Source organism: Kitasatospora sp. NBC_01246, from assembly GCF_036226505.1.
In the GTDB taxonomy this organism is placed as follows: Bacteria; Actinomycetota; Actinomycetes; order Streptomycetales; family Streptomycetaceae; genus Kitasatospora.
Window position 1 is genome coordinate 7,026,292 of sequence record NZ_CP108484.1, and the last position, 57,136, is coordinate 7,083,427.

Consider the following 57,136-nt stretch of genomic DNA (forward strand, 5'->3'; position numbering starts at 1 on the left):
CCCTCGCCGCCGGGGCCGAAGTCGCCGCCGTCGGAGGCCTCCAGGCCGCACCGCTCCAGCAGCGCCGCCCGGGCGCCAACGGGCGGCAGGCCGAGCGCGGCGGCGTCCAGCCAGAGCAGGTAGGAGGCCTCCGGCGCGGAGCGGACGGCCTCTCCGAGCGCGCCGGTCAGCCGGTCCCGGGCGGCGGCCAGGTGGTCCAGCAGCGCGTCCAGCCACGGGCCGCCGTCGCGCAGCGCCGCCTCCTGCACCACCTGCTCCAGCAGCCCGCCCTCCCACAGGCCGTACCCGGCCATCACCCCGGTGAGCCGCTCGCGCAGCGCCGCGTCCGGCACGAGCGCGAAGCAGCTGGGGATGCCGGAGGTGTTGAACGTCTTGCCGACCGAGTTGAGGGTGACGGTCCGATCCCGGTAGGGGCCCGCGACCGCGACGGCCACCGGGTGGCGGTGGCCCGGGTGGGTGAGGTCGCCGTGCACCTCGTCCGAGAGCAGCACCCCGCCGCCCCGGGCCGCCGCCTCGGCCAGGGCGCGGACCTCCTCGGCGGTCCAGACCCGGCCGGACGGGTTGTGCGGGCTGCTCAGCAGCACCGCCCCGGCCCGGTGCCCGGCGAAGGCCTCCAGCGGCAGCCGGTAGCCGGCGGCGTCCCGGGCCAGCGGCAGCTCCCGATGGGCCACTCCGGCGGCCCGGCAGACCTGGGCGAAGCCGCCCCACTCCGGCGCCGGGAACAGCACCGGCCCGGTCGGTCGCACCGCCTCCAGCAGCAGCCGGACGGCGGTGCGCGGTCCGAACGGCAGCAGCAGTACCCACGCCGGGTCGATCTCCACCCCGTGCCGGTCCCGGTACCAGCGGGCCACCAGTTCCCGGCCGGCCGGGTCGCACACCGTGTACCCGTACGCCGGGTGCCGCGCGCGCCGGCCCAGCGCCGCCGCGACGGCCGGCGGGCCGGGCAGGTCCATGTCGGCCAGCCCCATCGCGATCACGCCGGCCGCGCCGGCCGTCCGGGCCCACTTGCTGCTCCCGGTACCGGTCCGGTCGAAGGCCCGCCCGAAGAGCCGGTCGGGGGCGTGGCCGGGGGCGTGGCCGGGGTCGTCCGACGGGGTCGTCATGGCGGGCGCCTCCCGGGCGGCGGTGGGGGTCGGTCCCGGGCCACGCTAACCGCCCGGGCGGGCCGGGTCACCAGGGCGCGGGCGGGCCGCCGCCGGCACCGGCCCGCGTCCCGAGGAGCGGTCGGCAGGGGCGCGGCCGCCCGGCGGGGCCGTACGCTGCGGGACGGCTGCGACCGGGAACGCACGGGGACACCCGGAAAGGGCGGGACCGATGGGACTGGTGGGACTGCGAGGACGGGCGGGCCGGGCGGCGCCCGCGGCGGACCGGGGCGGGCCGGACGACGAGGTCACGCTGTTCGTGGCCCGGCGGGTCGAGCCCGGTCACGAGGAGGCGTTCGAGCGGTGGGCGAAGGGGATCCTCGCCGCGGCCGCCGGGCACGAGGGCAACCTCGGCACCGGACTGCTGCGCCCGGCCGGGCCGGACGACCCCTGGCACCTGCTGCTGCACTTCCGTGACGGCGGGGCGTTCCGTTCCTGGCAGGCCTCGCCGGCCCGGGCGGCCTGCTTCGCCGCGGCGGACGGGCACCACCACGAGGTGCACCGGCACGAGATCCTCGGGATGGAGGGCTGGTTCGCCACCACCCGGTCGGCGGCGAAGGGCCGCCCGCCGGTGCGCTGGCGGATGGCGGTCGCCTCCACGGTGGCGATCGCGCCGCTCACCGTCACCTCCGGGCTGCTGCTCACCCCGCACCTGACCGGCCTGCCGGTGGCGGTCCGCGCCCTGGTCACCGCACCGCTGATCAGCGCGCTGATGACGTACGCGGCCCTGCCGGTGGTCACCCGGCTGCTGCGCGGCTGGCTGTTCGGTCGCACCGACCGGGTCTAGATGTCACGCCGGGCGGTCGGCCGGTGTGCCGCCCGGCCGGTCGCCCGGGTCCCGGCGGGCCAGGTGGGCGGCCAGGCCTCGGCGGCCGCGGCGCATCATGACGGCGTGGTTGGCGCGGAACACCGGGTGCAGCGGCACGGCGAGGCGCCGGAGCAGCGGGTGCCCGGGCCGGGCGTCCTCCTCGAACAGGGCGCGGGCGCCGGTGCCGTCCGCCCCGACCGTCCAGCGGGACCAGCCGACCAGGTCGCCCCGCATCGCGACCTCCAGGACGCCGGCCACCGGGTCGCGCCGCACCACGGTCAGCCCGATCACCAGCCGGTACGGCAGCAGCGCCCGCACCACCGCCTCGCCGTCGTCCGGGCCGAACCGCCGCACCGCGCGGATCTCGGGCCACCAGAGCGGGTAGCCCGGGACGTCCTCCAGCGCGGCGTACACCGCGGCCGGCGGCGCGGCCAGCCGCCACACGTCGCGGAACCGGTAGTGGTTGAGGTCCACGGCCGAACTCTAGGGCCTCCGGCCAGGCCCCGGGGGCGGACCTCCGCTGACCGGCTCCACCGACCCCGGGGCCGGGGGAGCCCTAGGCGGGCTCGGACAGTTCGAAGGCGGTGTTGACCAGGGCGACGTGGGTGAACGCCTGCGGGGTGTTGCCGAGTTGGCGGCGGGCGCGCGGGTCCCACTGCTCGGAGAGCAGGCCGAGGTCGTTGGCGAGCCCGACCACCCGGGCGAACAGGTCGCGGGCCTCGGCCCGCCGCCCGGTGGCGACGAGCGCGTCGGCGAGCCAGAACGAGCAGGCCAGGAAGGCGCCCTCGCCGCCGGGCAGGCCGTCGGTGTGCCGGTGCGTCCGGTAGCGCAGGACGAGGCCGCCGTGGTCCAGGCCGTCCCGGACGGCGTCCACGGTGCGGACCACGCGCGGGTCGTCCGGCGGCAGGAAGCCGCACTTGACGACGAACAGCGTGGCCGCGTCCAGGCCCTGCCCGCCGTAGTGCTGGACGAAGACGCCGCGCCGCCGGTCGTAGCCGTGCTCGCAGACGTCGGCGTGCACGGCGTCGCGCATCGCCCGCCAGCGGGCCACGGGCGCGGGCAGCCCGGTGGCCTCGGCCATCCGCACCGCGCGGTCGGCGGCGACCCAGGACATCACCTTGGAGTGGACGAAGTGGCGCCGCTCGCCGCGCACCTCCCAGAGGCCCTCGTCGGGTTCGCGCCAGTGCTGCTCCAGGTAGGCCATCAGGGTCCGTAACAGCGTCCAGACGTGCCGCTCCATCGGCAGGCCGGCCAGCAGCGCCAGGTGCAGGGTGTCCACCACCTCGCCGTAGACGTCGAGTTGGAGCTGGTCGACGGCGGCGTTGCCGAACCGGACCGGCCGGGAGCCCTCGTAGCCGGGCAGCCAGTCGGCGGAGATCTCGCCGAGGACGCGCTCCCCGGCGACGCCGTAGACGGTCTGCAGGTCGCCCGGGTCGCCGGCGATGGCGCGCAGCAGCCAGCGGCGCCAGGCGGCGGCCTCGTCGCGGAAGCCGCCGCGGAGCAGCGCCGAGAGCGTCATCGAGGAGTCGCGCAGCCAGCAGAAGCGGTAGTCCCAGTTGCGGGTGCCGCCGATCCGCTCGGGCAGTGCGGCGGTGGGCGCGGCGACGATCCCGCCGGTGGGCGCGTAGGCGAGAGCCTTGAGGGTGAGCAGCGAGCGCAGCACGGCCTCCCGCCACTCGCCCCGGTAGCGGCAGCCGGCCGCCCAGTGCTGCCAGTCGCGCAGCGTGGCGAGCAGGGCCTCCTCCGGGTCGGTGCGCGGGGAGGTGGGCAGGTGGGAGGGCTGCCAGGTGAGGACGAAGGGCACCCGGCTGCCGGCGGTGACGGTGAAGTCGGAGACGGTGACGCCGTCCACTCCGTAGGTGTGGACCTCGGGCGGCACCCGCAGCCAGGCGGAGTCGGGCCCGGCGACGGCGACCCGGTGCCGGCCGGTGCGGCGCACCCACGGCTCGATCCGGCCGTAGTTGAACCGCAGCCGCAGCTCGCCGCGGACCGGGACGCTGCCCTCGACGCCCTCCACGATCCGGATCAGCTGCGGGGAGCGCTGGCCGCCCCGGCCGCGCTGGGGCATGAAGTCGGTCACCCGGACGGTGCCGTCGGCGGTGTGCCAGTCGCTCTCCAGGACGAGGCTGTCGCCCCGGTAGCGGCGCGCGGAGCACCGCGCGCCGCCGGCCGGGGCGAGCCGCCAGGCGCCGTGCTGCCGGTCGCCGAGCAGCCCGGCGAAGCAGCTGGGGGAGTCGAACCGGGGCAGGCAGAGCCAGTCGACCGACCCGTCCCGCCCGACCAGCGCGGCGGTCTGCAGGTCGCCGATCAGGGCGTAGTCCTCGATCCGTCCGGCCATCGGGTCCATTCTCCGGCCGGGGCGCGTCCTCGGCAGGACGGGGCGATTCCGCTTGCACGCGTTCGGCGTGCAGAGGAGGATCTTGTGTGCTTGTAGTCTCATCAGAACCAGCAGTCCCACGGGGCGACTGGTTCACCGGAACCGGAATGAAGGAGTCCCGAGGATGCGGCGACCGAACTGGGTACCGGAAGGTACGGACCTGGACAAACCGAACGCCGCCCGGGTCTACGACTACTACCTCGGCGGTTCGCACAACTTCGAGGTGGACCGGGAGATGGCCCGCCAGGCGATCGCGCTCTGGCCGGAGCTGCCGCAGATCATGCGCTCCAACCGGGCCTTCCTGCGCCGCGGCGTGCAGTTCGCCGCCGAGCAGGGCATCACCCGGTTCCTGGACATCGGCTCCGGCATCCCGACCTTCGGCACCGTGCACGAGATCGCCCGGGCGATCCGCCCCGAGGCCGAGGTGGTGTACATCGACCGCGACCCGGTCGCCGTCGCGCACAGCCGGCTGCTGCTGGCGGAGGACGAGGGCTGCTCCGTCGTCCAGGCCGACGTCCGGGACATCGACGACCTGCTGGGCCGCCCCGAGGTGACCGCGCTGCTCGCGCCCGGTGAGCCGGTGGCCGTGCTGCTGGTCGCCGTCATGCACTTCGTCAGCGACTCCGAGGATCCGTGGAAGCTGCTGGAGGTGCTGCGCGAGGCGCTCCCGCCGGGCAGCGCGCTGATCCTCTCGCACGCCTCCCTGGAGGGCCGGCCCGACCAGGCCGAGGACCACCAGAAGCTGTACCGGATGACGCCCACCCCGCTGACCATGCGCACCCGCGAGCAGATCACCGCGATGTTCGCGGGGTTCGAGCTGGTCGAGCCCGGTGTGGTCTACCTCCCCGAGTGGCGCCCCGAGCAGCCGGAGGCGGTCGGCCGGCACCCCGAGCGGATGACCGGGATGGCGGGCGTGGGGTTCCGCCGGTGAACGAAGCGCCGGCACCCGGCAGCGCCGATCGGTTCCACGAGGACTGGGCGCGGCTGCTCTCCGGCGACCACGGCACGGCGGTCCACCCCGGCCTGCTCGGCAGGCTGGTCTCCCGGACCGCCGCGCTGCTCCACCGCGCCCAGCTGGGCGAGCCGTTCGACCCTGGGCTGGCCGCCCGGGCGGGCGCCGAACTCGTCGACGCCCACTTCACCGACCCGGTGGTGCTGGCCCGGGCCCTCGAACTGCTCCAGGAGCACCCCGCGGCCGACGACCGCGGGCCCGCGCTCTGCGGGGCCTTCGCGGCCGGCTGGGCGGCCGCCCTGCGCGAGCGGACCCTGCGCGAGCAGGAGGCCATCCGGACCGCCGCCGACAGCGCCCGGCGGGAGGCCGAGCGGGCGCTGCGCGCCTCCGAGGCGCGGTTCCGCGCGCTGTTCGAGAGCGCGGCGATCGGCATCGGCATCGGCGACACCGAGGGCAACATCCTCGCGGTGAACAAGGCGCTCCAGGAGCTGTTCGGGGCCGCGCCGGAGGACATGCGGGGCCGCCGGGTCGGCGACCTCGTGCACCCCGAGGACACCCCCGGCGTCTGGGAGGCGTACGAGGAGCTGATCAGCGGCAAGCGGGACTACTTCCAGGTCGACAAGCCGTACTACCGGCACGACGGCGAGGTGGTCTGGACCCACCTCACGGTCTCGCTGATCCGGGACGACGACGGCCGGCCGCAGTACCAGGTGGCCATGCTGGAGGACATCACCGACCGCTACCGGCTCCAGGAGCGGCTGCGCCACCAGGCCACCCACGACCCGCTGACCGGACTGCCCAACCGGGCCGCCTTCTTCGAGCGGCTGGAGAAGCTCTTCGAGGAGCCGGACCCGGGCGCCCGCTTCGGCCTCTGCTACGTCGACCTCGACGGCTTCAAGGTGGTCAACGACAGCCTCGGCCACGACACGGGTGACCAGCTGCTGGCTGCCGTCGCCGCCCGGCTGAAGGCCGCCCTCACCCCGCTCGGCCACCTGGTGGCCCGCCTCGGCGGCGACGAGTTCGTCGTCCTGCTGGAGAACTGCCGCGGCGAGCAGGAGGCCGTCGCCGCCGCCAAGACGGTGCTGAAGGCGCTCGCCGGGCCGGTCCTGATCGGCGATCACAAGCTCGCCGTCGGGGCCAGCGTGGGCGTGCTGGAGCGGCGCATCTCGACCACCACGCCGGGCGCCGCGGTCCGCGCCGCCGATCTGACGCTGTACCGGGCGAAGGAGGCCGGCCGCGGCCGCTGGACGCTCTTCGACCCCAAGGAGAACGCCCGCGCGGTCAGCCGCTACGCGGTCTCGGTCCGGATGCCGGCCGCCCTCGACCGCGGCGAGTTCTTCATCGACTACCAGCCCCTGTACGCGCTGGCCGACGGCCGGCTCGCCGCCGTCGAGGCGCTGGTGCGCTGGCGCCACCCGCAGCTGGGCGTGCTGGGCCCGGACGAGTTCGTCACCACCGCCGAGGAGACCGGCCTGATCATGCCGCTCGGCCGCTGGGTGCTGGAGCAGGCCTGCGGCCAGGCGGCCGACTGGATCAAGCGGTTCGGCGACGACGCGCCCCAGCTGAACGTCAACCTGGCGGTCCGTCAGGCCCGTAGCGCCGCACTGGTGACCGATCTCGGCCGGATCCTCGACTCCACCGGGCTGGACCCGGCCCGGCTCCAGTTGGAGATCACCGAGTCCACCGTGGTCGGCCCGGAGGACGAGGCGCTGCGCACCCTGCACGGGCTGGTCGACCAGGGCGTCTCGCTCGCCGTGGACGACTTCGGCACCGGCTGGTCCAACCTCGCCTACCTGCGTGACCTGCCGGTCTCCGGGCTGAAGATCGCCGGCTCCTTCGTCGGCGACCTGCACGACCCGGCCAAGGACGCGGCCACCGGCTGGCGGATCGTCAGCGGCCTGGTGTCGATGTCGCACGCGCTGGGCCTGACGGTCACGGCCGAAGGCGTGGAGACCCTCCGGGACGCCGAGCGGCTGCGCGGCATCGGCTGCGACTGGGCGCAGGGCTGGCACTTCGGGCGGCCGGTGCGACCGGCCGAGATCGCCCGCCGGATCGCCGAGGAGCCGGGCGGCCGGCCGGTCGGCTGACCGGCCGTCCCGGGCGGGTGCCGCCGGCACCGCCGGACGAACCAGGCGAGCACCTCGGCCCGACGGACCGGGCGGAATCCGGCCCGACGAATCAGGCAAAATCCGGACAAACTACTTGACGTGACGGCGGTCACCTGGGCACGATGAGGCCCTGGCACATCCCGCACTCCGGTGCGGGAAGCACATTCGGCCAGTTCGACAGACCGGCGCTTCGGCGCCCGGGAGCCGGCGGCGCACCCCCCGACCGGGCCGCCCTCAGCCGCTCCCCACCGTTTCGGCAGTCCCCCCGGGGACTTCCCTCCGGGGCCCCGCCCCGCGCACCCCGTGTCGCGCACCGGGCCCGCCCCGTCACAGGGGCCGCGCCGTGCCCGGCGCCGCCCGCCGCCTCCTCCCTTCGAGAGGCCGCCCCCGATGAGCACCACCCTGCCCCCCCACGTCGTTCCGTCCCCGGACCACGACGGCCGGCCGCAACGCCGGGCCGAGGACCGGGCCGCCCCCCGACGGCCGATGCGCCGCGCCGAGGACCGGGCCACGGCCCGTCGGCCGATGCGCCGGGCCGGGGACGGCGTCGCCAGTCGGCACAGCGTCACCCTGGTCGTCCCCGCCCAGAACGAGGCCCGCAACATCCCCTGGGTGTTCGAGCAGATCCCGCGCTGCGTGGACGAGGTCATCCTGGTGGACGGCTCCTCCGACGACGCCACCGTCCCGATGGCCCGGCACTGCCTGCCGACCGTCCGCAGCGTCCAGCAGAGCGGGCCCGGCAAGGGCAACGCGCTGCGCACCGGCTTCGCCGCCGCCAGTGGCGAGTACATCGTCATGATGGACGCCGACGGCTCGATGTGGCCCGGCGAGATCCCGCACTTCCTCCACTTCCTCGACCACGGCTTCGACTTCGTCAAGGGCTCCCGGTGCATCGCCGGCGGCGGCTCGCTGGACCTCACCAAGGTCCGCTCCTTCGGGAACCGCGCGCTGCTCGCCGTGGTCAACCGCCTCTACGACGCGAGCCTCACCGACTTGTGCTACGGCTACTGCGCCTTCCGCCGCTCCTTCCTGGACGCGCTCGACCTGCGCTCCTCCGGCTTCGAGATCGAGGCCGAGATGATCGCGCACGCGCTGCGCTCCGGACTGCGGATGGCCGAGGTGCCGAGCCTGGAACTCCCCCGCCGCAGCGGTCGATCCCACCTGCACGCCGTCTCCGACGGCCGCCGGGTGCTGAGGACCCTGATCACCGAGCGTCCCGGCGCCCGGTCCTCGGCGGCAGCCTCCGCGGGGGAGCAACGATGAATGGCTCCGACCGGCGCACCGCAGCTGCCTGCCCGCGCTCCGCCGCCCGCGACTCGCTCTACACCCCCGTCCGCGTCGTCGACCTTGACCTGGACGATCCGAGCGAGCTGCGCTCGCCCGGTGGTCTCGGCACCGTCGACCCGGTCGGCCGCGTGTTGGCGTTGGTGCGGCTGCACGGACACCCGCTCGGCTTGGTCACGGCCACCGGAACAGCGGGCGACAGTGCCGCGCTGCGCCGGGCGCTGGTCGACGTCGCCCACCGGGAACTCCCGGTTCCCGCCCTGTCCACCGCGACACCCGCGGCGCGTCCCGGTCGGGTCGGCCGCGCCCGGGTGCCCGCGGGCCCGGTCACGGTCAGCGTGGTGGTCTGCACGCGCGACCGGACCGAGCAGCTGCGGAGCTGCCTCGACTCGCTCCTGCGGACCGGCTATCCGCACGTGGAGGTCCTGGTGGTCGACAACGCCCCGCGGAGCGACGCCACCGAACGCCTCGTCGCCACGCGGTACCGGGACCGCGTCCGGTACCTGCGCGAGCCGGTGCCGGGCCTGGCCCGGGCCCGCAACCGCGGCCTGGCCGCGGTGCACGGCGAGGTGGTGGCGTTCGCCGACGACGACCTGATCATCGACACCGGCTGGGTCGGCGCGCTGGCCGGGGCGTTCGGCGCGGACGACCGGATCGGCTGCGTCACCGGCCTCGTGCTGCCCGCCGAACTCGACACCCCGGCCCAGGCCGCCCTCGAACAGTACGGCGGCTACTCCCGCGGCTTCGCGGCCCGCGACTGGTCGCTGCGCGACCGCCCGGACGACCCGCTGATGCGGTTCTCGGTCGGCCGGTTCGGCTCCGGGGCGAACATGGCCTTCCGGACCGCCCTGCTGCGCGGCATCGGCGGCTTCGACCCGGCGACCGGCGCCGGTACGCCCGCCCGCGGCGGCGAGGAACTGCTGGCCTTCTTCCAGATGCTCGACGCCGGCCACACCGTCGCCTACCAGCCGGACGCCATCGTCTGGCACCGCCACCCGCGCACCGGCGACGCGCTGACCCGGCAGGTCTTCAACTTCGGCGTCGGCTTCGGCGCCTACCTGACCGCCGCCGTCGCCCACCGGCCCGGGCTGCTCACCACGCTCGTCCGGCGCGTCCCCTCCGGTCTGCGCCGCTGGCAGCGGGTGCGCCGGCACCGGGCCCGCTGCGGCCCGGCCGAGGGCGAGGCCGCGCTGCTGCGGCTGGGGCGCCGCGAGTTCCGCGGGCTGCTGGTCGGGCCGTTCGGCTATCTGATCAGCGTGTGGCGCCAGCGGAGCCTGCGCACCGGAGGTGCGTCATGACCACCGTCCTGCGGGCGCCCGCCCAGGTGGTGGAACTCGATCTCGACCGGCCCGGTGGGCCGTGGCGGCCCGGCTTCACGGCCCCGGTCCGCCCGCAGGGGCCCGTGGTGGCCCTGGTCCGCCGGGCCGGCCGACCGCTCGGCCTGGTCGCCGTCGACGCCGACCGGCCAGGTCCCGACGGTAGCGCGGGCCCGGACGCCGGCCCGGACGCCGGGCGGCTGCGCCGCCGGCTCGTCGAGGCGGCCGAACGCCACCTCGACACCGGGCCGGCGGCCCCCGCCCCGCCGCCCCCCGGCGCCCGCGCACCCCTGGTCAGCGTCATCGTCTGCACCCGCGGGCGGCCCACCCTGCTCGGCGACAGCCTGAGCGCGCTGCTGCGCACCGACTACCCGGCCACCGAGTTCCTGGTGGTCGACAACGCCCCCGAGGACGACGCCACCGAACGGCTGATCCGCGCGCTCGGGCCGGACCGGCTGCGGTACCTGCGCGAGCCGGTGCCGGGCCTGGCCCGGGCCCGCAACCGCGGCCTGTCCGCCGCCCGGGGCGAGTACGTGGCCTTCACCGACGACGACGCGCTGGCCGACCCCGGCTGGGTGAGCGCCCTCGCCGGGGCCTTCCGGGCCGACCCCCGGGTCTCCTGCGTCACCGGTCTCGTGGTGCCCGCCGAACTCGACACCGAGGCCCAGGCCGTCTTCGAGCGGTACTGCGGCTTCGGCAAGGGCTTCGCCTCCCGGGACTGGTCGACGCGCACGGCCGGCCGCGACCCGCTCTTCCCCTTCGCCGCCGGCCGCTTCGGCACCGGCGCCAACATGGCCTTCCGCACCACCGTGATCCGCGACCTCGGCGGCTTCGACCCGGCGACCGGCGCCGGTACGCCGACCCGCGGCGGCGAGGACCTGCTCGCCTTCCTGCGCGTCCTGGTCGCCGGTCACACCCTCGCGTACCGGCCGGACGCCGTCGTCTGGCACCGGCACCGGCGCACCATGGCCGAGCTGGAGGCCCAGATCCAGGGCTTCGGCACCGGCCTCGGCGCCTATCTGACCGCCGCCGTCTCGCAGCGCCCCGGCCTGCTGGCCGAGCTGCTGCGCCGCCTCCCGGCCGGCACTCGGTACGCCCTGCGCCGGGCCGTCGCGCCCGCCCCGGCCGGCCCCGGCCGGGGCGGGCGCGACGGCGATCCGGGACTGGCCCGGCTCGGCCGGCTCGAACTGCGCGGCCTGCTGCGCGGACCGTTCAGCTATCTGGTCAGCCGGCGGCAGGACCGCCGGTTCCGGGCGGAGGACTGGTCGTGATGCAGTCGCTCAGCACGCGTTCGCCCGCGCCCGCCCGGCCCTGCTCCTGCCCGCGCCCGCTGCCCTGCCAGTGCTCCTACCGCGACCTGCTGCGGGCCCGCGCCCGGGCCGGCCGGGCCCGGCTGGCCGGGGAACCGCTGCTGCGCAACGGCCACATCCTGCTGGCGAGTTCGATGGTGGCGGCCGCGCTCGGCGCGATCTTCTGGCTGTTCGCCACCCGCTGGTACAGCGCCGAGACGGTCGGCCTCAGCTACGCCGCCGTCTCCGCCGCCGGGCTGCTCTCCGCGGTCGGCCGGTTCAACCTCAGCAGCGTCCTGGTGCGCTTCCTCCCCGGCGCCGGGCAGCACACCCGGCGGCTGGTGGCCCGCTGCTACGCCGCGAGCATCGCCGCCAGCGCGTTCGCCGCGGTGCTCTTCCTGCTGCTGATCCCGTGGATCTCCCCGAGCCTCGGCTACCTGCGGCAGCCGGTGGTGGCGGTCGCCTTCGTGGTGGTCACGGCCGGCTACTCGCTCTTCGTCCTCCAGGACGGCGCGCTGACCGGACTGCGGCGCACCGGCTGGGTGCTCGGCGAGAACGCGCTGTTCGCCCTGGCGAAGGCGGGCGCGCTGGCCGTCTGCGCGGTCCTCGCGGTCGGCACCGGGATCCTGGTCTCCTGGGCGGCGGCGCTGCTCATCACCGTCCTGCTCACCAACGTCGTGCTCTTCCGCCGGGCGATCCCGGCCCACCAGCGGGCGGCCGGTGCCACCGCGTCCGCCCCGCCGCGGGTGGCCGGCTACGCCGTCGCGGACTACCTGGGCAACATCTCCGGCATCGCCGCCTGCAGCGTCGTACCGCTCATGGTGCTGGCCGTGCTCGGCGCGGAGCAGAACGCCTACTACTCGCTCGCCTGGGTGATCGCCGACAGCCTCTACATGGCCGCCTACAGCATGGGCAGCTCGCTGGTGGTCGAGGCCGCCCGGGCACCCGAACGGCTCGCCGAACACGCCCGCCGGATGATGTGGCACACCGGACTGCTCGTCCTCGCGGCGGTGGCCGTGATCGTGGCCTTCGCCCCCTGGATGCTGCGCCTGTTCGGGCCCGGCTACGCCGAGCACGGCACCACCGTGCTGCGGCTGATGGCCCTCTCCGCCCTGCCCACCGTCGTGCTGAGCCTGGCCACCGACGTCGCCCGGGTGCGCCGCGCCCTGGGCTGGATGATCGGGCTCCAACTCGTCTACGCCGTCCTCGTGATCGCGCTCGTCGCCGGACTGCTGCCCGTGTTCGGCCTCACCGGGGTCGGGCTGGCGTGGCTGCTCGCCGCGACGGTCCTCGCCCTCCCGCTGCTGGTCGCCCTCCCGCGCTGGCTGCCGTCGTCCGATCGGAGATCGTGATGAACACCGTGCCGAACGCCGGACCGGTCACCGCACCGGGCCCCGGCCCCACCCTGTCCGTGGTCGTCTGCAGTTACACCCTCGACCGCTGGGACGACCTGTGCGCCGCCCTCGACTCGATCCGCGCCCAGCGCCGGCAGCCCGACGAGACCGTCGTGGTGGTCGACCACTGCCCCGCCCTGACGGCCCGGCTGGCCGCCCGCCCCGGCCTGCGGCTGGTCGAGAGCCCCGAACGCCCGGGCGTCTCCGGCGCCCGCAACACCGGGGTCACGCTCGCCCGCGGCGAGTTGGTCGCCTTCCTGGACGACGACGCGGTGGCCGAACCCGACTGGACCGAACGGCTGCTGGCCGGCTTCCGCGACCCGCGGGTGCTCGGCGTCGGCGGCCGGGTCGACTCCTGGTGGGAGACCGGCCGCCCCGGCTGGTTCCCGCCCGAGTACGACTGGGTGGTCGGCTGCTCCTACCCGGGGGCCGCCGGGAGCACGGGCACGGTGCGCAACTTCATCGGCGCCAACATGTCCTTCCGCCGGGCCGCGGTGGTCGCCGCCGGCGGCTTCCGCGGCGACCTCGGCCGGATCGGCACCAGCCCGTTCGGCTGCGAGGAGACCGAGCTTTGCCTGCGGCTCACCGCCCGGCACCCCGGCACCGAGCTGCGCTACGAGCCCGCCGCCGTCGTCCGCCAGCACGTCCCGCCGGCCCGCACCACCTGGCGCTACTTCAGCTCCCGCTGCTACGCGGAGGGCCGCTCCAAGGCCGTCGTCGCCCGTTACGCGGGCAGCCGGTCGGCGCTGTCCACCGAGCGCCGCTACGTGCGCCGCACGCTGCCCGCCGCGATCCTCCGCGCGCTGGGCCGGCGACGGCTGCGGGCCGCCGGGGCGCTCGGCGCCGGCGCCTGCCTGGCGGCGGCCGGGTACACCGTCGGCCGGCTCGGCCGGGCGGACACCGCGGCCACCGCGGACGCCGGGGAGACCGGTGCGGCCCCCGCCGCCCGGCCCGGCGTCGCGGCCGTGTCCACCAGGAGCCGGCCATGAAGGAGGTCCCGGTGTTCCTGTACCACTCGGTCTCGGACGACCCGCCGCCGTGGATCGCTCCGTACACCGTGACCCCCGCGGCCTTCCGCCGCCAGATCGACCGGATCGTCGACAGCGGGCGGCCCGTGGTGCCGCTGCGCCGGCTGGTCTCGGCGATCCTCGGCGGCCCGCCGCTGCCGCCCCGCGCCGCCGTCCTCACCTTCGACGACGGGTTCGCCGACTTCTACTGGACGGTGGCCCCGCTGCTCGCCGAGCGCGGCCTGCCGGCCACCCTCTACGTCACCGTCGGCGCCGTCCACCCGCCGGGCGGCCCGCCCACCGGCAGCCTCTTCCCGCCGGCCGACATGCTGAACTGGCGGCAGATCAGCACCCTGGACGCGATGGGCGTCGAGATCGGCGGCCACTCCGTCACCCACGCCCAGCTGGACACCGTCTACGGGCGGCGCTGCACCGACGAGATCGTCGAGTGCAAGCGGCGCCTGGAGGACGCCCTCGGCCACGAGGTCGTCGCGTTCGCCTACCCGCACGGGTACTCCAGCCCGGCCGTGCGGCGCAAGGTCCGCGAGGCGGGCTGGACGTCGGCGACAGCGGTGGAGAACAAGTTCAGCTCCGCTTCCGACTCCGTGCTGCGGATCTGCCGGCTGATGGTCCGCAGCGACACCCCCGACCACGTCTTCGACGGCTGGATCGCCGGGCGCGGAGCCCGGGTCGGACCCGTCCCGGAGAGCCTCTACACGCGGCTCTGGCGCAACTACCGCCGGCTGCGCACCGCGGTCGGCAGTCCGGTCGGAAGGCCGTCCAATGGTTGACCAACTGGCCCCCGCCCAGCTCCCCACCGGCGGCCCGCCCCCGGAGCCCGACGGCGCGCGCCCGTTCGGGCGCCTGCGCGCGGGGCAGCTGCGCGCGCTGCGCGCCGGCTGCCGGGAGGCCGGGCCGCTCGGCGTCTTCGCCCGCCTGGCCCTGCCGGTGGCGCTCGCCCTGTGGCTGCTCGCGCTGCCCCGGGTGCGGCTCGGCGGCATGGGCGACCTCGGCCTGATCCAGGTGCTGCCGGCCCTGTACTGGACCGGCCTGGCCCTGCTGGTGGCCGGCTTCGTGGCCGTCCTGCGCGACCGGCGGATCCGCCAGCGCTGGGCGGCCGGGTACGTCCTCGCCCTGGTCGCCTTCCTCCACGCCACGCCCACCCTGCTCTACCCGGAACTGCGGTACGCGTGGGCCTGGAAGCACGTGATGGTCGTGGACGCCATGCTGCGCCACGACGGCTCCGTGCCGAACGCCGGCGAGCTGGACATCTACAACCAGTGGCCCGGCTTCTTCCAGCTCAACGTGCTGCTGCTGCGCGCCACCGGCCTGCACTCCGCGCTCGGGTACGCGGCCTGGTTCCCGGTGCTCACCAACGTCCTGCTGCTCGGCCCGCTGCTGCTGATCTTCCGTACCGTCACCCGGGACCGGCGGCTGGTCTGGGGCGGCATCTGGATCTACTACAGCACCTCCTGGATTGGCCAGGACTACTTCTCCCCGCAGGCCTTCTCCTACCTGCTGTTCCTCGCGGTGCTCGCGCTGGTGCTGCGCCGGCTGGCGGCCACCCGCGTCGCGCAGGGACCGCCCGGCGGGGGAGCGTCCGCCGGCCGGGACGCCACGGCGGGTGAGGGATCCACGGCGGGTGGGGGATCCACGGCGGGTGAGGGAGGCCCGGCCGGCGCGCGGAGCGGGCCGGGCACCGGCGCCCGGGCGATGACCTGGGTGACCGACATCCCGCCCCGGGGCGGGTGGCGCCCGCTGCCGTTCGCCCTGGTGCTCGTCCTGACGGCCGCCATCGCCTGCTCGCACCAGCTCACCCCGCTGATGCTGATCAGCGCCCTGCTGATGCTCGCCCTCCCGCGGCGCAACCGCCGGGTGGTGCTGCCCGCCCTGGTCGGTGCCGTCGGCATCACCTTCGCCTGGGACGCCACGGTCGCGCGGCCCTACCTGGCCAAGAACATCGGCAACCTGGTCGCCGCGCTGGCCTCGCCCGACAACAACGCGCTGCCCGGCCTCCAGCGGCTCGCCCAGCCCGCCCCCGGACAGGTGTTCGCCTCCTGGGTCGACCGGGGCCTGACCGCCGCCGTCCTGCTGCTCGCGGTGACGGCGGTGGTGCACCACCGCTGGGTGCGCCGCACCACCCTGCCGCTGCTCCTGATCGCGCCCGTCCCGCTGCTGCTCGCCAACAGCTACGGCGGCGAGATGATCTTCCGCGCCTACCTGTTCGCGCTGCCCGCGGCCGCCCTGCTCGCCGCGACCGTGCTGATCCCGTCCTCCCGTGCTCCGGCCGGCCCCGCCGCCCCGGCGGGCACCCCCGCCGGCGACCGGGCCCGCCGCCCGCGCCGGGCGCTGCCCGCCGTGCGCCGGGGGCTGACCCTGGTGGCACTGCTCGCCCTGCTGGGCGGCCTGGTCTTCGGCTACTACAGCAAGGAGGCCATGAACACCTTCAGCCCCGGCGAGGTCGCCGCACTGCGCTACGTCGCGCACACCGCGCCGCCGGGGTCGCGGATCGTCTCGGTCACCGCAGACCTGCCCGGCTCCGAGGAGCGCTACGACGAGCTCAGCCGGACGGCGCTCTCGGTGGGCACGCCCGACGACCGCCGGCAGCTGGTAGCCGACCCGGCCTCGGCCGTCGAGGCCGCACTCGCCGACCCCGCCGTCACCGGCCCCTCGTACCTCGTGCTGACCAGGGCCCAGACCGCCGAGTGCACGCTGACCGGCATCCTGCCCGCCGACACCGTCGACCGGGTCCGCGCGGCGGCCTCCGCCTCCCCGACGCTGCGGGTGGTGTTCACCGACGGTGACGCCACCGTCTACCGGCACTCCGCCCAGGTCGCCGTCGAGAGCCCGTTCGCGGAGAGTGGGCAGTGATGATGAGGCCGGCTCCCCGCACCGCCGCCCGGCTGGCGCTCGCCCTGCTCGGCTGGGCCGCGCTGGCGTCCACCGTGCTGGCGGCGGGCAGTCCGCTGCGCGTCGCGCTGACCGGCGGCTTCCTGGTGATCTGCCCGGGGGCGGCCGTCCTGCTGGCCCGGCCCACCGTCGCCCGGACGGCCGGCGGGCCCGACCGGCTCGCCGCCGCCTCGCTCGCGGTGGCGCTGAGCACCGCGACGGCCGCGCTGACCGCCGTCGCGCTGCTGGGCTACCACGTCTTCTCGGTGGGCGCCGCGCTCGCCGCCCTGGCGGCCGTCACCACGGTGCTCGCCCTGGTGCCGCACCGCACCCGGCGGGGCCGGCCGGCCGGGGCGCGGCCGAGGCACGGACGGTGGCGACCGGGCCGGGCCCGCCGGCCGGCCGGCGGGTTAGCGGCGGCCGCCCTGCTGGTGTCGGCCGCCGCCTGTTCCGGCACCCCCGGGACGGCCGGCGGCTCCGGGCCGACGGGGTCGGGCACCGGGCTGCCGGCGGGCGCCGCCGCGAACCGGCCCCCGGCGCCCGGCACCTGGCGGCTGGTGTTCGACGACGAGTTCACCGGCTCCTCGCTCGACACGGCGAACTGGACCACCTGCTACGACTGGAACGACGGTGGCTGCACCAACGCCGGCAACGGCGAGGACCAGTGGTACCAGCCGGGCCAGGTCAAGGCCGGCGGCGGCCGCCTCACCCTGACCGCGCAGCCCCGGACGGTGAAGGGCAGCGACGGCCGGACGTACCCGTGGGTCTCCGGCATGGTCAGCACCGGCCGCGACTCCTGGAACGCCGAACCGCGCCACACCTTCACCTACGGCTACTTCGCGGCCTCGATCAAGGTCCCGGCCAACCCACACGGCTTCTTCCCCGCCTTCTGGCTGATCCCGGCCGCGACCAGGGGCACCCCGCCGGAGGTGGACATCGCCGAGTTCCCCAACACCGACCAGTACGTCCACATGAACCTGCACTGGCGCGGCGCGGACGGCTCCGACCAGCACGTAGGCCAGAACTGGGGCCCCGCCGACTTCTCCGCCGGCTACCACGTCTTCGGCGTCGACTGGGAGCCCGCCGCGGTGACCTGGTACGTCGACGGCAAGGCCTGGTTCCAGGTCACCGACCCCTCGCGGATCCCGACCGTGGCGATGGAGATCGTGATCAACCTCGCCGTCGGGTACCTGGAGTCGCCACCCGCCGGGACGGACTCGGCGGCCCTGCAGGCGCAGTGGGTCCAGGTGTGGCAGCACTGAGAGGTGGGAGCGTCATGGCAGGAGGCCCGCTGGGCGTCGACCGCGCCGTCCCCGCACTGCTGGTGAAGGTCGGTCACTACCCGCTGTCGCACAGCGCCGTCGGCGCGGTGCGCTCGCTCGGCCGGCTCGGCGTCCCGGTCTACGCGATGGTCGAGGACCGGCTGACGCCCACCGCGCTCTCCCGCTACCTGACCGGAGCGCTGGTCAGGCCGAGCACCGGCCGGGAACCGCCCGCCGAACTGGCGGCCGCCCTGCGGGGGGTGGCCCGCGAGGTGCGGCGGCGAAGCGGGCGGCGGGCCGTGGCGGTGGCCACCGACGACGAGGCCGCCGTGCTGCTCGCCGAGCACGCGAGCGAGCTGGCCGAGGACCTGCTGCTGCCGCCGGTGCCGCCCGGTCTGCCCCGGCGGCTCGCCGACAAGGGCGGCCTGCACGACCTCTGCCGCGGTACCGGCACCCCCACCCCGGCCGCCCGGACGCCCGTCGACCGGGCCGGACTGCTGGCCGCCGCGGCCGAGTTCGGGTATCCGCTGGTGCTGAAGAACCTCGCCTCCTTCACCCGGCTGGAGCGCCCGGTGGTCGGCCACACGACCGTCGTCCGGAGCGAGGCGGAGCTGCTGTCCCACTGCCCGCCCGGGGCCTCCTGCGACGGGCCGCCGCTCGCGGTGCTCGTCCAGGAGTACCTGCCCGCCGAGCAGGCGCGGGACTGGATCACCCATCTGACCTGTGGCCCCGGCGGCGAGCCACTGGCCGTCTTCACGGGCGTCAAACTGCGGTCCTGGCCCCCCGGGGCGGGCGTCACCACCCGGGCCGGGGCCGTCGCCAACCCCGAGCTGGCCGAGCTGGCCGTCCGGCTCTGCCGGCGGCTCGGCTACTGCGGGATCGCCGACCTCGACTGGCGGCTCGACCTGCGGGACGGCCGGTACAAGCTGGTGGACTTCAACCCGCGGACGGGCGCGCAGTTCCGGCTCTTCGAGACCACCGCGGGCGTCGACGTGGTGCGGGCGCTGCACCTGTCGCTCACCGGGCGGCCGGTGCCGCCCGGGCCGCAGCTGCGGCGCGGCTACGGGGTCGGCCAGCTCGACCTGCTCTCCCTCGGGGCCGCCGCGTGGCACGAGCACCGCCCGCCCGCCGACCCGTGGCCGCGCCGGGGCACCGAGCGGGCCTGGCTCTGCGCGGACGATCCGCTGCCGGCCGTGGCCGTCGCCGCCCGGTTCGGCGGCCGGGCCGCGCGGTACGCCGCCCGCCGCCTGGTGGCCGCGGCCCGGGGCGGGGGAGCGCGGGGGGCGTGACGGGGCGGGTGAGCGCGGGGCGGCGTGACGGGGCGCGCCGTGAGGGCGGCGGCGAGGGGGCGGCGGCGAGTGGGCGCGCGGGGGCGGGTGTTGACGGCCGGTCAGTCCGGTGCACCGCCGGTGACGGCGGCCGTGATCCGGCGGGCCGCGAAGTCCGTACCGCAGACGAAGCGCAGCAGCGGGCCGAAGGAGTTCGCCGCGGACAGCCCGGTGAAGTACAGCCCCGGCACCGAGGATTCGAAGCCGCCGGTCAGCCGGGGCGCCCCGTCCGCCGTGCGCCGCACCGCCCGCCGCAGGCCCGGGTCGAGCAGTTCTAGGCGTTCGACGTCCACCCGGTAGCCGGTGGCCGCCAGCACGTGGTCGACCTCCAGGGCGCCGGTGAGGCCGCGCAGCCGCAGCCGGACGGCGCCCGCCCGCTCCCGCGCGGACTCCACCGAACACCCGGTGAGCACCGGCACGCCCGCGTCCTCGACCCGTTCGCGCAGCCACCAGGCACCGGCCGGGCCGAGTACCGTCCGCACCCGGCCGGCCCGGACGTCGTCGGGGAGATGACGGAAGGCCCAGGGGGCGCGGCAGTAGCCGAGGAGGTTCCAGCCGGGCCCGAGTTCGGTGCCCGGGTACCGGGCGCGCACGGCCGCCGGCCGCTCACCCGGCAGGTCCGCCCCGGGCGCGGTCCCGAACCGCAGCCGGGCCGTCCGGGCCACCAGCGTGGGCCGCGCCCCGGCCTCGGCCAGCAGGGCGGCGCTCTCCAGCGCCGACTGCCCGGCGCCGACCACCGCGACCCGGCGCCCCGCGAAGCGGCCCAGGTCCGCGTGGTCCGAGGTGTGCGAGGCGAGGCCCGCCTCCCGCAGCGCGGCCAGTTCGCCGGGGACGTGGGCGAAGGCCCGCAGCCCGGTGGCGAGTACCACGGCCCGGCTCCGGAACTCCTCACCGGTGTCCAGCCGCAGCCGGAGGACACCGTGGTCGTAGCCGATGCCGAGTACCGAGCAGCGCTCGACCCCGGGCACGCACCGCTGCTGGAACCAGTCGCCGTAGGCGATGAACTCCGCGATCGGCACGGGATAGCGGTCGCCGACCGGCGCCACGCCCAGGGCCGTCCGGTGGTCGGCCAGCCGGTGCCCGGGGGCGGGCGCGGAGATGTTCGAGGCACGCGGGGTGGACTTCAGGAACATCCCGGCGGGCATGTGGTCGCGCCACCCCGCCATCGGCTCTCCGAACACCCGCAGGTCGCGACCCCGCGCCGCCAGGTGGGCGGCCGTCGCGAGCCCGTACGGCCCGGCCCCCACGACGGCGATCGGCAGTCGGCGATGCGTCGGCACGGACGCCTCCCGGAGTACTCGGACGTCCCTCCAGAATGCCCCTCCGGCCGGTCGGAGGCATCAGGTGCGTGGACGAACCGGCCCGCCCGGGCGTGCGGACCTGCGCCGGCTCAGCCGACCAGCCGGGACAGCTCGATCGAGTGGCCGGTCCGCTCCACCTTGGCGCGGAGGTAGCGGACGTTGCTGGCCGACAGGTGCACCCCGGTCGGTACCCGGCGCTCGACCGTGATGCCGAGGCCGGCGAGCTGGTCCGCCTTGTCCGGGTTGTTGCTCAGCAGGTCGATGCCGGTGGTGCCGAGCGCCGCCAGCATCTGGGCGGCGGCGGTGTAGTCGCGCCCGTCCTCGGGCAGGCCCAGCGCGGTGTTGGCGTCATAGGTGTCGAGCCCGGCGTCCTGGAGGGCGTAGGCGTCCAGCTTGTTGTACAGCCCGATGCCCCGGCCCTCCTGCCGCAGGTACAGCAGGTAGCCGCCGGCCCCGGCGATCCGCTCCACCGACTCGCGCAGCTGGGGCCCGCAGTCGCAGCGGTCCGAGCCGAAGACGTCGCCGGTCAGGCACTCCGAGTGCAGCCGCACCAGCGGCGTCCCGCCCTCCGGGGTGCTGCCGAAGGCGAGTGCCAGGTGCTCCGCGCCGTCGGCCAGGCCGTGGAAGGTGAACACCTCGGCGTCCGCGCGGTACCCGTCCGGGAAGGTGAGCGGGATGCGCACCCGGGAGCGCACCGTGGCGGTGCCGGGCTGCGTCGGAGCGGTGCCAGGCTGCGTCGGGGCAGGCTGCGGCATGGGCGGGGCCTCCGTTACCGGGGTGATGGTCGGACCCCGACGGTACTCGGTAGTTCCAATTTGAACAACTGTGTTCCGAGCCGCCCGCACCGGGGTGGAGTGGGACGGCGCAGGCTCGCAACACCCCGTGGGGCTCGCCTGTTCCCACCGGTCACGACGGAGGGGGCGGGTGGCCCGTGCGGACGCCCGCCCCCTCCGTCGTGGTGTGCTAGAGGGTGCCGGTGATGGCGGTGCCGGTGTGGTCGCCGTTCACGCCCTGGAGGTTCAGGGCCTGGGGGGCGGTCCAGTTGCCGTCCGCGAGGCGGGTGGTGGTCAGGACGCGGTTGTCGCCGGTGGTGATGGCGAACTGGGCGCCGGTGTCGACCGGGGCGGCGCTGACCGAGGTGGCCGTGACCTGCCCGATGACGCTGCTGACGGAGCCGAAGGGCTGCCAGGAGGCGTTGGCGTAGCGGATGGTGTGGAGCTGGGCGCCGGTGTCGGTGACGACGACGAGGTTCATGTCGTCGCCCTGGCGGGCCATCGCGAGCGAGGTGACCGGGGCGGTGGCGCCGGCGGCGCCGGCGACCGCGCCCCAGGCGCTCCAGCTGCCGGTGGAGCCGGAGCGGATGGTGTGGTAGACCTGCCCGCCCGCGACGGCGGCGACCTGGAGATCCCCGCCGACTCCGGCCGTGGCGAGGGTGGTGACGCCGCTCAGGGGCCCGGCGGCCTCGAAGACCTTGCCGAAGCCGGTCCAGTACCCGCCGCTGGTGCGGACGCTGTGGAAGAGCTGGCCGTCGGCGAGGACGACGACCTCCAGGTTGGCGCCGGTGGAGGCGATGGCGACCTGGGTGATGTTGCCGAGGTCGCCGACGTTGGTGTTGAGGTCGCCGAAACCGGCCCAGGTGCCGTCGAGGTGGCGGATGGTGTGGTGCAGGTGGCCGTCGCCGCCGAGGGCGACGACGTGGGTGTCGCCGTTGATGCCGGCGGTGGCGACGGCGCGCACGCCGCCGATGTCCCCGGCTTTGGCCTGGACGTCCTCGAACGGGGTCCAGGAGCCGTCGTAGAGGCGGGCGGCCTGGAAGAGGCCGGTGCCGCCCTTGACCAGGGCCTGGGTCTTCCAGCCGACCGAGGTGCCGCGCACCTGCTGGACCCAGGCGGTGAGGTCGTCGACGCGGGTGTTGGTGGCGCCGGTGCGGGTCTCGGTGCTGCCGAAGCAGCCGCCCTGCCAGGAGCGGGAGGCGATGGCGGCGAGTTCGGTCCTGCCGTTGACCTCGCGGACGGCGGGGGCGCCGGTGTCGCCCTGGCAGATCGAGGCGCCGGCGGTGCCGGTGGTGCTGACGGCGTTCGCGGTGACGGCGCCGACGTTGAAGACGCCGCTGTGGAGCTTGAGGGGCACCCACTCGGTCTTGGTGCGGCCGTAGGCGGGTACGCGCAGGTTCTCGCCGGCGGTGGGCGCGGTGGTGGCGAGGGTGAGCGGGGTGATGCCGTCGACGGGTGTGGCGAGGCGGGCCATCACGAGGTCGCGGTCCTGGCGGGGGACGAGCTCGACGATCTCGGTGGTGGCGCCGGTGGTGGTGGTGAGGTCGGTGCGGCCGACGGTGGCGGTGGTCTTCCACTTCGGTGCGCCGGCGGTCAGGGTCTGGGGCTGGGCGGGGTCGTCGGCGAAGCAGCTGGCGGCGGTGATGATCCAGTTGCGGTCGACGAGCGCGCCGGTGCAGGCGCGGACGTTGTCGCCGATGGTGAGCTTGGCGGTGTAGGCATGGGCGCCGTCCGACGCCGGGTCCGCGGCGACGGCGCCGGCAGGCGCGGCGGAGAAGGTGGCGAGCGCGCCGACGACGGCGGTCGCGGCGGCGAGCGCCCCCGCGCGGCTGGTACGGGCCGTGGTGGTGCTGGGCATGGAGGCCCCCTGGGATCGGAATGGAGCAGGTAGGAGCGGTGGGGTGAGTGATCGGTCCGATCACTCACCCCACCGGGTCATGCGAGGTGACGCGAGGTCAGTTGGTGCTGGTGGCGGTGATGGCCTTGACGCCGCCCGCGCCCCCGGGAACCTCGCCCCAGCTGGTCCAGCGGCCGGCGTTGTAGTCGGCGTCGATGCCGTACACCTTGTCGTCCTCGTTCACGGCGTAGACGTGGACGACGTTGTTGGAGGTGCTGCTGGTGACGGCCTTCAGGCGGTTGTCACTGATCTTGGCCCACTGCGGGTCCCAGTAGCCGGTGTCGTAGTGACCGCTGGTGGTGTAGAAGGCGTTGGCACCGGCGATCGCCAGGTCGATCGTGGCGCCGTGGGTGCTGGCGCTGATCGACTTCACGTTCGGCAGGCTGCCGGGCAGCTCGGCCCAGTCGCTCCAGCCGACGCCGTAGTCCGCGGCGCGGGTGTACACCTTGTCGTCCTCGTTGATGACGAAGACGTGGGTGGAGTTGTTGTAGTACGCGCTGGTGACGGCCTTCAGGTGGTTGTCACCGATCTTGTCCCAGTACGGGTTCCAGGCACCGGTGTCGTAGTTCCCGGTGGTCGCGTACAGCGAGCCGTCGCTGCCGATGATCATCAGGTCGGCGAGGTTGCCACGGGCACTGACGGAGATGTCCTTGACGCCCGAGGCTCCGCCGGGGACCTCGTTCCAGTTGCCCCAGGTGCCGCCAACCCGGCCGTCACGGCCGTAGACGTGACCGTCGCCGGCGACCGCGAAGACGTGGACGACGTCACCGATGGCGACGCTGTCGACCTTGAGGAGCCGGCTGTCGCCCATCGGGGTCCAGGTGCGGGTCCAGCGGCCGGCGTTGTAGTCCGCGACCGAGTCCGACAGGGCATCGTCGGAGCCGACGATCTGCACATGGGTACCCGCCTGCACGTCCGCGGTGCGGAACCGCAGCTCCTTCACCCAGGCGGTGAGGTCGTCGACGCGGGTGTTGGTGGCGCCGGTGCGGGTTTCGGTGCTGCCGAAGCAGCCGCCCTGCCAGGAGCGGGAGGCGATGGCGGCGAGTTCGGTCCTGCCGTTGACCTCGCGGACGGCGGGGGCGCCGGTGTCGCCCTGGCAGATCGAGGCGCCGGCGGTGCCGGTGGTGCTGACGGCGTTCGCGGTGACGGCGCCGACGTTGAAGACGCCGCTGTGGAGCTTGAGGGGCACCCACTCGGTCTTGGTGCGGCCGTAGGCGGGTACGCGCAGGTTCTCGCCGGCGGTGGGCGCGGTGGTGGCGAGGGTGAGCGGGGTGATGCCGTCGACGGGTGTGGCGAGGCGGGCCATCACGAGGTCGCGGTCCTGGCGGGGGACGAGCTCGACGATCTCGGTGGTGGCGCCGGTGGTGGTGGTGAGGTCGGTGCGGCCGACGGTGGCGGTGGTCTTCCACTTCGGTGCGCCGGCGGTCAGGGTCTGGGGCTGGGCGGGGTCGTCGGCGAAGCAGCTGGCGGCGGTGATGATCCAGTTGCGGTCGACGAGCGCGCCGGTGCAGGCGCGGACGTTGTCGCCGATGGCGAGCTTGGCGGTGTAGGCGTAGGCGCCGTCCGACGCCGGGTCACCGACGACGGCCCCGGCCACGCCGCTGAAGCCCGCAGTGAGAGCGCCGGCGGAGACGGCGGCCGAGCAGAGGACCGCCTTCAGTTTCGGCCCGGAAAGACTACGAGGCATGTGTTCTCATCCAATGTGACGCAGGGGGTGTGGGAGTACCGGAGAGCAGCTTGGGGCAGGCGGTCGTGCGTCGACGCCGGCCGCCACGGCCGCTACTTGGTTGCCGTGATCTTGACGAGGCTGTGATCGCGCCGCTGCGGATCGGTGGGCTCCCCGACCTCCGTCCAGAGAGGACTCTTCGGCACGTTGAACGTCACGCCGGTGCCGTTGAGCGTCATGTCGGCCCGGACGTTGTACGCGGTGCTCTTGATGCTCGTCACCTTGGCCACATCCATCGTCAGGGAGCCGCTGTCCCCGGTGACCTGGAAGCAGAACTTGGCCCGGGTCCGAGCCGTCACCTCGATGAGGTCCGCCGGCCCGCAGTCGGCGAGGACGATGTGCCCGTCGCCGCCCTTGAGGATGAGCCCGGTCAGTGCGAAGACCTTGTCCGCCTGAGGGTAGGAGAAGTCCTCGACGGCTACCGGCGGTATCTCCTGACCCCCGTCGTCACCGCTCGCCGCGAAGACTGTCGATGCCCCTGCGGCAACCGCGATAAGCGCGGCTGCGGCGCCGCCGGCGAGAAGTCGAATGGAAAGTCTCATCGGGTGTACATCCTCCGTCTACCAAAGGCCGAGTAAGCGCTCGCCACGAACCCTGGATGACGTCGGGAAGATCCGACGACTGTCCGTACGGAACGTTCCGAGCGTGAGTTATGTGTATTTAACCACCAGGGCTCGCGGAGCTGCACGCGAGGCTGACGCGGTGTCGGATATTTCTCCTTTGACGCCATATCTGTGGGGAGCGGATGTTTTAGGCGCCAAGGAAGTTCGACTAGGATCGGGCGGCCCGTGGTTTGCTGATGCGCCATGGATTTACGACTAGAGCTGACTCAAGCTCAGCGCAACGTACTGATGGGTCATTGAATGTTCGGTCAAATAGCCCGGAAAAGGCCGCGCACAGCGGCTCGCCCCCGGGCATTCGTTGTGGGAGCAGTGCTCCTTGGACTCTGTGGCGGAGCGCTCGCCACACCGGCTGCCGCAGGTGACACATCCCCCGGCGCTCAGTCGGAGGGCGCTCCTGCGCTCACCGATCGTGGCAAGGCGTTCGCGGCCTGGGTCGATGGCGGCCGTGCCACGAAGACCGCCGCGGAGAAGGCCCTCACGGGTTCGGACCTGGACGTGACCGCCTTCCTCAACGAGGGCCTCAAGGCCGCGTCCGCGGAGGACGACCGGACGGCCGTCCTCCGCATGGTCAACACGAGCGGTCCCGGGGTCCGAGTGGCCGCCGAGCAGGCGCTGAACGGCACTCCGCAGGACGTCCACGCCTTCCTGGAGTCGGGCTGGAAGGCACCGTACCGGGACGACGAGCACGTCGCCGTCCTCGCCGCCATCCACGTCGGAGGCCGGGGAGTGCGGGACGCGGGACAGGAGGCCCTCAACAGCAGTTCGCCGGACGCGCTGGCGGCCTTCCTCATGTCCGGCCGCCAGCAGGCCGAGGCCGACGACGAGCGCGTCGATGTCCTCGCGATGCTGAAGGACGCCGGTCCGGCGGTCCGGAAGGCCGCCCAGGAGGCCCTGAACGGCTCGGCGGCCGAGATCCACACCTTCATGACGCGCGACCTCCCCACCGCCCGGGCACGGGACCAGGAGACGATGAGCGTCTCCCAGCTCGTCAGCAGTGCCAAGCAGTCCGGGCAGGAGGCGCGCAAGGAGACCGCGTCGGCGCAGGAAGCCTCCCAGCGCGCACAGGACGCGGCACGGCTCGCCAAGGAGGCCGCCCAGCGGGCCGCCGAGGAAACCGCAGCCGCCAAGGACTCGACGAGTCGCGCGGCGGAAGCCGCCGGCCGGGCGGCGGATGCGGCGCTCGCCGCGGCTGACGCGGCACGGACCGCGTCCAGCGCCGCGAGTTCGGCGAACCAGGCCGTGAGGGCCGCGGCCAACGCCGCATCCGCCGCCGCGTCGGCGGCCGCCGGCGCCGAGCGTGCGGCGAACCGCGCCAGGTCCGCGGCCGGGGCAGCGGCCCAGGACCGGAACCAGGCGGCGGCGGCACGCAAGGCGGCTCAGGACGCCCGGGACGCCGCCGGGGCGGCGAACACCGCCGCGGAGGCCGCTCAGAGCACGGAGACCGCCGCGCGCGAGGCGGAGTCCGCAGGCAGGGCCGCGTCGAGCGCGGGTACCCATGCCGCCGCGGCGGCCACCGCGGCGGCCACCGCAGGTGGCTACAGCCAGGCGTCCGGTGCGCAGGCACAGCGGGCGGCACAGGCTTCCGAGACGGCCCGGCGCTCCGCCGACACGGCCACCCGGGCCGCCAACTCGGCCGCGGCGCTGGCCAAGCAGGCCGGCGACGCAGCGAAGCAGGCCCAGCAGGCGGCCAAGGAGTCGGCCGAGCACGCCAACGCCTCGGCCCTGGCGGCCGACGACGCGGCCGACCATGCCGGCTCCGCCGGAAACTGGGCGGATGTGTCGGCCACCCACGCGGACGCCGCCGGAAAGGCCGCCGACGCCGCGACCCGCGCGGTCGATCAGGCCCGGTCCGTCGCGGAGATCGCCCGCGCTGCCGAGGCGGCGCAGCTCGAAGTGGACCGCGACCAGGCATTGCAGGACGCGGAGAAGCTCAGGAAGGACGGCGAGGACCGCACGACCGCTGCCGTCCTGGCACAGACCGAGGAAACCCGGCGCGACGCCGAGACCAAGCAGCTCATCGCCGACGTCACCGCCCCCGGCGTCGCTCAGGACACGGTCGTCACCAAGGGACGACAGGCGGCGCTGCGCCTCCAGTCCACCGGTGGCCCCTGGACGAGCAAGGCGGCCGAGACCGCGCTCACCGGGAACGAGTCCGACATCGTCGCCTGGGTGACGACCGGCAGGCTCGTCGCGGCCGAGCAGGACGACCGGGCCAGGGTCGCCGACATGGTCGACTCCGGCGCGCCGGATCTGAAGAAGGCCGCGGAGGCCGTGCTCTACGCCCCGCGGGGAGACGTCGAGCAGTTCCTGCTCTCCGGGCAGCACCTCGCCCAGACGGACGACTACCGGGTTCGGGTACTGGAGATCATGCACTCCGGGGGGCGTGCGGTGAAGGAGGCGGGTTCGGCCGCGATCGACGCCGGGACGCCGCAGGCGCTCCGGGACTTCCTCGATGCCGGACAGTACCGGGCCAGGGAGGAGGACGATCGTGTCGACACCCTGGCGATCATGAACACGGGGGGGCCGAACGTCAAGGCGACCGCCCAGGTGGCGCTCGCCGGTCCGCCGACCATGCTGCACGCGTTCGTCACGGAGGCCCAGTTCGACGCGACCAAGCGTGATCAGGAATCGACCGTCCACGTCTTGAGTATCAGCCGACTGTTGGAGGAGGCCTCCGCCGCCGCAGCCCAGGCCCATGAGGACGCCGCCCGCGCGAGCGAGGCATCCGCGACGGCCCGGGGCGCGGCGCAGGAGGCGGCCGGCTACGCCCAGCAAGCCCGTAACTCCGCTACGGAGGCCACGACTTACCGGGACAAGGCGGGCGAGTACTCGGCGCAGGCCGACAAGAGCGCGCAGTCGGCTGACGGGTCGGCCCAGCGGGCCAAGGAGGCCGCCGTGGCAGCGAAGGCCTCTGCTGTGGCCGCCTCCAAGTACGCGTCCAGGGCCGGTGCCTCGGCGGCGCATGCGCGATCGAGTGCCGCGGACGCCTACGCGGCCGCTGCGTCCGCGCGTCAGAGCGCGCTCGCGGCGGGGAAGGACTCAGTCCAGGCGGCCGCCGCCGCGGCCGAGGCGGTCCTGATCCAGGCAGCCAAGAAGCAGGCCGAGGACGAGGCGCGTCGGAAGGCCGAGGCGACCACGCCGCCGCAGCCGGGTACCGGAGGGGGAACCGGGAGCGGAACCGGCGGGCCGTTGGTCACCGTGACGGGTTATCCGCGGCTGCTCTTCCAGAACCGGATGGGCCCCATGGACGTGTTCTGGGGCTGGGTCGGGGGTCAACTGCCCAACGACCTCTACTTCTTCGACGGCGACTACTTGATGGACGAGGTGAAGAAGCTCGATCACGTCAAGAACGTCCACAAGGGCCTGGCTTACGGCGACATCATCAACTTGCCGGTCGGCTTCCAGGTGCAGGCGCCCTACAGCATCGGAAGCTACTCCCAGCAGCAGATCAAGTCGCTCTTCTGGCAGGACATGACGTCCCTCGTCGGCATTCCCAAGGTGTCGAACCTCTGGGCCGACGACCGCAGCCGGACAAAGGTCCTGCTGGGTAGTTTCACTATGAACTACCGGGTCATCGAGCGGGACACCAAGCGCGGTAGCTCGAAAGTGCAGTTCGAGATCACCAACGCGACGACCGCGGAATCCGGGACCAGGCCTCCTGGTTCGGGAGGCTACTCTGGGTCCGACAGCAATTCATGGGCTGCGGGCACGCTGAGGTCGCTGGGTGTTCATGATGTCAACCAGCACTTCCTGTGGACCGAGGAGATCAAGTGGCCCAGTATCGAGCCTGGAAAGTAGCCGTTGTCGCGGTGGTGGCTCTCCTGTCGGCCACGGCGTGCGGTCAGTACGACCAGGCCCACAGGGTGGTCGTCGAAGAGTCGGCCGTGAAGGGCCAGTGGGCCAACGGCGAGGGCGGTACGATCGCTCTCAACACTGACGGTTCGTTCACCCTCTCGGGGATATCGGAACAGACCATGTTCGCCTCTGTCGCGGGTACGGTCAGGACTGCGGCGGGTTCGTGGAGCTTCTTCTCGCGCTCCAACGTCTCGGGCGTCCGGCTCGCCGGCGCCTGGAACGACGCCTCGCCGGCCCCGTTCACGGTCGACATGGCACTCGACTGTCACCAGGGGAAGGCCCAGCTGTTCTTCGACACGCAGCAGCCGGCCAGCCGGACCAACAACTTCGAGCGTACGGAGGGACCAGCGGCCTGTTCGGTCACCTCGGCCGGCTGACGTCCGCTGGACGAGCAGTCCCACCTGGAGTGTCCATCGGCCGGCTGGTCGGGTGAGCTGCCGGTAGGCCGGATTGCGGAAGGGGCGGGGGACATCCACCTGGATGTCCCCCGCCCCTTCCGCATGTCGGGCTTCCCCTGTGCTCGTTCCGCTCCCGGACCCGATCGGAGCGGGCACAGGTTGTCGGGTGGGGGAGGGTGGGGGGTTCCTACGGTGGTGGGCAGTGAGAGGGAAGGACGGGGTCGGGGTGCTGGAGCAGGTCAACCGGGCCATGGAGTACGTCGAGGAGCACCTGGACGGGGTGATCGACGTGGGTGAGCTGGCGCGGATCGCGCGGACGTCGGAGTACCACTTCCGGCGGATGTTCTCCGCGCTGGCCGGGATGCCGTTGTCGGAGTACGTGCGGCGTCGGCGGCTGACCGTGGCCGGGGCCGAGGTGCTGGCCGGTGAGCGGACGCTGCTCGACGTGGCGGTCCGGTACGGCTACACCTCGGGGGAGGCGTTCGCCCGGGCGTTCCGGGCGATGCACGGCGTCGGACCGGGTGAGGCCCGGCGCGGCGGCGTGGTGCTGCGGTCCCAGCCCCGGATGTCCTTCCGACTCGTCGTCGAAGGGAGCAGCAGTATGGAATACCGCATCGTGGAGAAGCCCGGGTTCCGGGTGGTCGGTCGGCGGGCCCGGGTCCCGCTCGTCCACGAGGGGGTGAATCCGGCCATCGCGGCGTTCATCCGGGGGATCGCACCGGAGGTCGTCGACCGGATCACGGCCCTCTCGGACCAGGAGCCGGACGGCGTCGTCTCGGTCACCGAGTTCTTCTCGGACAGCCGGGAGGAGGGCGTCGAACTCGACTACTACCACGCGGTGGTGGCAGGTGCGGACGTCGTCGTGCCGGAGGATCTGGACGTGCGGGAGGTGCCGGCCGGGACCTGGGCCGTCTTCTCCGTCACCGGGGCGTTCCCGCAGGCGCTCCAGGAGATGTGGCGGGACGTCTACACCCAGTGGTTCCCGTCCAACCCCTACGAGACCCGGCCGGGGCCGGAGATCCTGCGCACCCGCTTCCTGGCCGACGGCGTCGCCGAGGCGGAGCTGTGGACCGGCGTGGAGCGGGTCGCCCGGTGAACCCTGCCGCATGGTGAACTGGGCCGGGCCGATGGGACGTTGACGGTCCCATCGGCCCGGCCGCCTGTTAGGGTCCGCGCATGACGAAGCGTGTGCCCTTCCAGGGGGCCGAGAAGGAGAGTCTGTTCGTTGCGCTCGACCGGCACCGCGACGCGGTGCTGTGGAAGCTGGAGGGGCTGGACGACGAGCAGCTGCGCCGGCCGATGACGGCGTCCGGGACGACGCTGCTGGGGCTGGTCAAGCACCTCGGCGGGGTCGAACTCGGCTGGTTCTGCCGGACGTTCGGCCGGGACACCGGCCCGCTGCCGTTCGACCTCGCCGAGGACGAGCAGTCCGACCTGCGGGTGCGCCCGGACGAGTCCACCGCCGATCTGCTGACCTTCTACGCCCGCGCCCGGGCCAGTGCCGACCAGGTCATCGAGGAGTTCGGGCTCGACGACCTGGGCCGGGCCTGGTTCGGCGACCAGGTGTCGCTGCGCTGGGTGCTGATCCACATGGCGACCGAGACCGCTCGGCACGCGGGCCACATGGACATCCTGCGCGAGCTGATCGACGGGCGGACGGGGGACCACAACCGGGGCTGACGGCCCGGGAGCGGGAGCGCCGGCCCCGGGTCAGCTCAGGAAGCGGCCGTCCCGGGCCACCACCCGCCCGGCCCGGACGACCAGTTCGCGCTCGGGCAGGTCGACCACCACCTGGGGCAGGCACTCGCCCGTCAGCAGCATGAAGTCGGCCGGCGAACCCGGGGCGAGGTCGGCGGCGGGCAGGCCCAGCAGGTCGGCGCCGCCGCCGGCCGCGAGGGCGAAGCACTCGGTGAGCTCCGCGTCGGTCCGCGCGTCGGTGGTCCAGCCGAGCAGGTGGGCCCGGTGCAGCATGTCGGCGTTGCCGAACGGGCTCCAGGAGTCCCGCACGCCGTCCGAGCCGAGCCCGACCCGCACGCCGTGCGCCGCCAACTTCCGGAAGGGCAGCACCTGGTGGGCGGACGGCGCGACGGTGGTGAGCCCGATGCCGGCCCCGGCCAGCAGCTCGGCCAGGGCGTCGAGCGGGCCGCCGGACAGCTCCGGCACGCAGAAGGCGTGGCTGACCACCACCCTGCCCTGCAGCCCGGCGGCCTTCGTCCGGGCGGCGATGTCGTGCAGCGGGGCGAGGCCGCGCTCGCCGGTGTCGTGCAGATGGATGTCGAGGGGGAGGCCGTACCGCTCGGCGAGGCCGAAGACCTGGTCGAGCTGCGACGGTCCCTCGCCCGCGAAGCCCTCGCCCCCGGCTCCGTCGAACCCGGCCGGGTCGATGCCGCCGACCGCGTCGATCAGCCCGCTCGCCGCCGCCTCCGCGAGCAGCGCCCCCGCGCCCGGCGTCCGGCGCACCCCGTGCTGCGGGAAGGCCACCACCTGGACGTCCAGCGCCGCGCCCAGTCGCTCCCGGGCGGCCACCAGCCCCTCCACGCCCGCCAGGCCGTACGCGGGTGCCACGTCCACATGGGCCCGCACCGCCCGGGTGCCCCGGGTCACCGCGTGCGCGAGGAGCCGCTCGGCCCGCTCGGCGAGCGGGGTGCGCTGGTGCTCGTACAGCTCGACGTCGCCCCGGACGTACTCCGGCAGGCCGCGCGCCGGGCGCCGGCTGTACCAGGGTTCGCCCCAGGCGGTCTTGTCGGGGTGGATGTGCGCGTCCACCAGGGTCGGCAGCGCGATCCGTCCGCGGCCCTGCACGACCTCGACCCGCGCGCCCTCGGGGACCCGGTCGACCAGCAGTCCGCCGACGGCGATCAGCTCGACGGGCGCGGCCGAGCCGTGCGGCCGGACGTCGCGGAAGACGGTGGCGGTGGTGTCGGCGCTGGTGGGGGCGCTGGTGGGGGTGGTCATGGGCCCTCCCGGTTCGGCGGGGTCGGTCGGCGACCCCAACCAACCCGACGACGGTGCGACGCGTCAACTCCCGCTCGGCATGGTGACGGTGGTGCGCCGCCCGGCGGCCGGTCCCGGCACCGCTCGATCGGCGTGCAGACGGGCTCCCGCCGGCGCCCCGCACGCCCGTTCGGCGCAGCAGCGGCGGACCGGGGCCGGGGCGGGCCGCATGCTGGGGCGGGGGAGGGAGCCAGCGGAGGAGTGGATCGAGGATGGTCAAGGCGTTCGGGTTCGTCGACTACGGCGGGCCGGAGACTCAGGAGTTCCTGGACCGGCCGGTGCTGGAGCCCGGCCCGGGCCAGCTGGCGGTCAGCGTCCGGGCGGCCGGGGTGAACCCGGTGGACTGGAAGATCCGCCGGGGACTCCTCGGGCGGGACCGCGAGCTGCCCGCCGTGCTGGGCCAGGAGGCGGCGGGCGTGGTCGAGCGGATCGGCCCGGACGTCACGGGGTTCACCCCAGGGGACGAGGTGTTCGGGATCGCGGCGGCGGGCGCCTTCGCGGAGCAGACCCTGCTGCTCGCGGCGATGAGCGCGGTCAAGCCCGCCGCGCTCGGGTTCGCCGAGGCGGCGACCCTCCCGGTGGCGGCCGCGACGGCCGACGACGGGCTCCGGGACGTCGGCGTGGGAGCCGGGCAGACGCTGCTGATCCTCGGCGTCGCGGGCGGCGTGGGCAGCGTGGCCGCGCAGATCGCCCGCAGCCGGGGCATCCGGGTCGTCGGCACGGCGAGCGACGCCAACCGCGGCTACGTGGAGTCGCTGGGCGCGGTGCAGGTGCGGTACGGCGACGGCGTGGCGGAGCGGATCGCGGCGGCCGCCCCGGACGGTGTGGACGGCATCCTCGACCTGGTCGGCGGGGCCGACCTGCGGGCCGCGGCCGAGACGCTGGCCGACCGCTCGAAGCTGGTCTCCACCGTCGATCCGGGCACCGTCGCGGAGCTCGGGGGGCGTTTCGTCACCCGCGCCACCACCCCGGCGAGCCTCGCCGCCCTCGCCGCGCTGGCGGCGACCGGCGAGCTCGACGTGCACCTCACCGGCCGGCAGCCGATGGCCCACGCGGCCGAGGCACTGGCGCTGGTGGAGTCCGGGCACGCGCGCGGCAAACTGATCCTCGACATCGGCTGGGAGCAGGCGGGATGAAGCAGCGGACGGTGACGGTCGGCGGGCCCTGCTGGGTGGAGCACGGCAGCTCCGACCCGAAGGGCGCCCAGCGGTTCTACGGCGAGCTGTTCGGCTGGCGGGCCGCCGACCTCGACGCACCGCCGGAGGCCGGCGACTACACCTTCATGAAGCTGGACGGCAGGATCGCCGCCGCCGTCGCCCCGCTCTACGGGGAGGGGCAGCCGACGGCCTGGACGGTCTCCTTCGCGGTCGACGACGCGGACGCGTCCGCCGCCCGGATCACCGGGGCCGGCGGGAGCGTCGTCATCGGACCGACGGAGGCGCTCGGTCTCGGCCGGTTCGTGATCGCCGCCGACCCGTCCGGCGCGGTGTTCGGGCTCTGGCAGGGCCACGCGCTGGCGGGCCTGGAGGTGCTCAACGACCCGGGCGCGCTCGGCTGGGTGGAACTGCTCACCCGGGACCCGGACGGCGCCCGGTCGTTCTACCCGGCGGTGTTCGGCTGGACGGTCCGCCCGTCCGAGGTCTACCCCCAGTGGGGCCTGGCCGACGCCGACTTCGGCGGCATGCTGACGATGGACGACCGGTTCCCGCCGCAGGTGCCGCCGCACTGGCTGCCCTACTTCGCGGTCGCGGACGTGGATGTCACCGCCTTCCGGGCCGGGAACCTGGGCGCCGACGTCCTGCTGCCGCCCACCTCGATGCCGGACGGGCCCCGGGTCGCCGTGCTGCGCGACCCGCAGGGCGCGGCCTTCGCGGTGCACCTGGCGGGCGCGGAGGGCTGAACCCGCCCACCCGGTCGGCCTTCCGCGCCGGCCGGGCGTGGAACGAGGCCCCGCCCCGCGCCGCGCCCGCCCCGCCCCGCCCCGCTACCGCCCCGCGCCGCCCCCGCCCCCGCTACCGCCCCGCGCCGCCCAGCGTCAGCGCCGCCCCCGCTACCGCGCCGCCCGGCGCACCCGGCCGCGCCCGGCGGCCAGCACCGCCCCCGCCGTCACCAGCAGGGCGGCGGCCGGCACCACGTCACCGATCCGGTCGTACCAGGTCAGTGTCGACGGCGCGGTGAGCGGCAGCCGCACCGTCAGCGCGCCGGTGCGGTCCGTCCCGAACCGGGCCAGCTCGCGGCCCTGCGCGTCGAACGCGGCCGAGACCCCGGTGAGCGAGGCCTGGACGGCCGGCCGGCCGGTCTCGGCGGCGCGGATGGCGGCCAGCGAGACGTGCTGCTCGGGCGCCCAGGTGTCCTGGAAGGTCGAGGTCGAGGACTGGTAGACCAGCACCCGGGCGCCGTCCCGGGCGGCCGTCCGGGACATGTCGGGGAAGGCCGACTCGAAGCAGATCAGCGCCCCGACCGGTAGCGGCGCCCCCGTGCGGTCGGTGGCGGGGAGGACGTGGAACGCGTTCCCCGGGGCCCGGTTCTCGCCCGCCGCCCGGCTGACGCCGGCGATCCAGCCCAGCAGCGGGCGCAGCGGGATGTACTCGCCGAACGGCACCAGCCGGATCTTGCGGTAGCGGTCGACCGTCCCGGCGGGGGAGACCAGCACCGCGTCCTTGGAGATCCGCCCGTCGGCCTTGCGGGCGTCCTCCCCGGCCAGGATCTCGGCGCCGGTGACGGCGGAGAGCCGGCTCAGCCGGGCCGCGGCGGCCGGGTCGCGCTCCAGGTCGGCGGTGGTGCTGCTCTCGCCCCAGACGATCAGGTCGACCGGCCGCCCGCCCAGGGCGGCGGTGGCGGCGGCACTCGCCTCGAACCGGGCCTGCGGGTCCTCGACGATGCCGGGCTGGACCAGGGCCACGGTGACCGCTCCGGCGCCGGCGGGCGCGGCGCGCAGCGCGAACAGCAGCGGTCCGGCCGCCAGCACCAGCACGGTGGCCAGCGCCGCCAGGGCGCGCGGCCGCCACCCGGTGGCGGTCAGCACGATCAGCACACCGGTGTTCACGGCCACCACGGCCGCGCTGACCAGCCAGATCCCGCCGGCCGAGGCCAGCGCCAGGACGGCCGGGTGCCGCCACTGGGTGGCGCCGAGCAGCGCCCACGGGCCGCCGAGGGCGTGCCACGAGCGGGCGTACTCGGTGGTCAGCCAGACCGCGGGGACGACGGCCAGGGCGAGCAGCGCGCGCCGGGCCGTCAGCGGCGGGTGCAGCAGCCGGTGGACGGCGAGGCCGACCCCGGCCTGGAGCACGCCGAAGACCACCGCGAGCAGCGGCAGCGCCGGGCCGATGGAGGGGATCAGCCAGTACATCCCGGTGAGGATGAACCCCGCGCCGAACCACCAGCCCCGGACGGCGGCCTCCCGGGCGCTCGGCGCCCGCTGCATCAGCAGCAGGCCGGGCACCAGGGCGACCCAGGCGAGCGTGGCCAGCCCGGGGGCCGGGAAGGCGAACACCGGCAGCGCCCCGGCGGCCAGGGCGGCCCCCCGCACGCGGTAGCGGTGGGCCCGGACGGCACGGTCCGGAGGGGTGGGCGCCCGGAGGGCGGGCCGGGGCAGCGTGAGGCGGCGGGACATGCCCCGTATTGTCCGCTTCAGCGGCGATCACTGCCAGGGTCCTGTCACCCGAATGGGTGAAGGCCCCTGGCAGGACAGGCCCCGGGAGAAACCGGCCCGGGACTTCCGAGCGCCCGTCAGGCCTCGTCGGCGCCCGTCAGCCCTCGTCGCCCTCCAGGTCGCCCTCGGTCTCCAGGAAGGCGGCCTGGAGCTGCTCGATCAGCTCCGGGTCGGGCTGCTCCCAGAGACCGCGCTCGGCCGCCTCCAGCAGGCGCTCGCTGATGCCGTGCAGCGCCCAGGGGTTGGCGTCGGCCAGGAACTCGCGGTTCACCGGGTCGAGGACGTACTCCTGGGTCAGCTTCTCGTACATCCAGTCGGCCACCACGCCGGTGGTGGCGTCGTAGCCGAAGAGGTAGTCGACGGTGGCCGCCATCTCGAAGGCGCCCTTGTAGCCGTGGCGGCGCATCGCCTCCATCCACCGCGGGTTGACGACCCGGGCGCGGAACACCCGGGCCGCCTCCTCGGTCAGGGTGCGGGTGCGGACGGTCTCCGGGCGGGTCGAGTCGCCGATGTAGGCGGTCGGGGCCTTGCCGGTGAGCGCCCGCACGGTGGCCACCATGCCGCCGTGGTACTGGAAGTAGTCGTCCGAGTCGGCGATGTCGTGCTCGCGGGTGTCGGTGTTCTTCGCGGCGACGGTGATCCGCTTGTACGCCGTCTCCATCTCCTCGCGGGCCGGCCGCCCGTCCAGGCCGCGACCGTACGCGTAGCCGCCCCAGACCGTGTACACCTCGGCGAGGTCGGCGTCGGTGCGCCAGTCGCGGCTGTCGATCAGCTGGAGCAGACCTGCGCCGTAGGTGCCCGGGCGGGAGCCGAAGACGCGGACGGTGGCCTTGCGCTCGTCGCCGTGCACGGCGAGGTCGGCCTGGACGTGGGCGCGGACGTAATTGTCCGCGGCGTCCTCCTCCTGGGCGGCGGCCAGGCGCACCGCGTCGTCCAGCAGGGCGACCACGTGCGGGAAGGCGTCCCGGAAGAAGCCGGAGATGCGCAGGGTGACGTCGATCCGCGGGCGGCCCAGCTCCTCCAGGGAGATCGCCTCCAGGCCGGTGACCCGGCGCGAGGCGTCGTCCCAGACCGGGCGCACGCCCAGCAGCGCGAAGGCCTCGGCGATGTCGTCGCCGGCGGTGCGCATCGCGCTGGTGCCCCAGAGCGAGAGCCCGACCGAGGGCGGGCAGGCGCCGTCGTTGTCGGCGCGGTAGCGCTCGACGAGGGAGGCCGCCAGCGCCTGGCCGGTCTCCCAGGCGAGCTTGCTGGGCACGGCCTTCGGGTCGACCGAGTAGAAGTTGCGGCCGGTCGGCAGCACGTTGACCAGGCCGCGCAGCGGCGAGCCCGAGGGCCCGGCCGGGACGAAGCCGCCACCGAGCGCGTGCAGCACGGCGTCGAGCTCGTCGGTGGTGGCCGCCAGGCGCGGCACCACCTGGGTGGCGGCGAAGGCGAGCACGTCGGCGACGGCGGCCGGCAGTCCGGCGGCGACCTTCTCGACGGCCTCCGGCGCCCAGTCCTCGGCCTCCATCGCCTCGACCAGCGCGCGCGCCTGGGCCTCGGCCGCGTCGGTGGCGCCCAGCGTCAGCGCGGCCTCGTCCAGGCCGAGCGCCTCGCGCAGGCCGGGCAGGGCGCTGACGCCGCCCCAGATCTGCCGGGCGCGCAGGATGGCGAGCACGATGTTGACCCGGTCGGTGCCGGCCGGCGCCTGGCCGAGGACGTGCAGGCCGTCCCGGATCTGGGCGTCCTTGATCTCGCAGAGCCAGCCGTCGACGTGCAGCAGGAAGTCGTCGAAGCCGTCGTCCTCGGGGCGCTCGTCCAGGCCGAGGTCGTGGTCGAGCTTGGCGGCCTGGATCAGCGTCCAGATCTGGGCCCGGATCGCGGGCAGCTTGGCCGGGTCCATCGCGGCGATGTTGGAGTGCTCGTCGAGCAGCTGCTCCAGCCGCGCGATGTCGCCGTAGGAGTCGGCGCGGGCCATCGGCGGGACGAGGTGGTCGACCAGGGTGGCGTGGGCGCGGCGCTTGGCCTGCGTGCCCTCGCCCGGGTCGTTGACCAGGAACGGGTAGATCAGCGGGAGGTCGCCGAGGACGGCGTCCGGTCCGCACTCGGCGGAGAGCGCGGCGGTCTTTCCGGGCAGCCACTCCAGGTTGCCGTGCTTGCCGAGGTGGATCACGGCGTCGGCGCCGAACCCGCCGTCCTGCCGCGCGGCCGCGATCCAGCGGTACGCGGCCAGGTAGTGGTGCGAGGGCGGGAGGTCGGGGTCGTGGTAGATCGCGACCGGGTTCTCGCCGAAGCCGCGCGGCGGCTGGATCAGCACCAGCAGGTTGCCGGAGCGGACCGCGGCCAGCACGATGTCGCCGTCCGGGTTCTGCGAGCGGTCGACGTAGAGCTCGCCGGGGGCCGGGCCCCAGTGCTCCTCGACGCGGGTGCGCAGGGCCTCGGGGAGGGTCGCGTACCAGCGGCGGTAGTCGGTGGCCGGGATGCGGACCGGGTTGCGGGCCAGCTGGTCCTCGGTGAGCCAGTCCTGGTCGTAGCCGCCGGCCGCGATCAGCGCGTGGATCAGCGCGTCGCCCTCGTGCATGTTCTCGGGGACGGTGTCCAGCCCCGGCAGGTCCGAGCCGAGGTCCATGCCCTCCGCGCGCAGCCGCGCCAGCAGGCGCATCGCGCTGGCCGGGGTGTCCAGGCCGACGGCGTTGCCGACCCGGGCGTGCTTGGTCGGGTACGCGGACAGCACCAGCGCCAGCCGCCGCTCGGCCGCCGGGATGTGCCGCAGCCGGGCGTGCCGGACGGCGGTGCCGGCGACCCGGGCGGCGCGCTCGGGGTCGGCCGCGTAGACGGTGAGGCCGTCCTCGTCCAGCTCCTTGAAGGAGAACGGGACGCTGATCAGCCGGCCGTCGAACTCCGGGACGGCGATCTGGGTGGCGGTGTCCAGCGGGGAGAGGCCGTCGTCGCTGGCCTCCCACTGGGCGCGCGACCAGGTGAGGCAGAGCGCCTGGAGGATCGGGCGGTCCAGCGCGGCCAGCGCGCCGGCGTCCCAGGCCTCCTCGTCGCCGCCGGCCTGCGCGTCGGCCGGGCGGGTGCCGCCGGCGGCCAGCACGGTGGTGACCAGCGCGTCGGCCTCGCCCAGCGCGGCCAGCAGCTCCGGCTCGGCGCCGCGCAGCGAGGCGCAGTAGTACGCCCTGGCGCGCGCGCCCTGGTCCTCGATCGCCCGGCAGAGGGTGTCGACGAAGGCGGTGTTCCCGCTCATGTGGTGGGCGCGGTAGTAGAGCACCGCGACGATCGGGCCCTCGGTCGTCCGGGCCTCGCGCTCCAGCGGTCCCCAGGCGGGGGCGGAGGCGGGCGGGGCGAAGCCGTGGCCGGTGAGCAGCACCGTGTCGGAGAGGAAGGTGCCCAGCTCGGCCAGGTTGGCGGCGCCGCCGTGGGCGAGGTAGGCGTGCGCCTCGGCCGCGATGCCGGCCGGGACGGTCGACAGCTCCATCAGCTGGGCGTCCGGCGCCTGCTCGCCGGTGAGCACGATCACCGGGCGGGGGCCGGCCAGCAGCGCGTCCAGGCCCTCCTGCCAGGCGCGGCGGCCGCCGAGCAGGCGCACCACGACCAGTTCGACGCCCTCCAGCAGGGCGGGCAGCTCCTCGGGCGAGAGCCGGGCCGGGTTGCCGAGGCGGTACGGGACGGGGCCCTCGGCGGCCCGGGCACTGAGCAGGTCGGTGTCTGACGTCGACAGCAGCAGGATCATGCGAAGGCCCTCCCGGCCTCGATGGCGGGCAAGGGCAAGGTCACGGGCGACGACGGGGTCGCCCGTGGAGGCACGTGCGACGGCGGGGTCGCGGGCATGCGGCGGCGCATGGCGTCAAGCCTTCCTCGGGGTCCGCGCCCCGGGCCGGTGGAGGACGGCAGGAGTTCCTGGCTCCCACGGTTGAACCGTGGTCACAGTGGCGGGACCGCACCGGGTTTGCACCGGCTTCCTCCCCTGCGCCGTCGCTGGCGTGCGGACGGCCCCGCAGGGCCGCCCGGCAGCATCGTACGGGGTGCGGCTGACCAGGGGGAGAGCGGCCGAGAGTGTGACCCGCGGGACAGCGGCAAGCGATCGGATCATCTGTATGCTCGCGGCCATGCCACCCACACCCGACGCGACCGCGCCGGCCCCCGCCGTGACCGGCCGGGGCCGCGAGGACGCCTGCCCGGGGGCGCTTCGTCTGCACACCGCTGCCGACGGTGCCCTGGCCCGGGTCCGGCTGCCCGGCGGACTGCTGACGGAGGATCAGGCGCTGGCCCTGGCCGGGGCCGCCGAGTCGCTGGGCGACGGCCACCTGGAGATCACCTCGCGCGGCAACGTCCAGCTGCGGGGCCTGGCTTCGGAGTGCGGCGCCGAACTCGGCGGGCGGCTGCGGGCGGTCGGGCTGCTGCCCTCCGACACCCATGAGCGGGTCCGCAACATCGTCGCCTCGCCGGGCCCGGCCGGCGGCTCCGCCGACGTCCGGGCCTGGGCGCGCGAACTGGACGCGAAGCTGTGCGCGAGCCCCTGGGCGGCCGCCCTCTCCGGCAAGTTCCTGTTCGCCCTGGACGACGGACGCGGCGACGTGGCCGCCCTGAACGCCGATGTGACGTTGATCGCAGGCCCGGACGGCAGCGCGCTGCTGCGCCTCGCCCGCGCGGACACCGCCCGGCCCGTCCCCGCCGAGCGGGCCGTCGACACGGCGCTGGCGGTCGCCCGGGACTTCGTGGCCGTGCTGCGCGCCACCGGCCGCGAGGCGTGGCACCTGCGGGACGTACCCGACCTGGTGCCGCCGGGTTCGGTGAAGCTGCCGGCGTTCGCCGGTACGCCGCCGCCGCTCGGCGCGGTGCCCGGCGGCCTCTCGGTCGCCCTGCGGTTCGGCTCCGCCTCCGGCGCTCAGTGGCGGGCGCTGGTCGACGCCGCCGAGGGGGAGCTGCGGCTCACCCCGTGGCGCGGTGCGGTGCTGCCCGGCGCCGCCCCCGGGCGGCTCGCCGGCCTGGCGGCGGCCGGCTTCCGGACCGCGCCCGGAGCCGCCTGGGAGCGGGCCACCGCCTGTACCGGGCTGCCCGGTTGCGGGTCGTCCAGGGCCGACGTCCGGGCCGACGCCGCGCGCGCCCTGGAGGCGGCCGGGACGGGGGGCCTGCCCGTGCACTGGTCGGGCTGTGAACGGCGCTGCGGCCACCCGGCCGGGCGGTGGGTGGACGTGCTCGCCACCGGGCAGGGCTACCGGGTGACGGTGAACGGTCCGGCAGCCGCCGGGGCGGCCGTGGACGTGACGAACGAGGAGACGGCCGAGGCGGTCGCCGAGGCCAGGAGGACCACGAAGTGATCGAGTACGAGAAGGACGGCGCGTCCATCTACCGCCAGTCCTTTGCCACCATCCGGGCCGAGGCCGACCTCGCCGCCCTGCCCGCCGACGTGGCCCAGGTCGCGGTGCGGATGATCCATGCCTGCGGCATGACCGACCTGGTCGAGGACCTGGTGTACTCGCCGGGCGCGGTCGCCTCCGCCCGCGCCGCGCTGCGCGCCGGGGCGCCGATCCTCTGCGATGTGAACATGGTCGCCAGCGGTGTCACCCGCAAGCGGCTGCCCGCCGGCAACGAGGTCATCTGCACCCTCACCGACCCGTCGGTGCCCGAGCTGGCCCGGCGGATGGGCAACACCCGCAGCGCCGCCGCGATGGAGCTGTGGCTGCCCCGGCTGGAGGGCGCGGTGGTCGCCGTCGGCAACGCGCCGACCTCGCTGTTCCGGCTGCTGGAGCTGATCGAGGCGGGCGCGCCGCGCCCGGCCGCGGTGATCGGCGTCCCGGTGGGCTTCATCGGCGCCGCCGAGTCCAAGGAGGCCCTGGCGGCGCACCCGTCCGGCCTGGAGCACCTGGTGGTGCGCGGCCGGCGGGGCGGCAGTGCCATGGCCGCGGCGGCCATCAACGCGATTGCGAGTGAGGAAGAGTGACGGACGCTCAGCAGACCGGCCGGCTGTACGGGGTCGGGCTCGGCCCGGGGGACCCTTCGCTGGTCACCGTCCGCGCCGCCGAACTCATCGGCAAGGCCGACGTGGTGGCGTACCACAGCGCCCGGCACGGCCGGTCCATCGCCCGGTCCATCGCCGAGCGCTACCTGACGGGTGGTCAGATCGAGGAGAAGCTGGTCTACCCGCTCACCGTCGAGACCACCGACCACCCCGGCGGCTACCGGGGCGCGCTGGACGACTTCTACCAGGAGGCCGCCGACCGGCTGGCCGCCCACCTCGACGCCGGCCGCAGCGTGGTGGTGCTCGCCGAGGGGGACCCGCTCTTCTACGGCTCCTACCAGCACATGCACAAGCGCCTCGCGCACCGCTACCCCACCGAGGTGGTCCCCGGCGTGACCTCGGTCAGCGCCGCCGCCGCCCGGCTCGGGGCGCCGCTCACCGAGGCGGAGGAGACGCTCACCGTCATCCCGGGCACGCTGCCCGAGGAGGAGCTGACCGCGCGGATCGCCTCCGCCGACTCCGCCGTCATCATGAAGCTGGGCCGAACCTTCCCCGCCGTCCGCCGCGCCCTGGAGCGGGCCGGCCGGCTGGCCGACGCCCAGTACGTCGAGCGGGCCTTCATGGCGGGCGAGCGCACCGGCCCGCTGGCCGACGTCGACCCCGAGAGCGTCCCCTACTTCTCGGTCGCCGTGCTGCCCAGCAAGGTCGCGCCGCTGGAGCGGCCGGGCCCGCCGGCCGCGGGCCCCGGCAGCGTGACGGTCATCGGCACCGGCCCGGCCGGCCCGCTCTGGCTCACCCCCGAGGCGCGCGGCGCCCTCGCCGCCGCCACCGACCTGGTCGGCTACACCACCTACCTGGACCGGGTGCCCGAGCGCCCCGGCCAGCAGCGCCACGGCTCCGACAACAAGGTGGAGTCCGAGCGGGCCGAGTTCGCACTGGACCTCGCCCGGCGCGGGCACCACGTCGCGGTGGTCTCCTCCGGCGACCCGGGCGTCTTCGCGATGGCCACCGCCGTCCTGGAGGTCGCCTGCGAGGACGCCTACGGCGACGTCCCGGTCCGGATCGTGCCGGGGATGACGGCCGCCCACGCCGCCGCCTCCCGGGCCGGCGCCCCGCTCGGCCACGACTACGCGGTGGTCTCGCTCTCCGACCGCCTCAAGCCCTGGGAGGTGGTCGCCAAGCGGCTGCGCGCGGCGGCCGAGGCCGACCTGGTGCTGGCCCTGTACAACCCCGGTTCGCAGTCCCGCACCACCCAGGTCGGCCTGACCCGGGACCTGCTGCTGGAGTACCGCGACCCCGGGACGCCGGTGGTGATGGCCCGCGACGTCGGCGGCCCGACCGAGCGCGTGCGCACCGTCCGCCTCGGCGACCTCGACCCCGCCGAGGTCGACATGCGCACCATCCTGCTGATCGGCTCCTCCCAGACCCGGGCCGTCCGGCGCGGCAACGGCACCCAGGTGGTCTGGACGCCCCGCCGCTACCCGGAGGCGTGAGCCCCGCCTTCCTCCCCGCCCGCGGCGGGGAGGAGGGCGGCCGGGGACGATGGAGGCCGGCGGGCCGGTTCGAAGGTCCGCGCGAGGTGAGGAGCGGGCGGCGTGGCGGAGGTCGGTGGACGGGCCGGGCAGCTGAGGAGCAGCGGGCTTCGGCCCGGGTGGACGACGGGCGCCTGTGCGACGGCGGCGACCAAGGCGGCCTACCAGGCGCTGCTGACCGGGGCCTTCCCGGATCCGGTGGTGATCACCCTGCCGAAGGGGCAGCGGCCCGGCTTCGCGCTGGCGGCGGAGGAGCGGGCGGCCGGCCGGGCGATGGCCGCGGTGGTGAAGGACGCCGGGGACGATCCGGACGTGACGCACGGTGCGCTGATCCGCTCGACGGTGTGGGCGGGGGAGCCGGGCAGCGGGGTGGTGTTCCGGGCCGGTCCCGGCGTCGGGACGGTCACCAAGGCCGGACTGCCGCTGGCCGTCGGCGAGCCGGCCGTCAACCCGGTGCCCCGGCAGATGATCCGGGACGCGGTCGCCGAGGTGGCGGCCGAGTTCGGCGGCGGCGGGGACGTCGTGGTGGAGGTCTCGGTGGACCACGGCGAGGAGATCGCCCGCTCCACCTGGAACCCGCGCCTGGGCATCCTCGGCGGGCTCTCGATCCTCGGCACGACCGGGATCGTCGTCCCCTACTCCTGCTCCGCCTGGATCGACTCCATCCGGCGCGGGGTGGACGTGGCCCGGGCCGCCGGGCGCACCCATGTCGCGGGCTGCACCGGTTCGACCTCGGAGAAGGTGGCCGCCACCGTGCACGGCCTGCCCGAGGACGCGCTGCTCGACATGGGCGACTTCGCCGGGGCGGTGCTCAAGTACCTGAAGCGCCACCCGGTGCCGCGGCTGACGGTCGCGGGCGGCTTCGCCAAGCTCTCCAAGCTGGCCGCCGGTCATCTGGACCTGCACTCGGCCCGCTCCCAGGTCGACCAGGGCTACCTGGCGGACCTGGCCCGCACCGGCGGCGCCGGGCCCGAGCTGGTCGCGGCGGTCGCGGCCGCCAACACGGCCCTGGAGGCGATCCAGCTCTGCCGCGCGGCCGGCGTTCCGCTCGGTGATCTCGTCGCCGAGGCGGCCCGGGCCACCGCGCTCGGGGTGCTGGTCGGCTCGCCGGTCGCGGTGGACGTCATCTGCATCGACCGGGCCGGCACGATCGTGGGCCGGGCGGAACCGCTCGGCCCGTGAGGTCGCGGGGCGCCGGATCCGTAACAGGACTGTGGCGGTGGTGTGCCGATGCCTCGTCAATCCGGAGCAGAAATGGACAAAGGTGATGCATTGCCCGCCCCCGACCCTGTTGCTATCTCAAGCATGAGATATGGTCTGGCGAGTGACAGGCGACTACCTCACCCGTATCGGCACCCTCATCCGCACCGCGCGTCAGCACCGTGGTTGGTCCCAGGCCCAGCTCGGCGAGGCCCTCGGCACCAGCCAGAGCGCGGTCAACCGCATCGAACAGGGCAAGCAGAACGTCAGTCTTGAGATGATCGCCCGCATCGGCGAAGCCCTCGACAGCGAGATCGTCTCCCTCGGCTACGCCGGCCCGATGCACCTTCGGGTCGCCGGCGGCACCCAGCTCTCCGGCGCGATCGACGTCCGCAGCAGCAAGAACGCCTGCGTCGCGATCCTCTGCGCCTCGCTGCTGACCACCGGCCGCACCACGATCCGCCAGGTCGCCCGGATCGAGGAGGTGTACCGGATCCTCGAAGTGCTCACCAGCATCGGCGTCAAGAGCCGCTGGACCAACGAGGGCCGCGACCTCGAACTCACCCCGCCCGCCGAGCTCGACCTCGCGGCGATGGACGTCGAGGCCGCCCGCCGCACCCGCAGCGTGCTGATGTTCCTCGGCCCGCTGATGCACCGCGCCGACCGCTTCGCTATCCCGTACGCGGGCGGCTGCGACCTCGGCACCCGCACCGTCCAGCCGCACCTGACCGCGCTGCGCCGCTTCGGCCTGGAGGTCGCCACCACCTCCGGCGCCTACCACGCCTCCGTCCAGCCCGGCGCGCCGATGGACCGGCCGATCGTGCTGACCGAGCGCGGCGACACCGTCACCGAGAACGCCCTGCTCGCCGCCGCCCGGCACGACGGCGTCAGCGTCATCCGCAACGCCTCCCCCAACTACATGGTCCAGGACCTCTGCTTCTTCCTGGAGCGGCTGGGCGTGAAGATCGAGGGCATCGGCACCACCACCCTCACCGTGCACGGCGTCCCCGAGATCACCCGCGACGTCGACTACACCCCGGCCGAGGACCCGGTGGAGGCGATGAGCCTGCTCGCCGCCGCGGTGGTCACCTCCTCCGAGCTGACGATCCGCCGGGTGCCGATCGAGTTCCTGGAGATCGAGCTCGCGGTGCTGGAGGGGATGGGCCTCGACTACGACCGCACCCCCGAGTACCGGGCCCACAACGGCTACACCCGGCTGGTCGACCTCACCGTGCGCCCCTCCAAGCTGACCGCGCCGGTCGACACCATCCACCCGATGCCGTTCCCCGGCATCAACATCGACAACGTGCCGTTCTTCGCCGCGATCGCCGCGGCCGCCAACGGCACCACGATGATCCACGACTGGGTGTACGACAACCGCGCCATCTACCTGACCGAACTCACCCGGCTCGGCGCGGACATCAAGCTGCTCGACCCGCACCGGGTGCTCGTCCAGGGCCCGACCCGCTGGCGCGCCGCCGAGATGGTCTGCCCGCCGGCGCTGCGCCCGGCCGTGGTGATCCTGCTCGCGATGCTCGCCGCGAAGGGCACCTCGGTGCTGCGCAACGTGTACGTCATCAACCGCGGCTACGAGGACCTCGCCGAGCGCCTCAACTCGATCGGCGCCCAGATCGAGACCTTCCGCGACATCTGACGGACCGCCCGCCGGCCGGCCTCACCCGTCGAGGCCGGCCAGCAGGCCGGCGACCTCCAGCCCGGCGGTGTCCTGGTCCTTCCGGTGGGTCCGCATCGGTTCTCCGTCGCTGCTCGTGGCCCGGCTACTCGCCGGTCGCGCCGTCCAGGTGCTCGCGCAGCAGGTCGGCGTGGCCGTTGTGGCGGGCGTACTCCTCGATCATGTGGGTGAGGATCCAGCGGAGCGAGAAGGCCTCCTCGCCGTGGTGTCCGAGGGAGTCCAACGACTCGGCGGCGGCGACCAGTTCCCGGGCGTGGTCGCACTCGCCGCGCCAGACGGCGAAGGCCTCCGCGGGGTCGGCCGTGTCGACGTCGAACTCGGCGAAGCTGCCGTCGGGGTGCTTCCAGAAGCCGGGCCTGGCCTCGTCGGCGAAGGTGTTGCGGAACCAGCCGCGCTCCACCTCGGCGAGGTGGCGGACCAGGCCGAGCAGCGAGAGCGCGGACGGCCGCAGGACGCGCGCGCGGAGCTGCTCGGTGCTCAGCCCGGCGCACTTCATCGCCAGCGTGTCCCGCTGGAAGTCCAGGAAGCTGACCAGGGTGGCGCGTTCGTCGGCGGTCTGTTCGGTCGGGGTGCGCTCTTCGGCTCTCATCGGCCCATCCTGGCAGGGCCGCCGTCGGCCGTCGCCCGGTTTACCGGGGAGCGAGACCGCGCGCCGCGAGCCAGTCCAGGGCGGCCGGCACCGATGCGGCGGCCGGCACCCCGGCCGGCGGCGCCGGCCGCTCCACGACCACCACCGGCAGGCCGAGTTCGCGCGCCGCGGTGAGCTTGGGGGCGGTGGCGGCGCCGCCGCTGTCCTTGGTGACCACGACGTCGATCCGGTGCTCGCGCAGCAGGGCCCGCTCGCCGTCCAGGGTGAACGGGCCGCGGTCGAGCAGCACGTCGAGGGCGGCGGGCACCGGCGGCTCGGGCGGGTCGACCGAGCGGGCCAGGAAGCGCAGGCCGTCGAGGTGGGCGAAGGCGCCGATGCCCTGGCGGCCGGTGGTGAGGAAGACCCGCCGGCCCAGCCCGGGCAGCACGGCGGCGGCGGCGTCCAGCGACTCCACCGGATGCCAGCGGTCGCCGTCCACCGGCGACCAGCCGGGCCGGCGCAGCGCCAGCAGCGGGACGCCGGTGGCCGCGGCGGCCAGCGCGGCGTTGCGCGACATGACGGCCGCGAACGGGTGGGTGGCGTCGACCACCGCGTCCACCCGCTCCGCGCGCAGCCAGGCGGCGAGCCCGTCCGGTCCGCCGAAGCCGCCGATCCGGACCTCGCCCGCGGGCAGCCGCGGTGCGGCGACCCGCCCGGCGAGCGAGCTGGTGACCCTCGGCCCGGTGGCCCCCTGCCGGGTGAGCCCCGGCCCGGGGTCCTCCGGCGCCGGGTCGGAGGCCAGGGCGGCGGCGAGGGCCCGCGCCTCGGTCGTGCCGCCGAGGACGAGCAGGTGGGCCCTCACGCGCCGCAGGGCTCGTGCGGGCGCTCGCGGTCCGCCGAGTAGAGGTGACTGTCCCGGAACTGCTCGGCGGTCAGCGTGCGGCCGATCAGGATGACGGCGGTGCGCACCACGCCCGCCGCCTTCACCTGCTCGGCGATGCTGGCGACGGTGCCCCGCAGCACCAGCTCGTCCGGGCGGCTCGCCATCGCCACGACGGCGACCGGGCAGTCGGCGCCGTAGTGCGGCAGCACCTGCTCGACCACGTCGTCGATGTACCCGGCGGCGAGGTGCAGCACCAGCAGCGCGCCGCTGCGGCCGAGCGTGGCGAGGTCCTCGCCCTCGGGCATCGGGGTGGCCCGCTTGGCGATCCGGGTGAGGATGACGGTCTGGCCGACGGTCGGCACCGTCAGTTCGCGCTTGAGCGCGGCCGCCGCGGCGGCGAAGGCGGGCACGCCGGGCACGATCTCGTAGGGCACGCCCGCCGCGTCGAGCCGGCGCATCTGCTCGGCGACGGCGCTGAACACGGACGGGTCGCCGGAGTGCAGCCGGGCCACGTCCTGCCCGGCCTCGTGGGCGGCGACCAGCTCGGCGACGATCCGGTCCAGGTCGAGCTGGGCCGTGTCGACCAGCCGGGCACCGGCCGGGCACTCGTCCAGCAGCTCGCGCGGCACCAGGCTGCCGGCGTACAGGCAGACCTCGGCGCGGGCCAGGATGCGCGCACCGCGCAGGGTGATCAGGTCGGCGGCGCCCGGGCCGGCCCCGATGAAGTAGACGGTCACGAGCTCGCTCCTGGATCGGTCGAAGGTTTGACGGCGGACCACTGGGTGACCGGCATCGCCTGCCGCCAGCCGGTGAAGCCGCCCACGGGCACGGCGTGCGCCACGGCGAGGCGCAGCAGCTCGCCGCCGTGCCGCCGGTACCAGCTGGTCAGCAGGGCCTCGGACTCCAGCGTCACGGTGTTGGCGACCAGCCGGCCGCCCGGTGGCAGCGCCGCCCAGCAGGCGTCCAGCAGGCCGGGCGCGGTGAGGCCGCCGCCGATGAACACGGCGTCGGGGGCGGGCAGCCCGGCGAGCGCGTCCGGCGCCGCGCCGGCGACCACCCGCAGCCGGGGCACGCCCAGCGCGGCGGCGTTGCGGCCGATCCGCTCGGCCCGGACGGCGCTCCGCTCGACGGTCACCGCCCGGTTGTCCCGGTGGGCGCGCAGCCACTCGATCGCGATCGAGCCGGAGCCGCCGCCGACATCCCAGAGCAGCTCGCCGGGGGCGGGCGCGAGGGTGGCCAGGGTCGCGGCGCGCACGTGCCGCTTGGTCAGCTGGCCGTCGCTCTCGTAGGCGTGGTCGGGCAGGCCGGGCACCAGCGAGGTCCGGGGGCCGTCCGCCAGCTCGACGGCGATGACGTTCAGCGGGTCGCCCGCGGGGTGCGGCCAGCCGTCGGCCGGGCCGTCCAGCCGCCGCTCGCCGGGGGAGCCGAGCTGTTCCAGCACGTGCAGCCGGGCGGTGCCGAAGCCGCGTGCGGTGAGCAGCGCGGCGACGGCGGCGGGCGTCCGGGCGTCGGCGCCGAGGACGAGCAGCCGGCGGCCGGCGTGCAGGGCGAGCGTCAGGGTGTCCAGGGGGCGGCCGACCAGGCTGACCACCTCGGTGCCCTCCAGCGGCCAGCCGAGCCGGGCGCAGGCGTAGGAGACGGAGGAGGGGTGCGGCAGGACGCGCAGCCGTTCGGCGCCGACGGTCTCGGCGAGGGTGCGGCCGATGCCGAAGAACATCGGGTCGCCGCTGGCGAGCACGGCCACCCGGCGGCCGGCGTGCTCGGCGAGCAGCCCGGGGACGGCCGGGCGCAGCGGGGACGGCCACGGCACCCGTTCGGCGGCCACCTCGGCGGCGGGGAGCAGGGCCAGCTGGCGCGGGCCGCCGATCACCACCTCGGCCGTCCGCAGCGCCGCCCGGGAGGTGGTGGCGAGGCCGGGCCAGCCGTCGGCGCCGATCCCGACGACGGTGATCGGCGGTGGCAGCTCGGGCACCGGGGGCTCCTCGTTCGGTCAGTGTCGTGCGGGTCTGCGGGTCTGCGGGTCTGCGGTCCGTGTTCCACAGCCGGTCGGTCGGCCTGCCGTCGGCGCCGCTCGGCCGACGAAGGCGTGGCCGGGGCAGCCTACCTGGCGGTACACGGCCACCACCCGGTCAGGGTGCACGCCCCGGTGGCCGCGGTCAGTGTCGTCCGGGGGCGGTTCAGCGCGCGACGGAGGGCACCGTGTCCGAGTCAGCGGTTCCGCACACCACCGACCACACCGGGACCCGGGCGCCGAGCGACGAGCACGCGCTCACGGCTGGCCGGATCGGATCCGGACCTCCACCGGCAGGACCTCTGGGAGGCCGTCGAGGGCGGCGACCACCCGTCCTGGACGCTGTACGTCCAGGCCATGCCGTTCGACGGAGCGCTCGCCTCCGGGGTGGGCAGGCCCTGAGCGGGCCGTCGGCGGGGGCGCGGGACGCCGCGGTGTCCCGCGCCCCCGCGTGCGATCCGGTCCCGGGCCAGGCCTGCCCCGTTCAGCGTTCGGTGCGGCGGGTCCAGTCCCCGGAGGGGATCAGCGCCGGGTGGACCCGCAGACGGGCGGCGACGGCGGGGCCGGCCAGGTAGACCCAGGCGTCCTCGGTGGACCCGGACACCGTCCGGACGGCCAGCCGCTCGCGCACGTACTCTCCCGTCCCGTCGGCCCGGCAGTCCTCCAGCCGGTCGAGCGCCGCGAGCGCGGCGGCGTACCCGCCGGGGCGCACGGTGATCAGCTCGCCGAGGATCCGCCTGCCCGGTGTGCCGTCCGGCACCGCGTACGGGAAACCCGGGCCGTCGTGCAGCGCGGCACCCTCCAGTACGGCCGGCCGGATGTCCGCGCAGCGCCCGGCGAGGTGCACGGCGTGGTTGCGGCCGCCGGTGCGGAGCGTGCCGTAGACGAAGAACGGCAGGGCGCCGGGCCGGGCGCCGGGCGGGCCGGCCGTCGGCGCGTCGGCTGTCGGCCCGTCGGCTGTCGGTGCGTCGGACAAGGGGCCTCCCGGTGCGTGCTCCCCCGGCCGGGGGAGCGCCCACCGTAGCGCCCGCGCCGCGCGCGCCCCCGGGGCGGCGGCGACCGTCTGGTGATACCCACTGGCGCGCGGGTGCGGTGATGCGCTGTCATGGCGGTTGACCGCCAGTACCGTCCTAGGGGGACACCCATGACAGCGCCCGTCTCACGCACGCCCGCCAAGGCCCCGGCCGGCAGACCCGCCGACGCCGTCCCCGGTCCGGCCGGCCTGGGAAAGGCGGTCTGGCTGGCGCTCGCCGTGGTGTACGTGGTGTGGGGCTCGACGTATCTGGCGATCCGGATCGCCCTGGAGACGATGCCCTCCTTCCTCTCCGCCGGGGCGCGCTTCCTCGTCGCCGGGCTGCTGCTGGGCGGCTTCGTGCTGTTCCGCGAGGGGCGGGCCGGGCTCCGGCTGGACCGGCGGCAGTTCGGCTCCTCCGCGCTGGTCGGCCTGTTGCTGCTGACCGGCGGCAACGGGCTGGTGGTGCTCGGCGAGAACTCCATCCCGTCGGGGTTGACGGCGCTGCTGGTGGCGGCCGTCCCGCTCTGGATGGTGCTGCTCACGGCGGCCACCGGTGACCGGCCCAAGCCCGTGGAACTGTCCGGGGTGCTGCTCGGGCTGGCCGGGCTCGCGGTGCTCTCCGCGCCCGCGATCGGCGGGGACATCGCACCGGCCGGCGTGATCGTGGTCATCTGCGCCACGCTGACCTGGGCGGCCGGCTCGTTCGCCGCGAAGCGGATCCCGATGCCGGGCAACGTCTTCGCGGGGAGCGCGTACCAGATGATCGTGGGCGGGCTGGGCAACGTGGTGATCGGACTGGCCCGAGGGGAGCAGCACGGTCTGGACGTCGGCGCCTTCTCCACCCGGTCCTGGCTGGCGCTCGGCTACCTGGTGGTGGTCGGTTCGCTGGTCGGCTTCACCGCCTACGCCTGGCTGCTGCAGTCCGCGCCGCTGACCCTCGTCGCCACGTACGCGTACGTGAACCCGGTGGTGGCCGTGCTGCTCGGCTCGCTGGTGCTGGCCGAACCGCTGACCGGCCCCACCCTGGTGGGTGGGGCGATCGTGGTGGCCGGTGTCTGTCTGGTGGTCAGCGTCAGCCGGCTGCCGTCGCGGGCACCCCGGACGCCTTCGCGTAGGTGAGGACGAGCACGCCGTTGGCCAGCACCCGGGTGTCGACCAGGGTGAAGGCGTTCGGTGAGAACCCGGCCCGGAAGAGCGGGATGCCGGAGCCGACCGCGACGGGGTTGAGCTTGACGATCAACTCGTCGATCTCGGGCAGCAGTTGACCGGCGAGGTCGCCGCCGCCGCAGAGGTAGATGCCGAGGCCCTCCTCCTGCTTCAGCCGGCGCACCAGGTCGAGCGGCTCCTCCGCGGTGACCTCGACGGCCGGGTCCGGGCTGCTGGTGAGCGAGCGGGAGACCACGATCTGGCGCAGGTGGGCGTAGGGGCTGGAGAGGCCCGCGGCCAGGCCCGGCTCGTAGCTGGCGCGGCCCATCAGGACGGTGTCGAAGCGCTCGTTGGGCGCGTCCGCCAGGCCGAACGCGGCGCGGGCGGGGGTCGGCAGTGCGTCGCCCATCTCGCCGGTCAGGAAGGGGAGGGTCCCGGGGATGTAGGGGTCGAAGAACCCGAAGTCGCCGTCCGGGGCGGCGATGTAACCGTCGAGGGTGGCGGCGGCGTAGTAGGTGAGCTTGCGCATTCACGTCCTTGGAGGCCCGGTCGAAGGCCCTGCGCCCTCAACCACTCCGGCTATAGTACTCAGTCTGTAGTGGTTGTCCAGATGTTTCTGAAGGAGGATCAGGGCCGTGGTCCAGAACCCCGCTCGCCGTACCGCCCTCACCGACGCCGCGATCGACGTCCTCGCCCGCGAGGGCGCCCGGGGACTCACCTTCCGCGCGGTCGACGTACAGGCGGGCGTCCCCGCCGGCACCGCGTCCAACTACTTCGCCAACCGCGACGACCTGCTCCACCAGACCGCCCGTCACATCCACCACCGGCTCACCCCGGACCCGGCCGTCATCGCCGAGCTGCTGCGGGCCCCGCGCGACCGCGCCCTGGTCACGGCCCTGATGCACGACCTGCTGGGCCGGATCACCGCCGAGCGGGCCGGGTACCTGGCGCTGCTCGAACTGCGGCTGGAGGCCACCCGTCGGCCGGACCTGCGCGCCGAGCTCACCGGCACGATCCGCGAGCAACTGGAGGCGAACATCGCCTACCACGTGGGCGAGGGCCTCCCCGGCGACCGTGAGACGGTCGTCGTCCTCTACCTCGCGATGACCGGGCTGCTGGTCGAACACCTCACCCTTCCCGAGGTGCTGGGCGCCGACGGCCTCGCCGCGCTGGTCGGGACGATGGTCGAGCGGATCGTGCCGAGCGCCTAGCGGGAGCGGGCGGGCCGCCGCTCGGCGTCCCGTCGCTGCTCGCACTCCTGGAGAGCTGCTGGCGACCTCCTGTCGACGCCAAGAGGGGTGGCGGCGGCGCCCCGCCGCCGCCCGCTCAGACGGCGGGGCCGTCGGCCCAGGTGACGAGCAGGGCGCTGAGGGCGACCCCCGGCCCGAGGCCGAAGACCAGGCCCCGCGCACCGGCGGCCGGGGGCGTCCGGTGGGTCCGGGCCAGGACGGAGAAGACCGTCGCCCCGCCCAGGTTGCCCTCCTCGGCGAGCACCGCCTTGGAGTGCCGGAGGAAGTCCTCGTCCACGCCGAGCAGGGTGCCGAGCCGGTCGAGGATCGCGGGGCCGCCCGGGTGCAGCACACCGAAGTCGAGCTCCCGGGCGTCGTGCCGGTCCAGCCAGTCGAGCAGGGCCGGCCCCAGGTCGGTGACCGAGCGGAGCGAGGCCCGGGTGGAGGCGAAGTGGTCGCCGCGGTCGTCGGTCAGCTTGCGGTACCGGTCGGTGGACCCCGGCACGGTGTACTCGAAGCGGTGGCCGAGGCGCAGCCCGGGCGTGCGCCGCTCGCCCGTGACGACGGCCGCGCCGACGAGGTCCCCCCAGAGCCCCTTGTAGATCTGGTCCTCGATCGACGTCCGGCTGTCCTGGTAGAGCGAGGAGAGCGACTCGCCCGCGACCACCAGGACGACGCCGCCCGGGTTTGCGGCCAGGTACTCCTGGGCCGCGATCAGGACGTGCGCGCCGCCCGCGCAGGCCAGCTGCGTCATCGGCCGGCGGCTGATGTCCGGGCGGAGCCCGAGCCGCTGCTGGAGCAGGATGTCCAGCCCCGGCACCCCGTCACCGGTGGCACTGCTGACGACGACGCAGTCGACGTCCGCGGTGCCCGCCCCCGCGTTCGCCAGCGCCTCGCGGGCGGCGCTCTCGGCGGCGGCCAGCAGGTCGGCCATGGTGGTGGTCTTGCGCTCGGCGGCGGTGCGGTCGGGCGAGGTGACGACCTCGTACGGCTGGAAGTACCGGCGGGTGCCGGGCAGGTTGCTCAGGGCCATCCGGACCGTCTGGGCCTGCCGGGGCGAGTAGCGGGGATTGCGGGCGAGGATGTCGTCGCGTATCCGTTCGGCGCGGACGAGGTGGGGGCCCGCGACCACGGCCGGTCGGCCGACGTACGCGGTGGTCGGGGTAGGCATGTCGCGGCGTCCTCGGAGCGTCCGTACCGCATCCGGGCGGGTGCGGCAGTCGGCACCCGTGCGGTGGCCGTACGGAGCGCGTCGACACGCTGTGACGTACCGTGACACTCACGGGATCCCCCCCACCGGATACTGACGTCCCCACGCTACCTGTCCCGCTCCGGGATTTCCGCCGGATGGTGGGCCTGATGGGGGTCGGGTGACCGTGGGTGCGCACGGTACGGCCCCGGGCGGAGCATCGCCGCGACTACGCAGAGTCGCTGTCGTGGGGCGGGTCTCGGTGCACGGGACGGTCGGGGGCCCCGTGCACCGGGCCGGCTCAGCCGGCGTTCCCCAGCGCGGCCTCGCAGAGTCGCTCCGCCAGTTCGCCGAAGGCGGCGCCCAGTTCCTCGTCCGCGATCCCGCTCGCGTAGGCCTGGAAGGCGAGCGCCGCCTGGGCCTGGACGGCCGGCGTGGCGTAGCCCGGGTCGATCGGGAACGGCTCGCCGGGCGGCCAGGGGAGCGGCCAGTGCCGCGGCCACGGCAGCCGCCGGTCCGGCGGGGTCGGGCACCAGTCGTCCCCCACCTCGGTGAGGATGCCGCCTGGGTCTCCGCCGGACAGCCGGGCGGTGATGGCCGCGTTGGCCACCGCGTTGACCGTCCCGGCGACGGCCAGCCGCAGCTCGGTGGCGCCGGGCGGAAGCGGCTGGGGGTTGAGCCCGGCCTGGCCGCCGCCGTGCGCGGCCAGGTGGACGTGGCGGGTGGGCCCCAGGACGGGCAGGTGCGGGCGGATGCCGTCCAGGGCCTCGGGGTGGAGCCGGCCCAACAGCTGGAGCAGGGTGGCGGATTGGCTGACGAGGGTCATCGGGAACCCCTTCCGGGGTGACGGGGGTCGCTGCCGGTAGCCGATCGTATGCGGATCGTGCCGCCAGGCGGCCGCCGACACACCCTCAGTGCGCGGCGGCGAGCAGCTCCCGGGTGTAGTCGGTGTGCGGGGCGGCGAACAGCCGGTCGCGGTCGGCCGACTCCACCAGCCGGCCGCCGTGCATCACCGCGACGCGGTCGCAGAAGTGCCGCACCACGGCGAGGTCGTGCGAGACGAACAGGAAGGCGACGCCGAGGCGTTCGCGCAGCTCCATCAGCAGGTTGAGCACCTGGGCGCGGACCGAGACGTCCAGCGCGGAGACCGGTTCGTCGGCGATGATCAGGCGCGGTTCGGGGGCGAGTGCCCGGGCGATGCCGATCCGCTGGCGCTGGCCGCCGGAGAACTCGTGCGGATAGCGGTCCAGGTGGCCGGCCGCCAGCCCGACCTGCTCCAGCAACTCGGCGGACCGCTCGCGCCGTTCGGCGGGGCCGAGGGCGGTGTGCAGGCGCAGCGGCGTGTCCAGGGTCTGGGCGACGGTGCGGCGCGGGTTGAGCGAGGCGTACGGATCCTGGAAGACCAGCTGGATCTCGCGGGCGAGCCGGCGGCGCAGCGCCCGGTCGGGGGCGGTGACGTCGATCCCGTCGTAGCGCACCCGGCCGGCGGTCACCGGCTGCAGGCCGGCCAGCACGCGTGAGGTGGTGGACTTTCCGGAGCCGGACTCGCCGACCAGCCCGAGCGTCTCACCGGGCGCGATCCGCAGGCTCACGCCCTCCACCGCGCGGACGGGTTCGCCGCGCCGGCCGGTGGGGCGCCGCCGCCCGGGGAAGTGCACGGCGAGCTCCTCGACCTCCACCAGCGGGCGGTCGGGGGCGGCGGCCGCCCGTGGCGCGAAGGTGAAGGACGGCGACGGTTCGTCGACGGTGGCCAGCGGTGTGCCCGGCACGGTGTCCGCGGTCAGCGCCGCGCCCACCAGGGCCCGGGTGTAGGGCTGTCGCGGCGCCGCCAGCAGCTCGGCGGTCGGCGCGGACTCGACCTGCCGGCCGTCGCGCAGCACCAGTGTGCGGTCGGTCGTCCCGGCCACCACGCCGAGGTCGTGGCTGACCAGCAGCACCGCGGTGCCGTGCTCGCGCTGCAACTCGCCCAGCAGGTCGAGGACCTGCCGCTGGACGCGGGCGTCCAGCGCGGTGGTCGGCTCGTCGGCGATCAGCACGTCGGGGTCGTTCATCAGTGCCATGGCGATCATCACCCGCTGGCGCATGCCGCCCGAGAACCGGTGCGGGTGGTCGCCGGCCCGGGCGGCCGGGATGCCGACCCGGTCCAGCATGGCGACGGCCCGCCGCCGGGTCTCGGCACGCCCGGCGCCCGGGTGGTGCAGCCGGTACATCTCGGCCAGCTGCGCACCCACGTCGTGGAACGGACTGAGCGAGGTGAGCGCGTCCTGGAAGACCAGGGCGACCCGGCCGCCGCGCACCTCGCGCAGCACGGACTCACCGGCGCCGACCAGCTCCCGGCCGGCGAGCCGGATCGA

45 protein-coding genes, 1 pseudogene and 1 riboswitch (2 of these 47 running past the window's edge) are annotated in these 57,136 nt (G+C 75.0%); of the genes and pseudogenes, 26 read left to right on the plus strand and 20 right to left on the minus strand.

Annotated features, from left to right (window positions below):
* Window positions 1-1,103, minus strand: the 5' portion of a protein-coding gene (locus OG618_RS29825; RefSeq protein WP_329490667.1) for a MalY/PatB family protein. The gene continues 106 nt to the left of window position 1, outside the view; the window shows 1,103 of its 1,209 coding nt (coding positions 1-1,103); the start codon lies at window positions 1,101-1,103; its stop codon lies beyond the left edge, outside the window.
* Between the two features lie 211 nt (window positions 1,104-1,314).
* On the opposite strand from OG618_RS29825, the gene OG618_RS29830 reads away from it, so the two are divergent.
* Window positions 1,315-1,929 (plus strand): antibiotic biosynthesis monooxygenase, encoded by a 615-nt coding sequence (locus OG618_RS29830; protein WP_329490668.1) that lies wholly within the window; start codon window positions 1,315-1,317, stop codon window positions 1,927-1,929.
* Between the two features lie 3 nt (window positions 1,930-1,932).
* On the opposite strand, the gene OG618_RS29835 is transcribed toward OG618_RS29830, so the two are convergent.
* A complete protein-coding gene (locus tag OG618_RS29835) occupies window positions 1,933-2,424 on the minus strand; it encodes an SRPBCC family protein (protein WP_329490669.1) in 492 nt (163 codons plus the stop codon).
* An 82-nt stretch (window positions 2,425-2,506) separates the two neighbouring features.
* Window positions 2,507-4,288, minus strand: coding sequence for a glycoside hydrolase family 15 protein (locus OG618_RS29840; RefSeq protein ID WP_329490670.1), 1,782 nt, complete (start codon window positions 4,286-4,288; stop codon window positions 2,507-2,509).
* Between the two features lie 163 nt (window positions 4,289-4,451).
* Here OG618_RS29840 and OG618_RS29845 point away from each other — a divergent pair, with 163 nt between their 5' ends.
* From OG618_RS29845 to OG618_RS29895, 11 genes are all read left to right on the plus strand, one after another.
* Entirely contained in the window at window positions 4,452-5,258 is an 807-nt protein-coding gene (locus tag OG618_RS29845) for an SAM-dependent methyltransferase (protein WP_329490671.1), read from the plus strand.
* Window positions 5,255-7,366 (plus strand): putative bifunctional diguanylate cyclase/phosphodiesterase, encoded by a 2,112-nt coding sequence (locus tag OG618_RS29850; RefSeq protein ID WP_329490672.1) that lies wholly within the window; start codon window positions 5,255-5,257, stop codon window positions 7,364-7,366. The genes OG618_RS29845 and OG618_RS29850 overlap by 4 nt, the downstream gene beginning before the upstream one ends.
* 411 nt (window positions 7,367-7,777) lie before the next feature.
* Window positions 7,778-8,650 carry a glycosyltransferase family 2 protein gene (locus OG618_RS29855; protein ID WP_329490673.1) on the plus strand — a complete coding sequence of 291 codons (873 nt, stop codon included), beginning with the start codon at window positions 7,778-7,780 and terminating at the stop codon, window positions 8,648-8,650.
* Window positions 8,647-9,969, plus strand: a complete 1,323-nt coding sequence (locus OG618_RS29860) for a glycosyltransferase family 2 protein (RefSeq protein ID WP_329490674.1) — start codon at window positions 8,647-8,649, stop codon at window positions 9,967-9,969. The genes OG618_RS29855 and OG618_RS29860 overlap by 4 nt, the downstream gene beginning before the upstream one ends.
* A complete protein-coding gene (locus OG618_RS29865; RefSeq protein WP_329490675.1) occupies window positions 9,966-11,258 on the plus strand; it encodes a glycosyltransferase family 2 protein in 1,293 nt (430 codons plus the stop codon). Before OG618_RS29860 ends, OG618_RS29865 begins: the two co-directional genes overlap by 4 nt.
* On the plus strand, window positions 11,258-12,628 hold the full coding sequence (locus OG618_RS29870) for a lipopolysaccharide biosynthesis protein (protein ID WP_329490676.1): 1,371 nt from the start codon (window positions 11,258-11,260) through the stop codon (window positions 12,626-12,628). Before OG618_RS29865 ends, OG618_RS29870 begins: the two co-directional genes overlap by 1 nt.
* Window positions 12,628-13,659, plus strand: a complete 1,032-nt coding sequence (locus OG618_RS29875) for a glycosyltransferase family 2 protein (RefSeq protein WP_329490677.1) — start codon at window positions 12,628-12,630, stop codon at window positions 13,657-13,659. Before OG618_RS29870 ends, OG618_RS29875 begins: the two co-directional genes overlap by 1 nt.
* Entirely contained in the window at window positions 13,656-14,468 is an 813-nt protein-coding gene (locus OG618_RS29880; protein WP_329490678.1) for a polysaccharide deacetylase family protein, read from the plus strand. The genes OG618_RS29875 and OG618_RS29880 overlap by 4 nt, the downstream gene beginning before the upstream one ends.
* Window positions 14,461-16,548 (plus strand): glycosyltransferase, encoded by a 2,088-nt coding sequence (locus tag OG618_RS29885; protein ID WP_329490679.1) that lies wholly within the window; start codon window positions 14,461-14,463, stop codon window positions 16,546-16,548. Before OG618_RS29880 ends, OG618_RS29885 begins: the two co-directional genes overlap by 8 nt.
* Window positions 16,548-17,828, plus strand: coding sequence for a glycoside hydrolase family 16 protein (locus OG618_RS29890; protein ID WP_329492342.1), 1,281 nt, complete (start codon window positions 16,548-16,550; stop codon window positions 17,826-17,828). The genes OG618_RS29885 and OG618_RS29890 overlap by 1 nt, the downstream gene beginning before the upstream one ends.
* Before the next feature lie 14 nt (window positions 17,829-17,842).
* On the plus strand, window positions 17,843-19,117 hold the full coding sequence (locus OG618_RS29895) for a carboxylate--amine ligase (RefSeq protein WP_329490680.1): 1,275 nt from the start codon (window positions 17,843-17,845) through the stop codon (window positions 19,115-19,117).
* Between the two features lie 101 nt (window positions 19,118-19,218).
* On the opposite strand, the gene OG618_RS29900 is transcribed toward OG618_RS29895, so the two are convergent.
* The 5 genes from OG618_RS29900 to OG618_RS29920 all read right to left on the minus strand — a co-directional run bounded on the left by OG618_RS29900 (window position 19,219) and on the right by OG618_RS29920 (window position 25,395).
* Entirely contained in the window at window positions 19,219-20,436 is a 1,218-nt protein-coding gene (locus OG618_RS29900; RefSeq protein ID WP_329490681.1) for an FAD-dependent oxidoreductase, read from the minus strand.
* Window positions 20,437-20,546: 110 nt separating this feature from the next.
* Window positions 20,547-21,212, minus strand: coding sequence for a GTP cyclohydrolase II (locus OG618_RS29905; protein WP_329490682.1), 666 nt, complete (start codon window positions 21,210-21,212; stop codon window positions 20,547-20,549).
* Between the two features lie 208 nt (window positions 21,213-21,420).
* Complete coding sequence (locus OG618_RS29910; RefSeq protein WP_329490683.1) at window positions 21,421-23,088, minus strand: trypsin-like serine protease; 1,668 nt, start codon at window positions 23,086-23,088, stop codon at window positions 21,421-21,423.
* Window positions 23,089-23,185: 97 nt separating this feature from the next.
* Window positions 23,186-24,814, minus strand: coding sequence for a trypsin-like serine protease (locus tag OG618_RS29915; RefSeq protein ID WP_329490684.1), 1,629 nt, complete (start codon window positions 24,812-24,814; stop codon window positions 23,186-23,188).
* A gap of 92 nt (window positions 24,815-24,906) precedes the next feature.
* Complete coding sequence (locus tag OG618_RS29920) at window positions 24,907-25,395, minus strand: hypothetical protein (protein WP_329490685.1); 489 nt, start codon at window positions 25,393-25,395, stop codon at window positions 24,907-24,909.
* Window positions 25,396-25,776: 381 nt separating this feature from the next.
* Between OG618_RS29920 and OG618_RS29925 the strand changes: the two genes are divergently transcribed.
* From OG618_RS29925 to OG618_RS29940, 4 genes are all read left to right on the plus strand, one after another.
* Window positions 25,777-29,274 carry an ALF repeat-containing protein gene (locus tag OG618_RS29925; protein ID WP_329490686.1) on the plus strand — a complete coding sequence of 1,166 codons (3,498 nt, stop codon included), beginning with the start codon at window positions 25,777-25,779 and terminating at the stop codon, window positions 29,272-29,274.
* Complete coding sequence (locus tag OG618_RS29930) at window positions 29,247-29,708, plus strand: hypothetical protein (protein WP_329490687.1); 462 nt, start codon at window positions 29,247-29,249, stop codon at window positions 29,706-29,708. The genes OG618_RS29925 and OG618_RS29930 overlap by 28 nt, the downstream gene beginning before the upstream one ends.
* A 247-nt stretch (window positions 29,709-29,955) precedes the next feature.
* Window positions 29,956-30,825, plus strand: coding sequence for an AraC family transcriptional regulator (locus OG618_RS29935; protein WP_329492343.1), 870 nt, complete (start codon window positions 29,956-29,958; stop codon window positions 30,823-30,825).
* A gap of 80 nt (window positions 30,826-30,905) precedes the next feature.
* On the plus strand, window positions 30,906-31,409 hold the full coding sequence (locus tag OG618_RS29940) for a DinB family protein (protein ID WP_329490688.1): 504 nt from the start codon (window positions 30,906-30,908) through the stop codon (window positions 31,407-31,409).
* A 30-nt stretch (window positions 31,410-31,439) separates the two neighbouring features.
* On the opposite strand, the gene OG618_RS29945 is transcribed toward OG618_RS29940, so the two are convergent.
* Window positions 31,440-32,684: an amidohydrolase gene (locus tag OG618_RS29945; RefSeq protein ID WP_329490690.1), complete on the minus strand. Its 1,245-nt coding sequence runs from the start codon at window positions 32,682-32,684 to the stop codon at window positions 31,440-31,442.
* Window positions 32,685-32,935: 251 nt separating this feature from the next.
* Here OG618_RS29945 and OG618_RS29950 point away from each other — a divergent pair, with 251 nt between their 5' ends.
* Together OG618_RS29950 and OG618_RS29955 are read left to right on the plus strand one after the other, a co-directional pair.
* The gene (locus OG618_RS29950) at window positions 32,936-33,859 is read left to right on the plus strand and encodes an NADP-dependent oxidoreductase (protein ID WP_329490691.1); all 924 of its coding nucleotides are present in this window, start codon (window positions 32,936-32,938) and stop codon (window positions 33,857-33,859) included.
* On the plus strand, window positions 33,856-34,623 hold the full coding sequence (locus tag OG618_RS29955) for a VOC family protein (RefSeq protein WP_329490692.1): 768 nt from the start codon (window positions 33,856-33,858) through the stop codon (window positions 34,621-34,623). The genes OG618_RS29950 and OG618_RS29955 overlap by 4 nt, the downstream gene beginning before the upstream one ends.
* 150 nt (window positions 34,624-34,773) lie before the next feature.
* On the opposite strand, the gene lnt is transcribed toward OG618_RS29955, so the two are convergent.
* Both lnt and cobN read right to left on the minus strand, forming a co-directional pair.
* A complete protein-coding gene (gene lnt / locus OG618_RS29960) occupies window positions 34,774-36,336 on the minus strand; it encodes an apolipoprotein N-acyltransferase (RefSeq protein WP_329490693.1) in 1,563 nt (520 codons plus the stop codon).
* Window positions 36,337-36,472: 136 nt separating this feature from the next.
* Window positions 36,473-40,087, minus strand: coding sequence for a cobaltochelatase subunit CobN (gene cobN, locus OG618_RS29965; protein ID WP_329490694.1), 3,615 nt, complete (start codon window positions 40,085-40,087; stop codon window positions 36,473-36,475).
* A gap of 161 nt (window positions 40,088-40,248) precedes the next feature.
* Window positions 40,249-40,319, minus strand: a riboswitch (cobalamin riboswitch).
* A gap of 144 nt (window positions 40,320-40,463) precedes the next feature.
* Between cobN and OG618_RS29970 the strand changes: the two genes are divergently transcribed.
* From OG618_RS29970 to OG618_RS29990, 5 genes are all read left to right on the plus strand, one after another.
* Window positions 40,464-41,675 carry a hypothetical protein gene (locus OG618_RS29970; RefSeq protein ID WP_329490695.1) on the plus strand — a complete coding sequence of 404 codons (1,212 nt, stop codon included), beginning with the start codon at window positions 40,464-40,466 and terminating at the stop codon, window positions 41,673-41,675.
* Entirely contained in the window at window positions 41,672-42,298 is a 627-nt protein-coding gene (locus OG618_RS29975) for a precorrin-8X methylmutase (protein WP_329490696.1), read from the plus strand. Before OG618_RS29970 ends, OG618_RS29975 begins: the two co-directional genes overlap by 4 nt.
* The gene (locus OG618_RS29980) at window positions 42,295-43,809 is read left to right on the plus strand and encodes a precorrin-2 C(20)-methyltransferase (protein ID WP_329490697.1); all 1,515 of its coding nucleotides are present in this window, start codon (window positions 42,295-42,297) and stop codon (window positions 43,807-43,809) included. Before OG618_RS29975 ends, OG618_RS29980 begins: the two co-directional genes overlap by 4 nt.
* A gap of 102 nt (window positions 43,810-43,911) precedes the next feature.
* Window positions 43,912-45,030 (plus strand): cobalt-precorrin-5B (C(1))-methyltransferase, encoded by a 1,119-nt coding sequence (locus OG618_RS29985; protein WP_329490698.1) that lies wholly within the window; start codon window positions 43,912-43,914, stop codon window positions 45,028-45,030.
* Between the two features lie 142 nt (window positions 45,031-45,172).
* On the plus strand, window positions 45,173-46,702 hold the full coding sequence (locus tag OG618_RS29990; protein WP_329490699.1) for a UDP-N-acetylglucosamine 1-carboxyvinyltransferase: 1,530 nt from the start codon (window positions 45,173-45,175) through the stop codon (window positions 46,700-46,702).
* Window positions 46,703-46,826: 124 nt separating this feature from the next.
* On the opposite strand, the gene OG618_RS29995 is transcribed toward OG618_RS29990, so the two are convergent.
* From OG618_RS29995 to cbiE, 4 genes are read right to left on the minus strand one after another with little or no spacing between them, the layout of a single operon-like run.
* Window positions 46,827-47,330, minus strand: a complete 504-nt coding sequence (locus tag OG618_RS29995; RefSeq protein WP_329490700.1) for a DinB family protein — start codon at window positions 47,328-47,330, stop codon at window positions 46,827-46,829.
* Between the two features lie 40 nt (window positions 47,331-47,370).
* Window positions 47,371-48,171: a cobalt-precorrin-6A reductase gene (locus tag OG618_RS30000; RefSeq protein ID WP_329490701.1), complete on the minus strand. Its 801-nt coding sequence runs from the start codon at window positions 48,169-48,171 to the stop codon at window positions 47,371-47,373.
* Entirely contained in the window at window positions 48,168-48,929 is a 762-nt protein-coding gene (gene cobM / locus OG618_RS30005) for a precorrin-4 C(11)-methyltransferase (protein WP_329490702.1), read from the minus strand. The genes OG618_RS30000 and cobM overlap by 4 nt, the downstream gene beginning before the upstream one ends.
* Window positions 48,926-50,164: a precorrin-6y C5,15-methyltransferase (decarboxylating) subunit CbiE gene (gene cbiE, locus OG618_RS30010; RefSeq protein WP_329490703.1), complete on the minus strand. Its 1,239-nt coding sequence runs from the start codon at window positions 50,162-50,164 to the stop codon at window positions 48,926-48,928. The genes cobM and cbiE overlap by 4 nt, the downstream gene beginning before the upstream one ends.
* 303 nt (window positions 50,165-50,467) lie before the next feature.
* Between cbiE and OG618_RS30015 the strand changes: the two are divergent.
* A pseudogene (locus OG618_RS30015) lies at window positions 50,468-50,578 on the plus strand (catalase); the annotation flags it as partial.
* 109 nt (window positions 50,579-50,687) lie between these two features.
* On the opposite strand, the gene OG618_RS30020 reads toward OG618_RS30015, so the two are convergent.
* On the minus strand, window positions 50,688-51,179 hold the full coding sequence (locus OG618_RS30020) for a gamma-glutamylcyclotransferase family protein (RefSeq protein WP_329490704.1): 492 nt from the start codon (window positions 51,177-51,179) through the stop codon (window positions 50,688-50,690).
* A gap of 168 nt (window positions 51,180-51,347) precedes the next feature.
* Between OG618_RS30020 and OG618_RS30025 the strand changes: the two genes are divergently transcribed.
* Entirely contained in the window at window positions 51,348-52,337 is a 990-nt protein-coding gene (locus OG618_RS30025; RefSeq protein ID WP_329490705.1) for an EamA family transporter, read from the plus strand.
* Here the strand turns inward: OG618_RS30025 and OG618_RS30030 are convergent.
* Window positions 52,291-52,893 carry a dihydrofolate reductase family protein gene (locus tag OG618_RS30030; protein ID WP_329490706.1) on the minus strand — a complete coding sequence of 201 codons (603 nt, stop codon included), beginning with the start codon at window positions 52,891-52,893 and terminating at the stop codon, window positions 52,291-52,293. The two genes, OG618_RS30025 and OG618_RS30030, sit on opposite strands and share 47 nt — an antisense overlap.
* 106 nt (window positions 52,894-52,999) lie before the next feature.
* Between OG618_RS30030 and OG618_RS30035 the strand changes: the two genes are divergently transcribed.
* Complete coding sequence (locus tag OG618_RS30035) at window positions 53,000-53,575, plus strand: TetR/AcrR family transcriptional regulator (protein WP_329490707.1); 576 nt, start codon at window positions 53,000-53,002, stop codon at window positions 53,573-53,575.
* Window positions 53,576-53,690: 115 nt separating this feature from the next.
* Here the strand turns inward: OG618_RS30035 and OG618_RS30040 are convergent, their stop codons facing one another.
* The 3 genes from OG618_RS30040 to OG618_RS30050 all read right to left on the minus strand — a co-directional run.
* Window positions 53,691-54,764, minus strand: a complete 1,074-nt coding sequence (locus tag OG618_RS30040; protein ID WP_329490708.1) for a PhlD — start codon at window positions 54,762-54,764, stop codon at window positions 53,691-53,693.
* Between the two features lie 319 nt (window positions 54,765-55,083).
* Window positions 55,084-55,608, minus strand: coding sequence for a hypothetical protein (locus tag OG618_RS30045; protein WP_329490709.1), 525 nt, complete (start codon window positions 55,606-55,608; stop codon window positions 55,084-55,086).
* 85 nt (window positions 55,609-55,693) lie between these two features.
* Window positions 55,694-57,136 carry the 3' portion of an ABC transporter ATP-binding protein gene (locus OG618_RS30050; RefSeq protein WP_329490710.1) on the minus strand. 219 nt of this gene lie beyond the right edge of the window, so 1,443 of the gene's 1,662 nt are visible here — the last part of the coding sequence; the start codon falls outside the window, past its right edge — the gene reads right to left on this strand; it ends in the stop codon at window positions 55,694-55,696.

Bases quoted from the DNA above. Each gene is read 5' to 3' on its own strand.
- OG618_RS29830 (WP_329490668.1), top strand. From the start codon at position 1,315: ATGGGACTGGTGGGACTGCGAGGACGGGCGGGCCGGGCGGCGCCCGCG.
- OG618_RS29840 (WP_329490670.1), bottom strand. From the start codon at position 4,288: ATGGCCGGACGGATCGAGGACTACGCCCTGATCGGCGACCTGCAGACC.
- OG618_RS29845 (WP_329490671.1), top strand. From the start codon at position 4,452: ATGCGGCGACCGAACTGGGTACCGGAAGGTACGGACCTGGACAAACCG.
- OG618_RS29855 (WP_329490673.1), top strand. From the start codon at position 7,778: ATGAGCACCACCCTGCCCCCCCACGTCGTTCCGTCCCCGGACCACGAC.
- OG618_RS29860 (WP_329490674.1), top strand. From the start codon at position 8,647: ATGAATGGCTCCGACCGGCGCACCGCAGCTGCCTGCCCGCGCTCCGCC.
- OG618_RS29865 (WP_329490675.1), top strand. From the start codon at position 9,966: ATGACCACCGTCCTGCGGGCGCCCGCCCAGGTGGTGGAACTCGATCTC.
- OG618_RS29870 (WP_329490676.1), top strand. From the start codon at position 11,258: ATGCAGTCGCTCAGCACGCGTTCGCCCGCGCCCGCCCGGCCCTGCTCC.
- OG618_RS29875 (WP_329490677.1), top strand. From the start codon at position 12,628: ATGAACACCGTGCCGAACGCCGGACCGGTCACCGCACCGGGCCCCGGC.
- OG618_RS29880 (WP_329490678.1), top strand. From the start codon at position 13,656: ATGAAGGAGGTCCCGGTGTTCCTGTACCACTCGGTCTCGGACGACCCG.
- OG618_RS29885 (WP_329490679.1), top strand. From the start codon at position 14,461: ATGGTTGACCAACTGGCCCCCGCCCAGCTCCCCACCGGCGGCCCGCCC.
- OG618_RS29890 (WP_329492342.1), top strand. From the start codon at position 16,548: ATGATGAGGCCGGCTCCCCGCACCGCCGCCCGGCTGGCGCTCGCCCTG.
- OG618_RS29895 (WP_329490680.1), top strand. From the start codon at position 17,843: ATGGCAGGAGGCCCGCTGGGCGTCGACCGCGCCGTCCCCGCACTGCTG.
- OG618_RS29905 (WP_329490682.1), bottom strand. From the start codon at position 21,212: ATGCCGCAGCCTGCCCCGACGCAGCCTGGCACCGCTCCGACGCAGCCC.
- OG618_RS29910 (WP_329490683.1), bottom strand. From the start codon at position 23,088: ATGCCCAGCACCACCACGGCCCGTACCAGCCGCGCGGGGGCGCTCGCC.
- OG618_RS29915 (WP_329490684.1), bottom strand. From the start codon at position 24,814: ATGCCTCGTAGTCTTTCCGGGCCGAAACTGAAGGCGGTCCTCTGCTCG.
- OG618_RS29920 (WP_329490685.1), bottom strand. From the start codon at position 25,395: ATGAGACTTTCCATTCGACTTCTCGCCGGCGGCGCCGCAGCCGCGCTT.
- OG618_RS29940 (WP_329490688.1), top strand. From the start codon at position 30,906: ATGACGAAGCGTGTGCCCTTCCAGGGGGCCGAGAAGGAGAGTCTGTTC.
- OG618_RS29945 (WP_329490690.1), bottom strand. From the start codon at position 32,684: ATGACCACCCCCACCAGCGCCCCCACCAGCGCCGACACCACCGCCACC.
- OG618_RS29950 (WP_329490691.1), top strand. From the start codon at position 32,936: ATGGTCAAGGCGTTCGGGTTCGTCGACTACGGCGGGCCGGAGACTCAG.
- OG618_RS29955 (WP_329490692.1), top strand. From the start codon at position 33,856: ATGAAGCAGCGGACGGTGACGGTCGGCGGGCCCTGCTGGGTGGAGCAC.
- lnt (WP_329490693.1), bottom strand. From the start codon at position 36,336: ATGTCCCGCCGCCTCACGCTGCCCCGGCCCGCCCTCCGGGCGCCCACC.
- cobN (WP_329490694.1), bottom strand. From the start codon at position 40,087: ATGATCCTGCTGCTGTCGACGTCAGACACCGACCTGCTCAGTGCCCGG.
- OG618_RS29970 (WP_329490695.1), top strand. From the start codon at position 40,464: ATGCCACCCACACCCGACGCGACCGCGCCGGCCCCCGCCGTGACCGGC.
- OG618_RS29995 (WP_329490700.1), bottom strand. From the start codon at position 47,330: ATGAGAGCCGAAGAGCGCACCCCGACCGAACAGACCGCCGACGAACGC.
- OG618_RS30025 (WP_329490705.1), top strand. From the start codon at position 51,348: ATGACAGCGCCCGTCTCACGCACGCCCGCCAAGGCCCCGGCCGGCAGA.
- OG618_RS30030 (WP_329490706.1), bottom strand. From the start codon at position 52,893: ATGCGCAAGCTCACCTACTACGCCGCCGCCACCCTCGACGGTTACATC.
- OG618_RS30040 (WP_329490708.1), bottom strand. From the start codon at position 54,764: ATGCCTACCCCGACCACCGCGTACGTCGGCCGACCGGCCGTGGTCGCG.
- OG618_RS30045 (WP_329490709.1), bottom strand. From the start codon at position 55,608: ATGACCCTCGTCAGCCAATCCGCCACCCTGCTCCAGCTGTTGGGCCGG.